The organism is Shewanella metallivivens (genome assembly GCF_028750675.1).
Taxonomy (GTDB): domain Bacteria; phylum Pseudomonadota; class Gammaproteobacteria; order Enterobacterales; family Shewanellaceae; genus Shewanella; species Shewanella metallivivens.
In genome coordinates this window covers 230,687-288,357 of the sequence record NZ_JAQQPZ010000013.1, presented here as the reverse complement: position 1 = coordinate 288,357, position 57,671 = coordinate 230,687, and the positions used below count along the sequence as shown (strand labels likewise).

Annotated in this window: 49 protein-coding genes (2 of these 49 running past the window's edge); 30 read left to right on the top strand and 19 right to left on the bottom strand. The window is 41.7% G+C overall.

Annotated features, from left to right (window positions below):
* Positions 1–1,087 carry the 3' portion of a DEAD/DEAH box helicase gene (locus PQR79_RS14010; protein WP_238103205.1) on the top strand. 314 nt of this gene lie to the left of the window's left edge, so 1,087 of the gene's 1,401 nt are visible here — the last part of the coding sequence; its start codon lies off the left edge, out of view; it ends in the stop codon at positions 1,085–1,087.
* 330 nt (positions 1,088–1,417) lie between these two features.
* On the opposite strand, the gene PQR79_RS14005 is transcribed toward PQR79_RS14010, so the two are convergent.
* Entirely contained in the window at positions 1,418–1,945 is a 528-nt protein-coding gene (locus PQR79_RS14005) for a hypothetical protein (RefSeq protein WP_238103207.1), read from the bottom strand.
* Between the two features lie 729 nt (positions 1,946–2,674).
* On the opposite strand from PQR79_RS14005, the gene PQR79_RS14000 reads away from it, so the two are divergent.
* The 4 genes from PQR79_RS14000 to PQR79_RS13985 all read left to right on the top strand — a co-directional run bounded on the left by PQR79_RS14000 (position 2,675) and on the right by PQR79_RS13985 (position 7,879).
* Positions 2,675–4,597 (top strand): AAA family ATPase, encoded by a 1,923-nt coding sequence (locus PQR79_RS14000; RefSeq protein WP_238103209.1) that lies wholly within the window; start codon positions 2,675–2,677, stop codon positions 4,595–4,597.
* A gap of 122 nt (positions 4,598–4,719) precedes the next feature.
* Positions 4,720–5,772 carry a RelA/SpoT domain-containing protein gene (locus PQR79_RS13995; protein ID WP_238103210.1) on the top strand — a complete coding sequence of 351 codons (1,053 nt, stop codon included), beginning with the start codon at positions 4,720–4,722 and terminating at the stop codon, positions 5,770–5,772.
* A gap of 735 nt (positions 5,773–6,507) precedes the next feature.
* Entirely contained in the window at positions 6,508–6,933 is a 426-nt protein-coding gene (locus PQR79_RS13990; protein WP_238103211.1) for a PDDEXK-like family protein, read from the top strand.
* A gap of 238 nt (positions 6,934–7,171) precedes the next feature.
* Positions 7,172–7,879: a hypothetical protein gene (locus PQR79_RS13985; protein ID WP_238103212.1), complete on the top strand. Its 708-nt coding sequence runs from the start codon at positions 7,172–7,174 to the stop codon at positions 7,877–7,879.
* Positions 7,880–8,123: 244 nt separating this feature from the next.
* Here the strand turns inward: PQR79_RS13985 and PQR79_RS13980 are convergent, their stop codons facing one another.
* A complete protein-coding gene (locus PQR79_RS13980) occupies positions 8,124–8,390 on the bottom strand; it encodes a hypothetical protein (protein WP_182699043.1) in 267 nt (88 codons plus the stop codon).
* A 187-nt stretch (positions 8,391–8,577) separates the two neighbouring features.
* Here PQR79_RS13980 and PQR79_RS13975 point away from each other — a divergent pair, with 187 nt between their 5' ends.
* From PQR79_RS13975 to PQR79_RS13965, 3 genes are all read left to right on the top strand, one after another.
* Entirely contained in the window at positions 8,578–8,985 is a 408-nt protein-coding gene (locus tag PQR79_RS13975; RefSeq protein ID WP_182699042.1) for a LexA family protein, read from the top strand.
* Positions 8,986–10,242, top strand: a complete 1,257-nt coding sequence (locus tag PQR79_RS13970) for a Y-family DNA polymerase (RefSeq protein WP_182699041.1) — start codon at positions 8,986–8,988, stop codon at positions 10,240–10,242.
* Between the two features lie 110 nt (positions 10,243–10,352).
* Positions 10,353–11,096: an endonuclease gene (locus PQR79_RS13965; protein WP_238103213.1), complete on the top strand. Its 744-nt coding sequence runs from the start codon at positions 10,353–10,355 to the stop codon at positions 11,094–11,096.
* Positions 11,097–11,238: 142 nt separating this feature from the next.
* On the opposite strand, the gene map is transcribed toward PQR79_RS13965, so the two are convergent.
* Positions 11,239–12,024, bottom strand: a complete 786-nt coding sequence (map, locus tag PQR79_RS13960) for a type I methionyl aminopeptidase (RefSeq protein ID WP_238106271.1) — start codon at positions 12,022–12,024, stop codon at positions 11,239–11,241.
* A complete protein-coding gene (locus PQR79_RS13955; protein ID WP_238106272.1) occupies positions 12,017–12,241 on the bottom strand; it encodes a ParD-like family protein in 225 nt (74 codons plus the stop codon). Before PQR79_RS13955 ends, map begins: the two co-directional genes overlap by 8 nt.
* A 276-nt stretch (positions 12,242–12,517) precedes the next feature.
* Here PQR79_RS13955 and PQR79_RS13950 point away from each other — a divergent pair, with 276 nt between their 5' ends.
* Both PQR79_RS13950 and PQR79_RS13945 read left to right on the top strand, forming a co-directional pair.
* Complete coding sequence (locus PQR79_RS13950) at positions 12,518–12,793, top strand: transcriptional regulator (protein ID WP_238106273.1); 276 nt, start codon at positions 12,518–12,520, stop codon at positions 12,791–12,793.
* 208 nt (positions 12,794–13,001) lie between these two features.
* Positions 13,002–13,211: a type II toxin-antitoxin system PrlF family antitoxin gene (locus PQR79_RS13945; RefSeq protein WP_274408593.1), complete on the top strand. Its 210-nt coding sequence runs from the start codon at positions 13,002–13,004 to the stop codon at positions 13,209–13,211.
* Between the two features lie 598 nt (positions 13,212–13,809).
* On the opposite strand, the gene PQR79_RS13940 is transcribed toward PQR79_RS13945, so the two are convergent.
* Positions 13,810–14,115: a DUF3861 domain-containing protein gene (locus tag PQR79_RS13940; RefSeq protein ID WP_238106275.1), complete on the bottom strand. Its 306-nt coding sequence runs from the start codon at positions 14,113–14,115 to the stop codon at positions 13,810–13,812.
* Positions 14,116–14,131: 16 nt separating this feature from the next.
* Entirely contained in the window at positions 14,132–14,623 is a 492-nt protein-coding gene (locus tag PQR79_RS13935) for a DUF2798 domain-containing protein (RefSeq protein WP_238106276.1), read from the bottom strand.
* Between the two features lie 211 nt (positions 14,624–14,834).
* Here PQR79_RS13935 and PQR79_RS13930 point away from each other — a divergent pair, with 211 nt between their 5' ends.
* Together PQR79_RS13930 and PQR79_RS13925 are read left to right on the top strand one after the other, a co-directional pair.
* Positions 14,835–15,584 (top strand): DUF1499 domain-containing protein, encoded by a 750-nt coding sequence (locus PQR79_RS13930; RefSeq protein ID WP_238106277.1) that lies wholly within the window; start codon positions 14,835–14,837, stop codon positions 15,582–15,584.
* A 177-nt stretch (positions 15,585–15,761) separates the two neighbouring features.
* Positions 15,762–16,331 carry a DUF7010 family protein gene (locus PQR79_RS13925; protein WP_274408553.1) on the top strand — a complete coding sequence of 190 codons (570 nt, stop codon included), beginning with the start codon at positions 15,762–15,764 and terminating at the stop codon, positions 16,329–16,331.
* A 171-nt stretch (positions 16,332–16,502) separates the two neighbouring features.
* Here PQR79_RS13925 and PQR79_RS13920 read toward each other — a convergent pair whose 3' ends face one another.
* A complete protein-coding gene (locus PQR79_RS13920; protein WP_274408552.1) occupies positions 16,503–18,293 on the bottom strand; it encodes a flavocytochrome c in 1,791 nt (596 codons plus the stop codon).
* A gap of 442 nt (positions 18,294–18,735) precedes the next feature.
* Here PQR79_RS13920 and PQR79_RS13915 point away from each other — a divergent pair, with 442 nt between their 5' ends.
* Positions 18,736–20,700, top strand: coding sequence for an ATP-binding protein (locus tag PQR79_RS13915; protein ID WP_238106279.1), 1,965 nt, complete (start codon positions 18,736–18,738; stop codon positions 20,698–20,700).
* A gap of 3 nt (positions 20,701–20,703) precedes the next feature.
* On the top strand, positions 20,704–22,083 hold the full coding sequence (locus PQR79_RS13910; RefSeq protein WP_238106280.1) for a sigma-54-dependent transcriptional regulator: 1,380 nt from the start codon (positions 20,704–20,706) through the stop codon (positions 22,081–22,083).
* 205 nt (positions 22,084–22,288) lie between these two features.
* Here PQR79_RS13910 and PQR79_RS13905 read toward each other — a convergent pair whose 3' ends face one another.
* A complete protein-coding gene (locus tag PQR79_RS13905; RefSeq protein WP_238106281.1) occupies positions 22,289–23,107 on the bottom strand; it encodes a Crp/Fnr family transcriptional regulator in 819 nt (272 codons plus the stop codon).
* A gap of 483 nt (positions 23,108–23,590) precedes the next feature.
* Here PQR79_RS13905 and PQR79_RS13900 point away from each other — a divergent pair, with 483 nt between their 5' ends.
* The 13 genes from PQR79_RS13900 to dauA all read left to right on the top strand — a co-directional run bounded on the left by PQR79_RS13900 (position 23,591) and on the right by dauA (position 42,011).
* Positions 23,591–24,484, top strand: a complete 894-nt coding sequence (locus PQR79_RS13900) for a DmsE family decaheme c-type cytochrome (protein ID WP_274408551.1) — start codon at positions 23,591–23,593, stop codon at positions 24,482–24,484.
* 14 nt (positions 24,485–24,498) lie between these two features.
* Positions 24,499–26,490 carry an MtrB/PioB family decaheme-associated outer membrane protein gene (locus PQR79_RS13895; RefSeq protein WP_238106283.1) on the top strand — a complete coding sequence of 664 codons (1,992 nt, stop codon included), beginning with the start codon at positions 24,499–24,501 and terminating at the stop codon, positions 26,488–26,490.
* Between the two features lie 43 nt (positions 26,491–26,533).
* Positions 26,534–29,080 (top strand): DMSO/selenate family reductase complex A subunit, encoded by a 2,547-nt coding sequence (locus PQR79_RS13890; RefSeq protein ID WP_238106284.1) that lies wholly within the window; start codon positions 26,534–26,536, stop codon positions 29,078–29,080.
* 15 nt (positions 29,081–29,095) lie between these two features.
* Positions 29,096–29,773, top strand: a complete 678-nt coding sequence (locus tag PQR79_RS13885; RefSeq protein WP_238106285.1) for a DMSO/selenate family reductase complex B subunit — start codon at positions 29,096–29,098, stop codon at positions 29,771–29,773.
* Between the two features lie 70 nt (positions 29,774–29,843).
* The gene (locus PQR79_RS13880) at positions 29,844–30,500 is read left to right on the top strand and encodes a TorD/DmsD family molecular chaperone (RefSeq protein WP_238106286.1); all 657 of its coding nucleotides are present in this window, start codon (positions 29,844–29,846) and stop codon (positions 30,498–30,500) included.
* A gap of 10 nt (positions 30,501–30,510) precedes the next feature.
* Positions 30,511–30,963, top strand: coding sequence for a hypothetical protein (locus tag PQR79_RS13875; RefSeq protein ID WP_238106287.1), 453 nt, complete (start codon positions 30,511–30,513; stop codon positions 30,961–30,963).
* A 115-nt stretch (positions 30,964–31,078) separates the two neighbouring features.
* Entirely contained in the window at positions 31,079–31,987 is a 909-nt protein-coding gene (locus PQR79_RS13870; RefSeq protein ID WP_238106288.1) for a haloalkane dehalogenase, read from the top strand.
* A 224-nt stretch (positions 31,988–32,211) separates the two neighbouring features.
* Entirely contained in the window at positions 32,212–33,618 is a 1,407-nt protein-coding gene (locus tag PQR79_RS13865) for a TolC family protein (RefSeq protein WP_238106289.1), read from the top strand.
* The gene (locus PQR79_RS13860; RefSeq protein ID WP_238106290.1) at positions 33,615–34,820 is read left to right on the top strand and encodes an efflux RND transporter periplasmic adaptor subunit; all 1,206 of its coding nucleotides are present in this window, start codon (positions 33,615–33,617) and stop codon (positions 34,818–34,820) included. The genes PQR79_RS13865 and PQR79_RS13860 overlap by 4 nt, the downstream gene beginning before the upstream one ends.
* Positions 34,821–34,822: 2 nt before the next feature.
* Positions 34,823–37,981: an efflux RND transporter permease subunit gene (locus tag PQR79_RS13855; protein ID WP_238106291.1), complete on the top strand. Its 3,159-nt coding sequence runs from the start codon at positions 34,823–34,825 to the stop codon at positions 37,979–37,981.
* An 18-nt stretch (positions 37,982–37,999) separates the two neighbouring features.
* Positions 38,000–38,689, top strand: a complete 690-nt coding sequence (locus tag PQR79_RS13850) for a response regulator transcription factor (RefSeq protein WP_238106292.1) — start codon at positions 38,000–38,002, stop codon at positions 38,687–38,689.
* A complete protein-coding gene (locus tag PQR79_RS13845) occupies positions 38,686–39,948 on the top strand; it encodes a sensor histidine kinase (protein ID WP_238106293.1) in 1,263 nt (420 codons plus the stop codon). The genes PQR79_RS13850 and PQR79_RS13845 overlap by 4 nt, the downstream gene beginning before the upstream one ends.
* A gap of 296 nt (positions 39,949–40,244) precedes the next feature.
* Positions 40,245–42,011, top strand: a complete 1,767-nt coding sequence (gene dauA / locus PQR79_RS13840; protein WP_238106294.1) for a C4-dicarboxylic acid transporter DauA — start codon at positions 40,245–40,247, stop codon at positions 42,009–42,011.
* A 90-nt stretch (positions 42,012–42,101) separates the two neighbouring features.
* On the opposite strand, the gene PQR79_RS13835 is transcribed toward dauA, so the two are convergent.
* The 3 genes from PQR79_RS13835 to PQR79_RS13825 form a co-directional block, all read right to left on the bottom strand.
* On the bottom strand, positions 42,102–42,623 hold the full coding sequence (locus PQR79_RS13835) for a DUF6702 family protein (protein ID WP_238106295.1): 522 nt from the start codon (positions 42,621–42,623) through the stop codon (positions 42,102–42,104).
* Entirely contained in the window at positions 42,620–45,076 is a 2,457-nt protein-coding gene (locus tag PQR79_RS13830; RefSeq protein WP_238106296.1) for a M1 family metallopeptidase, read from the bottom strand. Before PQR79_RS13830 ends, PQR79_RS13835 begins: the two co-directional genes overlap by 4 nt.
* Before the next feature lie 168 nt (positions 45,077–45,244).
* Positions 45,245–46,036, bottom strand: a complete 792-nt coding sequence (locus PQR79_RS13825; protein ID WP_238106297.1) for a substrate-binding periplasmic protein — start codon at positions 46,034–46,036, stop codon at positions 45,245–45,247.
* A gap of 196 nt (positions 46,037–46,232) precedes the next feature.
* On the opposite strand from PQR79_RS13825, the gene PQR79_RS13820 reads away from it, so the two are divergent.
* Positions 46,233–47,240, top strand: coding sequence for an NAD(P)H-quinone oxidoreductase (locus PQR79_RS13820; RefSeq protein ID WP_238106298.1), 1,008 nt, complete (start codon positions 46,233–46,235; stop codon positions 47,238–47,240).
* Positions 47,241–47,608: 368 nt separating this feature from the next.
* Positions 47,609–48,046, top strand: a complete 438-nt coding sequence (locus PQR79_RS13815; RefSeq protein WP_238106299.1) for a hypothetical protein — start codon at positions 47,609–47,611, stop codon at positions 48,044–48,046.
* 128 nt (positions 48,047–48,174) lie between these two features.
* On the opposite strand, the gene PQR79_RS13810 is transcribed toward PQR79_RS13815, so the two are convergent.
* The 6 genes from PQR79_RS13810 to cutA all read right to left on the bottom strand — a co-directional run bounded on the left by PQR79_RS13810 (position 48,175) and on the right by cutA (position 54,950).
* Positions 48,175–48,588, bottom strand: coding sequence for a DUF2391 family protein (locus tag PQR79_RS13810; protein WP_274408548.1), 414 nt, complete (start codon positions 48,586–48,588; stop codon positions 48,175–48,177).
* Positions 48,578–49,618: an aldose epimerase family protein gene (locus PQR79_RS13805; RefSeq protein ID WP_238106301.1), complete on the bottom strand. Its 1,041-nt coding sequence runs from the start codon at positions 49,616–49,618 to the stop codon at positions 48,578–48,580. Before PQR79_RS13805 ends, PQR79_RS13810 begins: the two co-directional genes overlap by 11 nt.
* A gap of 23 nt (positions 49,619–49,641) precedes the next feature.
* Entirely contained in the window at positions 49,642–50,784 is a 1,143-nt protein-coding gene (gene galK / locus PQR79_RS13800) for a galactokinase (RefSeq protein ID WP_238106302.1), read from the bottom strand.
* 195 nt (positions 50,785–50,979) lie between these two features.
* Entirely contained in the window at positions 50,980–52,644 is a 1,665-nt protein-coding gene (locus PQR79_RS13795; RefSeq protein WP_238106303.1) for a cation:proton antiporter family protein, read from the bottom strand.
* A 135-nt stretch (positions 52,645–52,779) separates the two neighbouring features.
* Positions 52,780–54,627: a protein-disulfide reductase DsbD gene (locus PQR79_RS13790; protein ID WP_238106304.1), complete on the bottom strand. Its 1,848-nt coding sequence runs from the start codon at positions 54,625–54,627 to the stop codon at positions 52,780–52,782.
* On the bottom strand, positions 54,624–54,950 hold the full coding sequence (gene cutA / locus PQR79_RS13785) for a divalent-cation tolerance protein CutA (RefSeq protein WP_238106305.1): 327 nt from the start codon (positions 54,948–54,950) through the stop codon (positions 54,624–54,626). The genes PQR79_RS13790 and cutA overlap by 4 nt, the downstream gene beginning before the upstream one ends.
* 245 nt (positions 54,951–55,195) lie before the next feature.
* On the opposite strand from cutA, the gene PQR79_RS13780 reads away from it, so the two are divergent.
* The gene (locus tag PQR79_RS13780; RefSeq protein ID WP_238106306.1) at positions 55,196–55,780 is read left to right on the top strand and encodes an FxsA family protein; all 585 of its coding nucleotides are present in this window, start codon (positions 55,196–55,198) and stop codon (positions 55,778–55,780) included.
* A gap of 36 nt (positions 55,781–55,816) precedes the next feature.
* Here PQR79_RS13780 and PQR79_RS13775 read toward each other — a convergent pair whose 3' ends face one another.
* Positions 55,817–56,182: a hypothetical protein gene (locus tag PQR79_RS13775; protein ID WP_274408547.1), complete on the bottom strand. Its 366-nt coding sequence runs from the start codon at positions 56,180–56,182 to the stop codon at positions 55,817–55,819.
* A gap of 135 nt (positions 56,183–56,317) precedes the next feature.
* A protein-coding gene (locus PQR79_RS13770; protein ID WP_238106308.1) for an MATE family efflux transporter crosses the window boundary here: on the bottom strand, positions 56,318–57,671 show its 3' portion. The gene runs 95 nt beyond the window's last position; the window shows 1,354 of its 1,449 coding nt (coding positions 96–1,449); its start codon lies beyond the right edge, outside the window; it ends in the stop codon at positions 56,318–56,320.

Genomic DNA, 57,671 nt, shown 5'->3' with positions numbered 1-57,671 from the left:
ATTAATACGCAGTCATAATGTGTTTGTGATAATGGATGAGATACATCATCTTAAAGGCACTGAAGTTGGTAATGCCAATGCTTGGGGAGAAGAAGTGTTGATTAATATTCAAAACCAAGCCACCTACACACTAGCCCTTTCAGGTACGCCATGGCGCTCTGATAATGCCCCTATTGTATTATCGACATTTACTGAACCAGATAACACTATTCATTGTGATTTTATCTACGGCTTAAAGGAGGCAATTGCTGATGGAGTATGCAGAGAACCTAAAATAGTGCTGATTGATAACAATAAAATAAACTTGGAAAGTAACAATCTTCAAGAGTCATTTTCTTCAATTGAGCAATTACTGAGTAAGTCTAAAGTGAGCTTTCAAGGACTCATTACCAACCAAAAGGTAATGGAATATATGCTGGGCGAAAGTGTAAATAAACTAAATGAAATCCGCGAGCATAATCCAAATGCAGGTGGATTAATTATCGCCACATCGATTAAGCACGCAAAGCAGTTGTATCATATTTTAGTCGATAAACTCGAGCAAACTGCGAGTATTGTTACTTCAAAAGTGCAGCGTCCATCCTTAATTATTGATGATTTTCGGCACAGTAAAGTACAGTGGATTGTTAGTGTGGGAATGGTAAGTGAAGGGACGGATATACCTAGACTTCAAGTTTGTTGTCATTTGAGTAGGATAAAGACTGAAATGCATTATCGGCAAGTGTTAGGTCGAATATTAAGAGTGACTGACGATAAAGATCAACAAGCTTGGTTGTTCACACTGGCAGAAAAAAGCCTGACTGAGTTTGCATATCGCATTAATGAGGACTTACCAGAAAAAACAGTTGTGTTTGAAAAATCGATTTCTGATGAGTTAGATTTAACATCTGAAGAGTCATATGACGCAGAGCTAAAAACTGCTTTTGACTTTAACATAGATTTGAATTTAACTCAGGGCAAAAAGCCTATAAATCCATCACAGAATTTATCAGATATTGATGAAGAAAACCTTTATAACTTAACGCTGCTTGGTGGTTTTAAAGAAAAAATAGTGAAGATGTTTGATGCTCATTTGCAGTGTAATTGAGCTAAATTTTTGATAGGAAACTATAAGGGGCGGGGTTATTATCTTGTAATTGCAATCATTAAACCTCCTTTTGAAGGTGATTATTATTCTGTTTGTTCTATTTGTAGCAGAGCGTGGCCTGCCACTGTTGGATATCTGGACTGTAGTTGTCTAAGTGAGCAGCTAGCTCGCTTATGCCCCAAAATGAGTTATTACCTTTAACCAGTGGCATAACTTTTTATAATGATAATCACAGATTGATTTACAAAACAGTGGCTAAAATAAATTAGCCACTTCATCTAATCATTGAACGTCAGTTGTAACAAATAACTTACAAGCTTGATGGTCGTTTTACTTTGTTAGAATATGTTCATTTCTACTTTTAGAATCTACTAAAATTTCTTTAAAAACCCATCCGCCTTGAAGTTGGTTTGCGCCATTGTAACCAGTACCAGCTTCCCAAGTTACAGTAGAATAAATGTAATAATCACCATCTGGAACGTTATAGAATGAAAATCTACCATCACCATCAGCAATAACTTCAACCAAATAGTTATAAATTCTATTATCTACTAATTCTAATTCAACTCCTACGCCATAATTTTGCTTTATTACAGCTTTAACAAATTGTGTAGAATAACTAGAAATAGGGCTCAACATTACCTTATTTCCCGCACAGGTTTTAACATCACCCCCTCTTGTTTTAAGAAAACATTGGCCAGACACATGGTTTTGCCCTGTTCTACTAGCTATTTTAGTATATTCGTCCACTGGCCAATCAACTCTAGGCATCGATGTTGTTTGATAATGACTACGCTGTACAGGAGTACACCCAGCAACAAATAATAAACACACAATAGACAACACAATTTTAGACATCCATTTCACCATTTAAATTATAAATAACTGAAAAGGAATACTACATAACTTTCTATTTTTTGCATAACTTTGAGTTTCTCAATCTTCAGAAATGTGGACGATGTAAATTAATTTATGCCCAATAATGAGTTTGCTACCTAGTCCTATTTGAGGGATTTTCGTTTACGAAACTTTCCGTGATGAAGAAGGAGACTTCCTTGATGACGGAAATGCAGAAAATGTCGACAATAGCCTTTATCTTCTCAGTCCAAATAAGTGTCTATGTCTAATGTTCGGTTTACCGCTTGATATTCGCACAACTGTCCTTCATATTTAGTTAGAGGGACTTCCTCATAAACATTTATGGACAAATGATATGGCTCTTAAACCTGGACCAAAACCAATTGCGGATTCAACAGGGAAACCTGACCAACGTCGACGTGACAATAAAAATACTCCGGGAAATACTCCGGGGCTTAAACCTAGTAAATCCTCCAAGAAATAATGAATACAGGCCAAAGCCATCTTTGGGATGGCTTTTTTATTTTAGGTACAAAATGTACGCTAAGCATACAGAAGATGAACTTTCGCAGATGTATATCGAGGAGTAGTCGCCTTATAATAAGCGAGTCAATTGGGACTGGTTTTCCGCTGGCTCTCCAAACCAGTGCATTATGCGTGCGTTATAGGGCTTACATCGCGACAGCACTACTACTTTGCGTGAATACATAATATATAAAACGAGGGATTATGTTTATTTTAAAGCAAGCGAAGATTAGTAAGTACAAAAGCTACACTACCGAGCAGAAAGTCCAACTTGACGATAGTGTAACCACTCTTGTCGGGAAAAATGAAAGTGGTAAAACTGCGTTCTTGGAAGCCTTGGCCAAACTCAACTACTTTACCAGCGATGAAGACTTCAAGTTTGACGCTGTTCAAGACTATCCTAGAAATGAATTAAAGAAATATCAAAGGTCGGGCGACGACATTGAGCCAATTGTGTGTACTTTTCAACTCGATCGAGAAACAATTGACCAAATCAATACTGATCTCGGTGAAGGTGTACTAATTACCGATTCATTCTCAGTATCAAGTAGATATGGTTCTGGGCTCTCCTGGTACTACATCAACTCAAACGAAGATAAATATATTGAAAATCTTCAAGTGTCACTAGAGTTCAGCGACGAAGTAAAAGCAAAAATTCTTGCACTAGGCACCGTCAAAAAAATTTCTGAGTCAGACCCCGGTGAAGATTCTGAACTTAAATTGGTAATTGACCACATAAAAAACACCATTATTAAAGGAGGCTTTGACTGGGGACTGAAGTTAATTGATGCTTATATTACTAAAAAATATATATACCCAAAACTCCCACGCTTCTGGTATTTTGACGAATACCATGAGTTGCCTTCAAGGATCAGTATTGATGCAATCCGTAGTAACTCAATCAGCGGTGAATTGACTAAGCAGCAGCTCGAAACAGCGAAGGCGCTTTTTGAACTATCGATGATTGACATTGAAGAGCTTTCGGATTCAACCAACTTCGAGTCGTTCATTGCGGAACTCGAAGCTACATCAAATGAAATAACGGACAAAATATTTGAATACTGGTCTACAAATAACAACTTATCAATTGAGTTTAAAATAGATCAGATCAATCAGCCTGCTAATCACCCCCCTAAAAAGATCTTAGATATTCGAGTAAAAAATGAAAGACACAGAATTACGCTACCTCTTAGAAATCGAAGCAAGGGTTTTAACTGGTTTTTTTCATTCATTGTTTGGTTTAGTAAAATTCAAGATGAAAAAGATAAAAATTTCATTTTGCTCTTGGATGAGCCCGGCTTAAATCTGCATGCTTCAGCACAGGCCGATTTGCTGCGCTTTATCAATGATCTTTCTAGTAGCTATCAAATTGTTTACAGTACGCATTCGCCATTTATGGTTGAATCAGATGCGTTACATAGGGTTCGGACTGTTTACGACTCTGATGCTGGCAGTATTATTTCCGATGCAATACAGGAAAAGGATCCTGATACACTATTCCCGCTTCAAGCAGCGCTCGGTTATGACATCGCACAAAATCTATTTGTATCAAAAAATAATCTACTTGTTGAAGGCCCATCTGACCTAAACTATTTGACGTTCATGTCTAACTTGTTGGAAAGTGATGGGCGCGAAGGATTACGGGATGATGTGACGATTGTCCCTGTCGGCGGCTTGGATAAAGTAGTTTCATTTATTTCTTTGCTTCGTGGTTCCAAGCTGAAAATATCTTGCTTGTTAGATTCTTTCAACAATGTGAAGGGAGCTCAAAGGCTTGATGGCCTAATTCAATCGAAGATAATTAAAGATAAACATGTCAGGTTCTTTGATGAATTCGCAGGTGATGACTACGAAAAGGCCGATATAGAAGACCTCTTTGAAAAGTCTGAGTATCTTAAGATATTTGGGGAAGCTTTGCCAGACCACAAAGGTATCTCTGTTGACGATTTGGGCGATAAGAAGCAAACTATTTTACTTCAGTTAAAAGTTGTTCTTGGCGGTAAAGACTTCAATCACTATAAGCCTTCGCAGACCTTACTGAGCATGGGGCCAACTCCAGACTTTTTTTCGAAAGAAACTTTGGGTCGATTTGAGAAGATGTTCATTGAAATCAACAAGCTTTTTTAAGCTGATCGCTATACACGGAATGAGCAGAGTCAGCCCTATAACAAAGTATTTCACAGGACTCGCTCTGCTCGCGGTGAATGTGGCGTTATGCTTTTCTAAAACCAATGGATTGATGATATTTAATGGCTAAAGTCGAATTTAAGTACTCTAAAAATGCAGTAAATAAAGCCGGCACTGCCTTAATTGGTAATGATAGTTCGTTACACGATGAAGCTAAAACTATTCTTGATAATTGGAGAGCTTGCCATGTGGCACCGCTGAATAGTTTTCAGACATCATTAAGGCTAAAATTAAAACAAATAGACCCAGATGCGCTTGTTTCCCAAAGATTAAAGCGGATGCCGTCAATAATTTCGAAGCTGGAGAGAAATCCAGGAATGAATTTAGCGAGAATGCAAGATATTGGCGGTATCCGAGCAGTAGTATCAAACATGCGGGAAGTTAGAGCCCTAGAGAGTTATTATAAAAATGGCACTAGAGTATTTACTATAGTTAAAGGTGGCAAAGACTATATCAATTATCCCAAGGAATCAGGTTATCGTAGCGTGCACCAGATTTTCAAGTGCCGAAATGGTTTCTCAATTGAACTTCAGATAAGAACTCAAATTCAACATTCTTGGGCGACAGCAGTAGAAACAATGGGGACATTTCTAAATCATTCTTTAAAATCAAGCGAAGGTCCAGAAGAGTGGTTGAAGTTTTTTTCATTAGCAAGCTCTGCATTCGCAGTTTTAGAGTCCACACCAAGAATCGATGAATACCAAAAACTAACGGACGAGGAAACATTTAAGTTATTGCTGGAGAAAGAGAAGGAGCTAAATGTTATAAATAAACTATCTGGATTTCGCGTTGTCGCAAAACATATCAGCAATGATAGAAAAAATGGTAAGTATCACCTTATCATTCTCGATTTAGACACAAAAATGGCAAACATTAAAAGCTTCGAGGCAAAGCATGTTCATATAGCAAATGAAAAGTATTCTGAAATGGAGGAAGAAGTTAGAAAGGGGAAAAATATTCAGGTTGTTCTTGTCGCTTCTGAATCTGTATCAGCCCTCAAGAAAGCCTATCCGAGCTATTTTCTCGATTCTCAATATTTCTTTAAGAATTTAGAGGCTGTTAGAAAGAAACTTCTAAAAATTCAGAACCCGAAAGGCAACAAGGCAAGCAAGTAGGACGAGATAAAGCCACAATAGAGCATCATTTATAAAACTGGGAAGTAGTAAATATAGGCTCAAGATTTGGAATAAAGGTTCTGCTACAGCCAAAAATGTCAGAATTGAATTTCCCGAAGGAAATGATGTCGTTATTGATTCGGAAATCTCTGATAAATTACCGATGGAAAGCCTTGAAAGGCATAAGTCCGTTGAGCTTATTGCAGCCGTTCATATGCAGACGAAACGAAAGTATGTTGTTCGGCTAATTTGGAAATTTAGTGTGGAATTTAGAAATTTAGTGGGGTCAGGGTAAACTTTTATGAAAAGTAAATTGAAACACTGGCTTTTCTAAAACGTTTATGTCCAGCAATGGTTTAGGGCATGTAACTTATTTATGCCTCATTCGGTGTTACTTACGTTGGTAACTGCCCAGCTTAAGAATTCCATTTGACCAAATTTTAGTAATGATACAAAGTACCTACCACTGAGTGATGTAACATTACCATTGTTACTTAAATCGACTTTATGTGACACATGGCCAAGAAAGTAAAGAGCTCTGGGGAGTCTGTTTGATTGATCCACCGGACGGCTTATACGGGCTAACAAGATCATATCCATAGCTTCAAAGTTTGGGGAGAAACTCTAAATGTCTGCTTCTAGCCGAATTTAGACTTCGCGAAAATGGTGCTAGTATCGTATCAAGCGCAAGCACTCGGAAAAATTGTCCGGTGTTGCGGGTGTTAGAGGTCAAATATGAACGAACCTAAGCAGAAGAAAAAAAGAGTTGATGGTCAAGTCACAGGATTGGCTGGTGAGTTCTTTGTGGCTGGTGAACTGCTGAAGAGAAATCTTCAAACATCAATTACGTTTGGTAATGCTAAAGCCATAGATATTTTTGCGTACAGTGAAGAATCAGGAATAACATATACAGTACAGGTCAAGTCGTTAAGATCTAAAAATTACTTTCCATTTAAACGGTCGGCTATCGTAGAAAGTCACATGTATGTCTTTGTGATTCTAAATAAACCTGAAGTCGCTGTTGATTATTTTGTGGTTCAAGGCTCATCATTGGCAAATGCAGAAGGCGATCTTGAAAAATATCTCGATGATCCAAAATTTCCAGGTATAAACTGGCGTTCTTTGGAGCCTTACCGAAACAATTGGCAGGTGTTCATATGACTGCCTCTAACAAAGCACAGCAGTCACTCCCGTTGGTCGCTGGGACCATCTGTAGATCCCTGTTGGAGGTGTTATGCCTCAATCATGAGTTGACACATTTGGCGGAACAATTGAAAATGTATGTGGACCTGTCGTCTAATTTGGAAAGGCACCACTCTTTGGGTGGGATCCCGGTTCGATTCCGGGTAGGTAAAGAGCATTTTCAACAAGTGTTTTTTACCTACTTTGGATTGGATAAATGCTAGAACAAGATAGACTTGATGTCTTTGCTGCCCAAACAGAAAACGTTAGAGCTTTGGATCAAGCATGGAAGCACATAAACAAAACCATCAATGCTGCTTACTCTAGCGGCGATAATTCTACAGCCGAAATTCACACCAAACTGCTAGCTCAAGTATACTGTGCATTCGCCGAAGCTGTATTCTCGAAAGTAATCCACACACCTGATGGTCTGACCCTCGATGAAATTTCACAAGTAAAATCTCGAGGAAAGAAAAATATCGTGGATGCTTGGAAAAAGTGTGTTGAGCTATCTCTCAAAAAAGTTCAAGGTAAAAGTAGTGGTCATGTCGCTAACACGCGTCAAAAAATAGAGTCATTGATAGATCATTATATTTCTGATCCAAGCCTTCTGAGAAACAAGATTGCCCACGGTCAGTGGAAAGTCGCACTTAATTCAAATAACACTAAGGTCAACTCAGATTTAACCATAAAGGTTCAGGCAATTTCTGTTGTTGACCTTTACCGGCATAAAGAAGCTTTTCAGAGCCTATTTCGCATTGTTGAAGACATTATCGAGTCTCCTAATAAAGCACACCATAGGGATTATTGGTCTCACATAACTGAGTTTGAAGAGTCTCAGCGCAAGATGGCTAGTTGGTCTATCGAAAAAAAGATTGCCTCATTAAGAGCAAAAAGGGAACGTTTTAAACACACCAAAGCATAACAAGTCAAAGCAGCCAGACGTAGCAGAGCTACACCGCTGTATGAAGAGTTATTTCAATAGAAATTTTTATCCGAAACTGACGAATTAGAGTTAAGGCTTTAACTCGAAAATGTCCAAAAACGGTGTTAAGTGATGAATTATCCTTAAAACAAAAGTCTTTGCCACCAAGTATATAGAAAGCATTCTGATACATAGATTGTCCTAAAAAAATTTTTTGATAAAGACATTTGATTATGTAACGATATCAAGTTGCTTTTACTGAACTCACCGTAAAAGTAACTTGTTGCGGCTTGCCCTGCAACGACCTTGTAAATATAGGTTGAGAAACTACAGGTGAGTAGTGATGATCAACTTTTTCGCATTCATCTATGTGTTGAATTAATGCTTTGATCGCATTTTTATATTGCTCAGGTACTCTCATCACTATCGTTTTTTCATATCGAGTCTTACGGCCAGCACCTTTACGTACACCACCATGCGCCCCTTTATTTTCTTCACTTTTATCTGCCATACTTAGAATCTCTTGATTACGTTACGATATCAAGATAGCTTGATTTCGTTACATAATCAAATAAAACGTTACAAGTTCGTTGCTCCACAAGTAAAAGAGCAATGCATTATTAGATTGTAAAAAATAGACTTGCACCTTGATATTTTACTGCTAATATTACTGTAATTATATACAGCGGTTTTGTTTTATGCGTGTTATACCTATACCAGCCCGTGCGGGCATCACTGGCTTTGAAAGCCCTGCGGCTGAATACTCTCAGTTAGGTATTAGCCTGGATGATTTACTGATTGAGCATCCAAGCTCAACCTTTATAGGCATTGCTCAAGGTGAGTCGATGCAAGACGTCGGCATCTTTGATGGTGATATGATCATTGTTGATCGTCATGAGACGGCTCGAAACGGCGATGTCATCGTTGCCAATTTTAATGGCGAGTTTGTTTGTAAGATTCTAGACACCAAGCGGCGTGTTCTCCTTTCTTCTAATCAGCAATACCTGCCTGTCATAATTCATGAATACGATGATTTTAGTATTGAAGGCGTAGTCACTCGTTCTATTCGTTGCCACCGTCAAAGCCCTCTGTTGTGCGGTAATTAGATGTTTGCTCTAGTTGACGCTAATAGCTTCTATTGCAGTGCAGAACAAGTCTTTCGCCCTGATTGGCGTGGTAAGCCTGTTATTGTGCTAAGTAACAACGATGGGATGATTGTTGCTGCTAATCGTCAAGCTAAAGAAGCTGGCATTGGGAAGTTTCTACCTTACTTTCAAGTTAAAGCTTTATGCGCTCAACGTGGTGTTATTGTCTGCTCCTCAAACTATGAACTCTATGCTGACTTATCTAGCAAAATGATGGACATCATTGGCCGCTTTGCCCCTGAGCAACATGTCTACTCTATTGATGAAAGCTTCCTCTCTTTTAAAAACTGCTATCCCGCTATCAAATGCCTCCTTACTCAAGGCCAGTTAATCCGCCGTGCAGTGTGGAAAGAAGCGCGATTAGCAGTCTGTGTGGGTATTGGTGAAACGCTTACTCTTGCTAAAATCGCCAACCATGCAGCTAAGAAGATTGAGGGCTACAAAGGGGTTTGTTTCATTAGTAATGAGCAAGAGCGTATTGCTATTTTAAAGCAGCTTGCTGTAGGGGATGTTTGGGGCATAGGACGCCGAATAAGTAAGAAACTTGAACTAATGAATATCCGTACAGCGTTTCAACTCGCGTCTATGCCGCCGACTTTGGCAAGAAAGCAATTTAGTATTGAAATAGAACGTACCGTTCGTGAGCTTAACGGCCAAGCCTGTAAAGTATGGGATGAGGTGAGGGCAGATAAAAAGCAGATATTTTCGACTAGAAGCGTAGGTGAGCGGATCACTGATTTTGAGTCGTTACAGCAAGCATTGAGTAAGCATGTTGCTATCGCATCGAGTAAAGCACGTAAGCAAGGCTCAAACTGTAAGACTATGCTGATTTTTGCCAGCAACTCACCTCATGATGAACGGCCAGTAAGCTACAAAGCTATTGTGCATTTCCCATGTCCAACCAACTGCACTATTGAGCTAACCAAAGCGATGAGTGAAGCCGCACCAAAGCTTTTTCGTGAAGGCATACATTATTACAAAATCGGTATAGGGCTTATTGATCTAGCCAACGAAAAACACAACCAATTCGATTTGTTTAACCCTCCTAAAGCTAATCCAGCTTTGATGCATACGCTAGATGACATTAACCAACGTTATGGAAGTGATACGATGTTTCTAGCAGCGCAAGGCATAGAGCATAAGTGGTCAATGCGCCGTGACCTGCTAACTCCGCAATACACAACCAAATGGCTCAGTGTACCCAGCATTAAGTGTTAACTAGGTTTTCGCATTGATTAATGTTTTCACTGTTAGTATCACTCATATGCTTGGTCTGACTAGATAAATCAGGCATTATCTAGTCACTGTTCCTTAGCTTAAAGTTTTCAATGAACCTCCTCAAAATTGGTCTACCACTCTTTCTACTGGCTCTCAGCTCTACAGCCATTGCAGCAGGAAATACATCTAATGACTCATTCAACAAAGCAAAGAAGATGCTCGAGCGGGAGGTCTATCAAGATCACCGCGTAACCATCTACTGTGGTGCTAAATTTGACGCTAAAAAGAACATCGAAGCACCTACAGGTTTTGTAACTTCTAAATACATTAAACGGGCAAAACGGGTTGAGTGGGAACATGTAGTTCCGGCGGAGAACTTTGGCAGAGCCTTCAGTGAGTGGCGTGATGGTCACAAGAGTTGTGTCGATAACAAAGGTAAGTCGTTTAAGGGACGTAAGTGTGCTGAGAAGATGAATACAGAGTATCGATATATGCAAGCCGATATGCACAATCTTTTCCCTGCCATCGGTGCAGTAAACGCACTACGCAGCAACTACAACTTTACTATGCTGCCCTCAGCGGTGTCTGACTTTGGTAGTTGTGATATGCGTATAGATGATCGCAAGGCACAACCACCGATCGCCGCACGTGGCGTTATCGCTCGAACATACATGTATATGGAACAGGCTTATCCTAAATACAAAATGAGTAAACAACAAAGTCAATTAATGCAAGTTTGGGATAAACAAGATCCAGTTTCGAGGTGGGAGTGTAAGCGGTCAAAGCGTATTGGAAATCTTCAGAGTAATGTAAATACAGTGGTCGATAGCCGTTGTAAATCACTTGGTTTGTAGGCATTTAGATGGGCGGCTAGCTCATTTATGCCCCAAAACGATTTTGAGGCATAGTTATAGATGGTTGGCGTCTGCCCAAATTGAATTCATATGTCTTATGAATTGCTACATTCGTTTTGATCGAAAGTTTCACTGTCAACCATTACAACATTGGCAGCTTTTCGTCTTCTCTTAACGTGAGAACCTCATAGCCTGTTCTAGTAACCAATACTGTATGTTCCGATTGAGCTGAGAGTTTTTTGTCTCTCGTGACCACCGTCCAACCATCTTTTTTGGTTTTTATTTTTGCCGTACCCTGATTAACCATTGGTTCGATAGTGAATATCATTCCCTCTTTTAATGTAAGTCCACTGTTTGGCTTACCATAATGAAGCACCTGTGGCTCTTCATGCATTTCACGACCTATTCCATGTCCACAATATTCCCTTACAATACTGTATCCATAGGATTCTGCATGTCGCTGTATTGCATGACCAATATCACCAAATTTTGCGCCAGGTTTTACGTGCTTAATACCTTCCCACATAGCGTTATAAGTTGTTTTTACCAATTGAATAGCAAGTGGTGAGGCTGAAGGCATTACATACATTTTGCTTGAATCTGCAATGAATCCATTTTTCTCCAGTGTAATGTCGAGGTTGATAATATCGCCACTTTTTAAAATCTCTGCCTCTTTAGGCACTCCGTGGCACACAACTTCATTAATCGATGAATTTAATACATATTGATAACCATACTGCCCTTTACTTGCAGGACGAGCATTAAGTTCATTAACAATATACTCTTCAACTTTATTATTGATATCCATCGAAGAGATGCCAGGTTGGACGTATTCGTCGAGCATCTTGAAAACCTGCGCAAGTAACTTCCCTGATTTCCGCATTAATGATATATCTTCCTCTGATTTAATCATTACTTGACTATGCATCACAATGCTCTTCAGTTGTTGAAATGTTTGTGGCGGAAACATTCGCAGACAGCATCAGATTCGCCATGATTTGATTAAATGAAAGTTGAGGATGTAACTCGGCTAACATGCCCATTTTGATCCAAAACTCTGCTTGTGAATTGATTGAACGTGACATGACCGAACTTGCTTTACGAAGTTCTTCATGCAGTTCTTCTGAAATTTTAACAATACCCATCAATATACACTCCATATATAAAACATATACGCAATGTATATTCAAAGGGCTGTAGTGTCAAATTTTATGGAGTCTGTAGGATTAATCTGTACCAATGATATAGGACATTTAATTAAGAAATTTTCTATACCTGTAGTTATTCATAAATAGCTAATTTAGCAAAATAACTAGCAAGGTTTTGTCCAAAAGTGTGTCAGTCAGGATAGCTTACCCCAATTTTAGTCATACTACATAGTAGCTGATGTAACGGTGACGATTCAAAGAGAAGAATTGATAATGAAGAATACTAAACTCAATATATTGCTCTCAAAATGTGACGCAACGGCACCAATACCTGATGACTTTACTGCATGGCTTGATTCTCCTTCGGTGGGGAATGAGATAATTACTGATCACGATGAGACGCCTCTGAGTTCTGATGATGAGTATCGTGCAGCTTTAAAGAAAATTGAAGGATTGTTTGATGCAATACCTAATACCGCTGAAGGTGATGAGCTTGAAAAATGGATTTCATTAGTTGAAACATATGAAAATGAACACTTCCCAATGTAACTCACTGTTGCCCTAATGCTTGTTAGGCCTTATCAGAGTGTTATTTCCCGTTAAGTCGTTAACCAATTTTTTGTATGACGGAAAAGTAGTTAGTAAACCAGCGAACGGCTTCACTACTTGGATTTTAAATGCCTCGGTTTACCTTTTGTTCATAACTTTATTAGATTGTAACTGATGTAAGTGTCTAGTATTCCTAGGCTTTACCACAATTCAAGAAAATGTTAACGTATTGATATCTCATACATCAACAGAAGAATATACTATTTTGGAAAGTTTTTTATCTATTCTTGAAAATGACATGCAACAGCACCCCGACAAACTACTGCCGCTCACAGCAAGTATGCGTAGAAGTGCTGAAAGTTTAATTGAAAGTGTAGAAATTGATTTTGGTGCTCAGTTATTAGACGAAGATGAATAAACTTGCCTAATATTAACCTGATTGTTGGGTTGTAGTGGTTCAGCAAATCTGGCCTACCATTTGTAGGTAATTGGGACACTAGAAGTTATCTGGAAACCAAACTTTGTTCGCTCTTTGTAACGCAGAAATGTCCAAAAATGCGTTTACAAATGATCAATTTTTTTATGGTCGTACAGCTGTTGATGATATATTGGATCATTAGCTTGCTACTGATCTTGTGGTTGAGAAGTCTTTTGGCTATGAATTCTACCAGATTCAAACGTTAACTAAGACTTTTAGTATTGGTATACAATCTGGCAAACTAGATTGGAGTAAAACTTGGCTTTTAGTTGAGTTAGAAATGTTGATTAAAGTCAATTAAAAGCTCTTACAATGCCTTTAATTAACAAAACTTAGTAATTGTGTATATTTATTTTGGATTTTCTTTGTTTAACTCGTTGTATTAAAATGTTTTTATGTCCACTCACTCACCCTGATTGTTATTTATGTGTGCATTACCTTTTTAATTTACAGTAAATCTAATAATGTAGATTGAGCTTGTATAGAAAAGCCTTGACGGTAACGCCAAGGCTTTTTTATTTACTGTATTGTTGTGCTTTCATGTTGAGTGGTTAAGTGCACTCTTTATGGTGTTTTTTAAATTTTGCATAAAGGTTTTAAAGTGCGGCATAAAATCAATAAACAGCGGATGTTTACGGTTTTGCATCATCAGTGGACCTAACAAACGTAAACCAACACTTAATTTAGTGGCCTCTGACTCTGGGAGCCCACTGCCTATTTTAAGGTTCTCGACGAGCTTAAATAGGTCTTCTCGGTCTTGAAATTCAAACTGTAACTGCTGAATACTGTGTTGATTATGATCAAGATGTTCGACAGTAATTCGATATTGATTGTCATTGCTCATTGGAAAATACCTCTGATTAACTTTTTAAAAAACGTTCAATTTTAGGTTTGATTGTTAATGAGGTAATTATCATTAACGTTAAGCCTAATGGCAGTGCAGCAAGCAGTGCCTCTAGCCAGTGGTTAAACAGTGCTGTTTGACTGCTAAAACCAATATTATTAATGGCTGTCGACAGTGCCATTGCCGATTCCATCGTGATGGCCATAAATAACCCGACAATGATGTTGCGCTTTTTTTCGTTGGTATTGGGTAACCATTTTTCAACGATATGGGTTAATAAAGCCATTAGGATAAATCCCGCAGGCATAACCGTGACAGCGGCAAGCAGAAATGACATTAACCAGTCATTAAAGAAGGTGTCGCTATAGCCTAAGTTGATGTATGTCATTAAGCCAATGAGTGAGCCGCCCATAACAGTCATCATTGCAAGTACTACTAAAATTTTATGGATGACAGGAGTTTTCTTTGAGTCAATATTGGGTAGTGGCATAACTTGTTGTGAATGCATTTTGTGTCTCAAATGATTAAAATGGAGATGATTAATGTTGATAAAGTCAACTATATGTCTTTTATGTTGATAATGTCAACCAGTTTGTTGTGCCGTCGGTTAAGTCGAGTGGCTTATGGTTGAGGTGTTTAATATGTTGTTTGAAATTTTATTCACTAAGCGATGGTCTATTTCAATTGAATAAGTTAGCCATTTTTAAAGGAAGAGCGTGATGCAAAAAAATGTTGTTAGTCATATAGCGCTGATGGTTGCATTGGTTGCGTTAATTGCCGCCGGTATGATGGTTTTTGGGTCGTCTATGGGATTATGGAACCCTATAACAGGATTTGTTGCTAGCCGTAAATATCACAATTTACTCGGATATATTGTGGTGGCTGTGGCGTTAATCAGTTTAGTCAGCGGTATTGTGGTTAAGACCGATAGCCCTAAGGCACGAGGTACAGTAAAGTCAGTTGTAGCATTATTACTGGGGATTGCGATGTTGTCGCCCATGTTGAAAGGGATCATTATCGAGCCGGTAAAGTACCCTCCCATCCATGATATTACGACAGACACACAGAATCCTCCGCAATTTGAATTTTTAACCGACAGCCGTATAGGTGCTAAAAATACGTTAGTGTATGGCGGGGCAGACATTGCTACCCAGCAGTTGCAAGCCTATCCATATATTCAACCTATTATGACGGATTTACCAGCCGATTCGGCGTTTGTAAAAGCCCTTGATGTGGCTAAAGCAATGGGCTGGGTGATTGTTGATCAACAACCACAAACTCAGCGCTTTGAAGCGACTGCGAGAACGCCTTTTTTCAATTTTGCCGATGATGTTGTGGTAGTGGTGACGAGTGTGGAGCTGGGCAGCCGTATTGATTTGCGCAGTGTATCGCGTATTGGCCGAGGAGATGCTGGGGTAAATGCAAAGCGTATCAAAGAATTTAGTCAACGCTTTGCTGAATCGCTTTAGCTACATGGTCGTTGTTATTTGATAAAAAAGAGCACTCTGGTGCTCTTTTTTATGGGATAGGGAATGGTTTTAGAAGCCATAAGATGACATTTGTCATCATTGATTGCTGACAAAGTGCACTACTGCTCAATAAAGGTTTTACTGATAATGAATCCATACCAACAAGGAGGCTTTATCATGCAACATAAATCATTGGATCAGCAATTAATTGAATACCGCCAAAACCGTGCATTGGCGATGCCGTTATCTGGCATGATTGTTTGGAGTATTTTATTTGCTTTGAGCTTTATATTACCCGCCTCGCAAATGGTAATGGCTATTTTTATCGGTACGGGCTCAATTGTGTATTTGGCCATGGGGGTATCTAAGCTAACGGGGGAAGGCTTTGGCTTTAAGAAAACCGCTGACCGTAATTGGTTCGACAATGTGTTTCTCGCTGCAGTAGGGATGAGCTTTTTAACCTTCGGGATTAGCATTCCATTTTTTATTGAAAACTATCTTGCACTCCCTTTTGTGTTAGCGATTCAAACAGGGTTGATGTGGCTGGTACATGGCGTGATAGCGGCGCAAAAAATTGCCATAGCGCATGCTATTGTTCGCACCATTGCTTGTGTTGTTGCCTTTCAATTATGGCCAGAATTAAGCTTTCAAATCCAACCGTTAATTGTGGTGTTGTGTTACGGGTTTACTATTCCGGTGATGGAGTCTCATTGGCGCCAGCAACAAAAAATGGAGTTGAGTGTTTGATACCGACTTAGCGAGAGTTTAAAAGGGCTTAAACAAGGCGCATGACTGAATGAATCGTGGTTCTCTTTCGGAGTCATGCAGCGCAGTAAAGAATATTATTGAATAAAAAAAGCCACAGCACTGGGCTGTGGCTCAACTGATACTAGCAAATCAGTTTTAAAATCGAACGACTTAGTTCTTTTTAGAATATTTTGCGGCTTCTTCACCTGCTAAGCGACCAAAGGTGATGATGTCAGAGATGGCATTACCACCTAAGCGGTTAGCACCATGAACACCACCGGTAACTTCACCGGCGCCATATAGGCCAGGGATAACCTGTTTCTTAGCATTCACAACTTCGGCTTTAGTGTCGATCATCACGCCACCCATAGTGTGGTGAACACCAGGAGTCACTTCGATAGCATAGTAATTACCTTCGTTTAGTGCGCGAGGTAGGTTAGGACGCTCAAAATCAGTGTCTTTACCACTGGTGACTAAGCTGTTGTAACGCGCAACGGTTTCAGTCAGTGCTTTGCCGTCAATGCCTTGCATTTCGCCTAGTTTAACGAGGCTATCAGCTGATGGTGCAACACCTAAACCAATATACTTATCAATTTTAGACAGTGATTTACGGACTGAATCATCAAAGATTAAGAACGCTGATTTACCCGTTTGTCCTAAGATGGCTGCAGAGGCTTTGTCACGAGTGGTTATTTCGTTTACAAAACGCTTACCTTCACGGTTAACCAAGATGGCACCATTACCGCGCACTGCTTCAGTCACCATTACACCACCTTTAACAGATAACGTTGGGTGTGCTTGAATATATTGCATGTCTTTCAATGCGCCGCCGGCATTTTCCGCTACATCTAGGCCATCACCTACTGCACCTGGTTGGTTAGTAGAAATAAAGCCTTTTAGTTTAGGATCTAGCGAAGCCACACGATCATTATTTTTAGCAAAACCACCTGTCGCTAATACAACAGCATCGGCTTTAACCCAGTAATAACCTTTGTACATCCCTTTCACTAGGATCCCTTTGACTTTACCGTCATCAGCTTTAAGTATTTCAATACCACGAGTGTTCATGCGTAAGTCGATATTACGTTTTACTGCATTATCGTAAAGCACTTGCACTACGTGAGCACCAACACCGGCACCACCTGTTGGACGATGTGAACGGTTAACTGACGCGCCACCCATACGGCCTACGTCATTTAAATCTGCGCCCATTTGAGTCATCCAATCAACAGAGGCTTTTGAGTGCGAGCTTAAAATTTCAACCAATGCTGGGTCATTTAAATCACGACCACCTGTCATGGTGTCTTTGTACATTAACTCTGGACTATCTTTAATGTCTTTGGCTTTTTGTTGGTCGGTCCAAGCAGCATTCATACCGCCAGCGGCTAACTTAGCATTACCACCAATAACGGGTTCTTTTTCAATTAAAATCACTTTAGCGCCATTGTCATGGGCTGACACTGCTGCTGAGAAACCTGCGCCGCCAGAACCAACAACGACTACATCAACGGTGTCGCGCGGAGCACTTGCAAGCGCCGCTTCGCGCTCTGATTTATCTTTAGCTAACTCAGCAATAGTTGGCTCGTCACGTTGCCATTTTTTAGCATATGGCATGTCAAAATCGAAGCTGTGACATGAGTCACAGTAAACCATCGATTTTTCATGCGCGCTGTGACATGAAGTACACGCTACTTCACCAGGGAAGTGAGAAGCATGAGCATTGTAATGTTCGTGTTTAGTGGTTTCTGCCACTTCTTCTAAGGTACCGTGACAGGATACGCATTGCGCATTTTCATAGGTTAAACTGTCATTTGAAAGTTCACCGTCTGGTGTGTGGCAACTATCACACTCTTGGTTTTGCGTATGAAAATCGGCTAAGTTATCTGCTGCAGTAACGTGACCAATAAGGCCTGCGCTACCCATTAATGTGGCAAGGCAGACTGCTAGTTTCATCTTTTTCATTTGTATCCCCTCTCTATTTTTAAATGGCGTTAAGCCTATTAACCATAGAAGTTCTATTTTTATTTTTTATGGCGGAATTGATCACACCACTTTAAAAATGCAGTTCATTTATGGTTTAAGTGACCTGCGATTTATATTGCTACCAATAAGCTTAGTCACACTGCAAATATCCACAATAAAATCACTAAAAGGGAGCCTAGAAATGCCTGTTCAATCACAAGCGTTTAAAGGAACTATGCAAACATGCATAGCTATAAAGGGGTATATGCGTTTTTGCATAGAGGATAGCGATCAAGATCACATTGAATGTTATGTTGATGAGTGCAGATTAGGTTCTTGTTGGTTTGCCCACTTTGATTAGTCTCACTTTGATTACATAATGATTTACTCATATGCGGAATGCTGCACAGTTTCGCATGGGTTAAATCGGTAACATTAGCGCATGAGATTGATATTGTTTTTTCTTATATTTTTTACCTTGCCAGTGCTGGCGCAAGACAGCATTGTATTTGGTGTGCACTCAAATACGGCTCCTTTAGAGTGGCGCAATAATGGGGTTGATCAAGGCTTTAATGTTGAGCTAATGAAGCGAATTGGCCAGCTAACCAGTACGCGAATTATTGTTCGGCGCAAGAGTTTTCAGCAACTGTTAAACGATGTACATAACCCAAAAAGCGACATTGATGTGATTGCCGTGGTGAGCCCGGTCAATATGGATCGTCAGTTAGCGCAATCGGATCCTATTTATGCCACCCATGCAAAAGCTTATACCTTGCAAGGAAAGGCGCTTATTAATAATTGGGCTGATTTAGTGGGTAAGCGTGTCGCCATAAAAAATGGTGCATTTGTTGATGTATACCTCTCTGACAAACTGCAAAGGTTTGATCGGGTCGATGTTGACCTGTATGAAACAGGTTTTCAGTTACTGATAAAAAACCAAGTTGATGTCGTGATTGCTGAAAGCTTTGTTGCGAGGCGATTATTGCCAATGTATCCATCGGTACGAAGCTCAAGTGATGCATTAATTTATGGCGCGTTTAATTTTGTTGCCAATAACAGTAAATCTGATCTGATGTATCAGATTAATGAGGCGCTAAGGCAGTTAAAGTTATCGGGTGAATACGACCAATTAGTCAATAAATGGTTTGGTACCGGACGCGAAAAAGTGGATTTAACCTCTAGCGAAAGACGGATGTTTGCGCTGGCGATTATTGTGGCAATCATTTCAGGTGCCGGCCTTATTTACACTGGGTTTATTAGCGCGAGTTTACGTCGTAAAACCCACACACTAGATGCCGAATTGATACAACGTAAGCGGATTGAAGCGGAAATATCTGAACTGTCACAGCAGTTTCAATCTGTGCTTGATGGCATCCCTAATGGCGTGACCATCGTCAATCAAGACTTACAACACTTATGGAGTAACGATAACAATATATATTTGTTAGATTCAGACGCGTTTTACTACATAGACAACGATGTATTTGTACTTAAAACAGCCGTGTTAAATGTGTTATCCAGTCAAAAGTCATTTATTGCAGACATGCGTTACCAGCAACAATTTTGGCAGTTACAAATTCACCCCATCGCCCAAGAACAAGTGGTTATTTTACTTGAAGAGTCAACTGAGCAACACAGGTTACGTCAAGCAAACGAAGAGGCCAGTCGCCTTGCTTCACTGGGTGAATTATCTGCGGGGATTGCACATGAAATTAATAACCCGACAGGGCTTATCGTCCATGCCGTCTCGTTATTTAGTGCCGCGATGAAAGACTTATTGCCCGCGGCGACATATTACCAAAATCAAAATCCTTTTTGGCTTATTGCCGGGTTACAACCTGATATTGCCATCAAAGAGCTGCAGCACAGTTGTGGCTCTATTGAAGACGGCGCTAAACGAATCAGCCGAATTGTTAACGATTTAAAGCGCTATGCTATGCCGCATGTTGCTGATGAATATACGCAAGTGTGTCTCAATGATGTGGTGCACGTTGCCCTGCGTTTAACGGCAAATCAAACCAAATTCTATCAAGTTATCACTCAGCTTACAGAGCAACAACTCTGTATTAACGGTGATGCTCAGCAGTTACAGCAGGTGCTGATTAACCTTGTGCAAAACGCGTGTAACGCTTGCACTAAACAGCAAGGTATTATTGAAATTGAAACCAGCATTCAAGACACCACTGCCTTACTCAGCATTACAGATAATGGCTGTGGCATGAATAGTGCCACCCTAAAACGGATAACAGAGCCCTTTTTTACCACAAGGCGTCATGAAGGTGGCACTGGGTTAGGGTTGTCAGTTTGCAGTAAAATAATTAAAGAACATCAAGGTGAAATGCAAATACTGTCGAGTGTGGGTAAAGGTACCCGCATTCGCCTAACGTTTGCCTTAGCAAAAGAGTAAGCAATGAAACTAGCCCGAAATATTTTGTTAATCGACGATGAAGCTGCTTGGTTACGCACTTTAGCGATAACCTTAAATCGGCTTGTACCAGAGGCTGAAATTGATACTTGCATTGACAGTCGCCAAGTACAGAATCGCTTACAAGTAGGTGACTACGCCCTCGTGTTGGTTGATTTGACGATGCCATTTCATTCTGGCGAAGATATTTTAGCCATGGTACGCAGTGACTTTCCCAATACTCGGGTTATTATTGTCACCGGCGTGAATGAAGTCGACACCGCGGTACGCTGCATTAAAAATGGGGCTTATGACTACTTTATCAAAACCGACGATGTCGACGACCTTGCTCGTACCGTGCGCCGAGCGCTTGAGGTTGTTGGGCTTGAACGTAACTACTTATACATAAAAGAGAAGTTTTTAAGTCGTACGCTAGAAAACCCGCAAGCATTTAATAATATTTTAACTTGCGAACCGCAATTATTAGATCAATTTCGCTACCTTGAAGCCGTGTCTGGCAGCCCAGAACCCCTACTTATCATTGGGGCGAGCGGAACAGGTAAAAGTGAATTTGCCAAATCTTGTCATGCACTCTATAGCCCAAATGAACCGCTATTGAGTATTAATCTTGCCGGGATTAGTAGTGAATACTTTGAACAAAAAATGTGTGGCAAGCTTTATCATCATAATAATGGCGAGCTAGAAGCCGTTGCGGGTTTACTGCATCAAGTCGGCAGTGGCGTGCTTTATCTTAATGAGATTGGTGCGTTGCCGCTCGATGCTCAGGTTAAGCTGCTTACCTTATTAGAAACCAAACAATACTATCCTTTAGGCAGCGATACCGCTTACCCAGTAAAATGTAAATTTGTGGTATCTACTCAAGATGATTTACTTAAACTTCACCAAGCGGGTAAGTTTAGAAGTGATCTCTTGTATCGTTTACGCGCCCATAAAATTAAATTACCGCCATTAGTTGAACGGCGCTTAGATATCTCAATGTTGATTAATCATTTTATTGCCTTAGCGGCGACAGAAATGAATTTACCCGCACCACTACAACCTGCAGATTTAGCCACGCAGTTGGCCAGTTATGACTTTCCTGGCAATTTACACGAACTCAAAGGCATGGTGTTTGACGCCGTAAGTAGAAGTGATGGTATCGCCCTCAATACCAGTCCTTTTATGGAAGCGATTAATGAACATAAATCGATGAATGATACCCCACAGAACACGATTATTTTTCCCAAACAACTGCCAACCATTGCCCAAATGAACCAGGCATTAGTCGATGAGGCTATGAGCCGCACTGCAAACAATCAAACCGCGGCAGCGCAAATATTAGGGATCAGTCAAAGTGCCCTGAGTCGACGTTTAAAAGGGCATTAAGGCTTTAACAATAATTTAATTGTATCAATATCATATAAATCTTTTTATATGATTGATTTATATAAGATGGGAGGTGGTTACACTTATATAATAATGATTTCGATATATTTTTTTAAGAGTATTTTTGTCACTTTTATATTGCAGACATTCTTATAAAGATAAATCTCATATAAGTTAGACCTTCTATAGGTAATGCCTATAATTTTTATTGTTTTATTTTTATGTGTAACGGTTGATTATTAATTTCGATCATGTTTTTTGTTCTGAATTTTAACATGTTATTTGATTTACAACCTTGGGCATCCTCTCTGCCTAAAGGACATGGAGACAATTCGTTAAATAGAGCTGTATTGACGCATAAGAGCCCATTTTGTTTTGTCACGAGTCCTTGTTTCTTTAAACTTCCCATCATTAAATCTAACTTGATGACACTAATATGAAGAATATCAGCTATTTCTTCACGTGTAAGTTTGATTTTAATTGTCAGCCAAGGTGATGAGAATTCGGTTTTATAAACAACAAGCATATCAAATAAAAATTTGATTAACTTATCTTCAGGGGATGATGTTAGCAAGAAAATAGCCAGTGCAGTTTGCCTTTCTGTAAAATAATTAGCATCAAACATAAATTGAGTAAATAGCTCTATATCATCTTTTATAAGGTTTTTTATCAATGATTTATCTACAACGATGAGGTCGCTATCTCTTGCAACTTTTATGCTCTTACAGCATGTACAATTGTTTTCTAATAATAAATGATAATCAGTCAACCTTTTAGGCGTTATCACATTAACGAATTTTGGTTTGGTGTAATTGTTTGTTCTTTTTATATAGAACAAAAGCCCTGATTTTAAATATATAAAATTGTTGAGCAAGATACTTTTTGGTACCAGATCTCCTTTTTTTAAGGAGATGCTCTGACCATGTTCTTTAATAAAATTCATTATCTCTGGCTTTACGACTTCGGGGAGAAATATTGTTGATTTACTCTTCATGTCAGAGTTTAAAGACATAACTAACGCCATATAACTTCGCCTTAATGGGTTTGTAAAAATTTGCAATTAGTTACTTTAGAAACCTTATCTGAGTTTAACAAGCAGCATTGCATTGCACTTTGTTTATGTGCGGCATTGGTCACATTTCTATTGGTGTTTGTGGTGTTTGTCAACAAAATTGTTTGTGATTTTCTTTGTTGGCATTTTTGTTAAGTTAATCACAAGTTATTTTTTATTGTTTATATACATATGTAAGTTTTTGTAAAGATAGTTTGTTTTAATTTGTTCTATATTGGGGTGAGGGTAATTAAGTGTGTGAATGTTTCACCATTGATTAAATCAAATCTACAGAACAAAAGAATGTGGTTTATTTTTTACAAATAATGCGTTTATTAATATTAAGCAATTCCTTGCAGGTAATAACATGAAAGCTAAAAAAACAATGTTAAGGAGATATTTAAAATGAGATCTCTGTATCGATTATTCATATTTATTGTAGGTGTCTTTTTCGTAATGCAAAGTGCTCATGCATTACCTTGGGAGGATTTAACTGCAGAGCAACTTGAAACAACACTCATTGAAAAATTTGCACAGGGTAACTACTCACCTAAAGGTGCAGATAGCTGCTTAATGTGTCATAAAAAAAATGACAAAGTAATGGACATTTTTAAAGGTGTTCATGGCAATGTCGCCCACTCAACATCTCCTATGGCTGGCCTGCAATGCGAAGCATGCCATGGTCCAATGGGCCAGCATAACCGTGGTGGCAAAGAGCCGATGATCCAGTTTGGCCAAGGCAGCAAGCTGTCTGCTCAAACTCAAAATACGGTTTGCCAAGGTTGTCATAACGATGCTAAGCAAATGGCGTGGCATAACAGCACACACAACCTTGAAGACATTGCCTGTGCCGACTGCCATGTTGTCCATGCCGCAACCGACCCTGCACTTGAAAAACTCACCGTCAACGACACCTGCACCAACTGTCACACGCGTGAAAAAGCCGACATGAACAAACGCTCTAGTCACCCAATGAAATGGGATCAAATGACCTGTATCGATTGTCATTCGCCACATGGATCAATGACCGAAAGCGCGTTAAACAAACCTTCTATTAATGACACATGTTACAGCTGCCATGCCGAAAAACGTGGTCCAGTCCTTTGGGAGCATGCGCCAGTGACCGAAAACTGCATTACCTGCCATAACCCGCACGGTAGCGTAAACGAAAGCATGCTAACCCATCGTGCACCTCAGCTATGTCAGCAATGTCATGCCGATGACGGCCATGCCAGTCGTGTGGTGCAACAACCGGGCGTGGATGCCTTTGGCGGCGGTAAGAGCTGCCTCAATTGCCATAGCCAAATTCATGGTTCCAACCACCCAGCTGGCAGCACTTTGCAGCGTTAATGAGGAGTCACACAATGAATTTTAAACTCAATATTATTACCGCCTCATTATTGCTCGCGTCTGCGCCAGTACTGTCAGCGAACTTTGCCGTAAGCCAGGCCAATACTACTCAGGTTGACCAGCAAAACTATCAATGTAAGCGCTGTGAAGTAAACTCAGGTTATCGCGGTAACGTCAGTGTGGCAGCAGGCTATATTGAAAGTGATGATGTGCATGCGGCCAATGCATTTGGTACTGACCAAGATGGCTTTGTTGCCACGGCCAATGCTGACGTGCAATACCAAAATAGCGAGGGTTACCAGGCTAAGCTTAAAACTCACCAATTAGGCTACGAAAACAGCTTTGCTCAAATGAGCGCCGGTAAACCGGGGTTATTTACCGTCGACGCCGACTATCAGTTAATCACCACATATCAATCGGGTGATGCGCAAAGCAACTTATATTATGACCAAGGCACTCTTGTTGGCAGCACCCAGCCATATAACTTTGAGCTTTCTCAGCAGCGTGAAAAAATTGCTTTGCAAGCTGAAATGCAACACGACATGTATCAAGGTTATGTGCAGTTCGAAACCGAAGATAAGTCAGGTTACACCAGTAGCAGTGTGATGAACCCAAGCCCTGTTAACACCGGCTTGGTGGTTGACTCAACCACCGATTCATTTACCGCAGGCGCGATATTAAATGGGGCTAACTGGCTTACCGAACTCAGTTATTTTGCAAGCCAGTACGACAATGACAGCCAGGATTTAAGCTTCACTTATTTGGACGATGTCTATGCCGCAGCACCAGACAATGAAGCGCATCAAATCTCACTTTCGGGTCAATACCAATTAGACAGCACCGTGATGTCTGGCCGCTTTATTGTCGGTCGGATGATACAAGATGACGACTTAATCTCAATGAGCGGCAACCCAATACAAAATTGGGATGGTGAAGTTGATACCACAGATGCCACCTTAAAAGTGTCATCAATGTTGAGCAACCGCTTACGTGTGGGGGGGAGCTTCGACTACAGCAACCGCGAAAACAACAGCTCCGTATTTGAATTTCAGCAATACACCTTTAATGACTTAAACGACACCTTTAAAGAAAACATTGCCACTGACATTGAGCGTGCCACGTATAAGCTCAACGCAAAATACCGCATAAGCCAGGACTATCGCCTACAAGCGGGGTACGACCGTGAAGAAATAGACAGAAGCTACAGTGCCCGTGAAGAAACCCACGACGACACGCTATGGGGCAGATTGTCTATTCGTGCGGTAGACAACTTTATTATTGATATTAAAGCAGAACACAGCAATCGTGATGGCTCAGCGTACCAAACTGATGAGCTAACCTCGTCAGAAGAAAACGCCTTAATGCGCAAGTACTACCTAGCCAATAGAACCCGCAATAACCTTGAGTTAAACATTAACCACACTCCGCTCAGCTGGTTAGGCGTCGACATCAGTGCACACTACGCCAAAGATGATTACGACGACACCGTTATAGGCTTAACCGAATCAGAAGATTACGGCGTCAACCTTAACCTTAATGCCACTGTCTCTAAACATATCAACGTATATGGCTTTGCCAGTCAGCAATGGATTAATTCAGCACAAGCGGGCAGCCAAAGTAACAGCGCAGCCGACTGGTATACCGACATTGAAGATGAATTTATCAATATCGGTACCGGTATTCACTACGGTGGATTACTCCAAAACAAGCTGACACTGGGTGCTGACTATTTGTTTAGCAACTCAAACAGCGACACTTATATCACCAGCACCGGCACGTCGCCATACGGTGATTATTACTCCTACAACCACAGCGTCAACATGTACGCAAACTATAACCTGAGTAACGAAATGGCACTCAAACTGACCTATCGCTATGAACGTTATTACGACACTGATGACGCGCAAATGTCGCTTGATGAAACGACAAGCTTTATCACTTTAGGTGAGTTAAATCATAACTATAGCGCCCATCAGGTCATGCTGAATTTCAGCTACCTGCTGTAAACGTTACCCAAAACCAAATTTACATTAGTAAGAGGACATCACAATGGAACGCAGAAGTTTCTTAAAAATGAGTGCTGCTATGGGTTGTGCAGCAACAATCACAGGGTGTGAAGATAGCGCGAAAGATATCAAGGTTGTAGAGCCTGAAGTACCTGAAAGTTCGCTTGAGCAACTTAACTGGTCTGCATGTTTAGTTAACTGTGGTTCTAACTGCCCAATTAAAGTGTTCAGTAAAGATGGGGTCATTAGCCGTATTGAAACTGATCATGAAACAACAGATGAATATGGTGTTAACCACCAAGCAAGAGCATGCCCTCGTGGCCGCTCACTACGTCAAAGAACCTATGCAACAGACCGACTACGTTCGCCAATGAAACGAGTAGGTAAACGAGGTGAAGCAAAATTTGTCCCGATTACTTGGGAGCAAGCTTATTCAGAAATCGGTTCAAAATTATCAGCGATTAAAGAGAATTATGGTCCAGAATCTATTTATATGCATTACGGAACTGGTGCTTATTATGGATTTTCATCGAATACGGCAACTTGGGGCAGATTATTAAATTTAAATGGTGGTTTTTTAGATCATCATTGGGATTACTCATGGGCGGGTGTATACCCTGCATGTATGGCCACTTATGGTGACCAGTGGGATAGTATCGGTGGTAGCTCATTAAGCGAAATTGTTAACTCTGACTTATTTATCGGTTTTGGCTTTAATCCAAATGAAATTCGTATGAGTGGTAGCGGTGAAGGCTATGACTTTGTCAAATCATTAGAAAATAATACAAAAAATATTAAAGTTTGGATGATTGAGCCTCGTTACACCGACTCAATGCGCGGTAATGAAGACGAGTGGCTTGCTATTCGCCCAGGCACAGATGCGGCATTGATTGAGGCGGTTATTTACCAAATGATAAACAGTGGTTGGGTTGATCAAAAAGCCAAATCATTTTTAGATAAATATGCTGTTGGATATGATGAAGCCTCACTGATTAATACCAAAGCATCTGTTGCGTTAAATTCAGATCCATTTATTGCTTCGCATGCTCAATATATTGACCCTACTCAAAACTACCATGATTACATTATGGGTCTGGGTGCATTTGAGTCCGATGGTGCTAAAACACCTACTTGGGCTGCGGGTGTGTGTGGTATTCCTGTCTATAAAATTGAACAGCTAGCCGATGCCATCATGGCTGCAGAAGCACCATATATCTCAGCAGGTGCGGGTATTAGTCGCCATGCCAATGGTGATCAAGCCACTCGTGCAGTTTATACCCTTGCGATTATGACGGGTAAAATTGGTCGCGCAGGGGTTAATAGTGGTGCTATGCCGTCAAGCTATAGTTTTGGTGTCGCAGGAATGCCAACAGGTAGTAACCCTGTCGATGTCACTATTCCCGTTTACACGTGGTCAGATGCTGTAGTACGTGGCGAGCAGTTTACAGGAACCACAGACGGTGTTCGCTTTACAGCCAGTGGCAGCCAAGAGCGAGTTGATAACAACCCAGCAACTTTGGGTACAAACATTAAAGCGATTATCAACTGTGCGGGTAACGCTCTTGTTAATCAACATTCAGACAGTAATGGTACTGCTCAAATTTTAGAAGATGACAGCATGTGTGAACTGATTATCGTCAGTGATTGCTGGATGACGCCATCGGCTAAATTTGCGGATTATTTATTACCAGATAGCACTTGGCTTGAATCCGTTGATTATGCCAACGATTCTTATGCATCAGGTCAAATGGCTTATGCAACATTTATGAGTACGTCACTCAAACCGTTAGGTGAAGCACAATCCATGTACGAGATTTGTGCGGGTATTGCAAATGCGATGGGCAATGGCGCTGAATATACTGAAGGGCTAACAGGGCAACAATGGTGTGAAAAACTGTATCAAGAAACTAAATCAATGAATGCCGATGTTGATATGCCTGACACTTACGAGGAAGCACAAAAGGTGGGGGTTTTCCGTAAATATATGCCGTCATCAGTAGTTGCATTTGAGTCCTTTATTCAAGATCCGGTTGCTAACCCTAGACCTACAATTTCTGGAAAATTCGAAATTTTCTCATTATCACTTGCACGGAAAGCGGCAACTTGGTCTTTGCCTGCAGGAGATAAAATCACTCCATTACCTCAATACGTAGTCACTTGGGATGGTTATCAAGACCAAGACACTATTGATGCAGGCTATCCTTTGCAGTTGTGCGGTTACCACACGAAGGGCAGAACTCACTCTAGCTATCACAATGTCGCATGGCTAAGAGAAGCGGTAGAAGATGCTGTTTGGATGAACCCAAAAGATGCTTCAAGCAGAGGCCTATCTGATGGTGATATGGTGCATGTGTATAACGGTAGAGGAACAATCGAACTGCCTGTAAAACTGACACCAAGAGTGACTCCAGGCGTGTGTTCTTTAGGGCAAGGTGCTTGGTATAAACCTGATGCGAGTGGAAAAGTGGGGCCATCTGGCCATGTTGTTGATATTGGTGGCTGTATTAATACGCTAACAAAATATCATCCTTCCCCTGTATCAAAGGGAAATCCACAACACACTAATCGTGTTCAAGTAGTTAAGGCTTGAGAGGGGTAAATTAAAATGACACAAGAAACTCAATTAGGTTTTTATTTCGATAGCAGTAAATGTACTGGCTGCAAAACATGTCATGTTGCTTGTAAAGATCGCATGGTTGGAAAAACACGCAGTAAGGACGATGTAACCACTCAAGGCGTATCTGCTATGCCTGGTATGTTATGGCGCCGAGTGTATGAATATGGCGGTGGTTCATGGGACCAAAATGCAGATGAGAGTTATGAACAAGACATTTTTGCTTATTATGCTTCTGTAGGCTGTAACCATTGTTCTGAACCAGTATGTGTTAAAGCTTGTCCTACAGGTGCGATGCATAAGCGATCAGAAGATGGATTAGTCTTAGTTGAAGAGTCGTTGTGTATTGGGTGTGAGAGCTGTTCAAGAGCTTGCCCATATGATGCACCTCAAATCGACATAGAGCGTAAGGTCATGACTAAGTGTGATGGTTGCTACGATAGGCTTGCGGAAGGGAAAAAACCAATTTGTGTTGAATCATGTCCTTTACGAGCTTTAGATTTCGACACAATGGAGAACCTTCGCGCTAAATATGGCGATGGAGATGGTCATTTTGCGCCATTACCATCGGAATCGATTACATCGCCTAATTTAATTGTTAAAGCCTCACGAAAAGCGCAACCGGTTGGCTCAAGTGCTGGAAAAATCCTCAACGTCAGAGAGGTATAAAAAGTGGAGGGTGTAATAAAGGTTATTACACCCTATCTTTTGTGATATTTAACAAGCAAATGTGAACGATATGAACATTGAAAAGCTTCAAGATTTACAAGCCATTGCCAATGTATTGCATGCAGTGTTTAGTGTATATCCCGAGTCAGATTTAGTTAATACCTTTAAGATACAAGGCATAGTTGAAAACTGGCCCATCCAAAAGGCAAGCGACACTAGTCCTAATGCTTTAGCGCTTTTACAACGATTTTTAGATCAATGGAGCGATGATGAAGAAGCCATAATCAAGTTAAAACTCGATTATGGCATGTTGTTTTACGGACCAGGCACACCTGTAGCTGCACCTTGGGGATCCGCTTACACAAGCTCGTCTCAGTTACTCAATGACGCGAGCACCATGGATTTAAAGCAGTTTTACGTTTCACACAATATTAATATCGACATGAAAGCGAATGAGCCAGTAGATCATATCGGCTTAATATTGGCGGTATTGTCTTTTTTGTTAAAGAAATTAATAGAAGAACCGCAAAACGCATATTACCAATCAATTATAAAACAACTATTGGAACAACATTTATTACCTTGGGCATATCGTTGCTTAGAGTTAGCTTACTCTCATGCTGAAACGGATTATTTTAAAGCATTTTCTATTTTAACCAGGGAATATTTTTTACATCTCGAAATAGTGTTTGAGCTACAAACAAAACAAATGGCAATTTATCGATAGGTAAATATTGATGACATTTTTAAAAGCATTCGTTCAACAATGGCACAAAGCTGAACTGGGGCATAGTTTATCATTACGTTTACGTGATTCAGAAGATATTATGCAACACTTTAATGGTGCCACAGATATAAACACCGTAACGAATTTAATCGCTGCGCTAGTGTACAGTGATGGTGTACCTACATGGTTAAAAAATGAAGAGAAAAATTTTGAACAGCCATTAAAAAATGAATTGGTTTTTAAGTGTTTAGTCATCAGTTGTCAATTGTTGTTTGTTAAAGCATCACAGAGAGTTAATTTAAATCAAGCCGAAAGGTTAATCCTAACCTTGTCTAATGCTTGGGTTAATCAAGAATATAATGACCCAAGCCACCATGAGTTAAAAAGCCTTATTAAAAATATATATAACCAAGTCTGCGCTATAGACATAGAAAGCAGAAGGATAGTTAAAAACATGAGGTGACTTTTGTTTTTAGTCTATTTTTAAAATATATCCGCTAAAGGTTTGATGTTGTAATAATAGTTATTATGTTATTCGACTCATAAAATCGTTTTTTATAATGGGAGAGTAGAGACTTATGGAATTTTTACGAACGGATGATAAATACTTCGTTAACTTACCTGATTACCAATTCACACCTAATTACCTCTTCGTTAACGACTATGAAGGTGGTCAATTACGTATGCATTATCTTGATGAAGGGAGTAAAGAGGCTCAGCCGTTATTGTTACTTCATGGAGAGCCTTCGTGGAGTTTTTTATATCGTAAAATGATTCCGATTCTTGTGGCTGCGGGACATCGAGTTATCGTTCCAGACCTCGTTGGGTTTGGGCGTTCAGATAAACCCAGTAAACGTTCTGATTATACTTATCAACGTCATGTTGATTGGATGAAGTCATTTGTTGCACAACTCGAATTAAATAACGTGACTCTTGTTTGCCAAGATTGGGGAGGATTAATCGGGCTGCGTTTGGCTACAGAAGATGTTCCACGTTATAGCCGTATTGTTGCGGCAAATACCATGTTGCCCACAGGCGATGAAGAAACAAATCCTGCATTTATGCAATGGTTTAATTATTCGCAAGAAGTTGAAAACTTCCCTACTGGACACATGATCAATGGTGCAACAGTTTCTAATTTATCAGATGACGTTATTGCTGCTTATGATGCTCCATTTCCTGATGAATCATACAAAGCTGGTGCACGAGAGTTTCCTTTACTGGTGCCTATTACACCTGATGATCCAGCGACTCATAAAAACCGAGAAGCTTGGAAAATGTTATCTCAATGGAATAAGCCATTTTTAACCGCCTTTAGTGACTCAGACCCGATCACAGCTGGTGGCGATAAAATGATGCAACAAATCATTCCAGGTGCTCAAGGGCAAAAACATACCATTATCGCTAAAGCTGGTCACTACTTACAAGAAGACCAAGGTGAAGTATTAGCTGAAGTTATCGTTAACTTTATTGCCGATAATCGTTAAACCGTTTACTCATCTTAATACAAATGACGGCCATATGTTCGATAGCGCAGCTTGGCCGTCATTGACTTCAATCAACCTATAGAATTTTTTAAGGATCTATATCTAAAACATATTCAATCATTTTACTATTTCATCTTCCATCACCCACCTTAACCCCTCCTTAACCTGCCTTTCGTTATGCTAGTGCCATTATGGTGTAATACACAGGTTTTGAGGCGCAAATCATGATGGTAAAACTGGCTTTACGTAACGCAATGCTCGCACTGATGGTGTCGACACTTTTGGGCTGCAGCAGTGTCGATTATGCCAATTATAGTGACCAGGCGAGCCAAACTGAGGCCGATCTTAGCCAGCGCTTATTGGCGCAGCTATTGGCAGAATCAAAGCAAAGGGATGCTGCTACAACTTCACCCGTTGCCGTGGCGACATTGACCGACCTCGTTAACGTGCCAGAGTTACAGCAATTTATTACTAGCGCACTAGCAAATAATCCGAGTTTGCAACAAAGCGTTGTGGCGTTAAATATGGCGTATGCCCAGCATGGTATTACCTCTGCAAGTCGTTTGCCCTCGGTTGATGCGGGCTTTAGTGGCTCAGCAACAGAAGACAGTGACGACAGCTACACCACCGACATCACAGTGAGCTGGGAATTAGATTTATGGCAAAAAATTGCCGACAGCAGTCATGCTGCCTTAAAAGATATTGCAAGTTCACAAGCCAGTTTACAAAGTGCCAAAGATTTAGTGGCGGCCAATGTCATGCGCAGTTGGTTAGACATTAGCTTACAGCGGCAATTAGTGGCGATTGAAACACAACGTTTAGCGGTACTTGAAAACAACCAGGCACTGATTATGGCGCGTTATCGTGTGGGTTTAGGCAGTTTAGAAGACCTTGATAACGCCAATACCAGTACGGCGAGCACTCGCGCCACACTGGCGAGTTACCAAGAGCAGCTTGCCCAAAGTCAACGTGACTTAACCCTATTAACCGGACAATGGACCGGTGAAGAGTTAGCCGCCAATATCGCCACGAAATTTCCTGCTGTTATCAATCCAATAAGTGTACTGGGTGAACAAAACCTTGGGCGTCGACCAGACGTTAAGATGGCATTTTATAATATCGAAGCCGAATCATTACGTACCGATGCCGCTTATAAAGCGATGTTACCGTCTATCAGTTTATCTGCCAGCCTAACCGACATGGCAGAGTCGCCAAGTGACGCGCTACTCACAGGGCCACTATGGAGTGTGCTTGGGCAGTTATCTGCGCCGTTATTTCAAGGTGGTTTGTTAAAGTCGCAAGCCGAATTGGCGCGCTTAACCACTGAGCAAAGTTACTGGATTTACCAAGACACCCTATTAACCGCAGTCAACGAAGTTGAAAACAGCGTTGGCCAAGAGTATTCACTGGCTAAACAACAACAATATTTAACCGAGGCACAAATGAGTGCTGAGCGTAGTTTTGTCAGTTACGAAGAAAAGTATCGCCAAGGTTTGGTTGATATTTTTGACCTACTTACCGTGCAGCAGCAAACCTATGATATTGAAGCGCAGCTTGCCACCACCATTTATAACCGTCTTGTTAACCGCATTGATTTAGGCCTGGCATTAGGTCTAGGGGTATCCGCATGAAACTTAACCGTATGAACGTCATTGTTACTGTATTATCTGTGGGCAGCATTTTTGCAGCATTAGGTTATACCGCCTCTAAATTACCGCCTGCGCCTAATCAAAAAGCCCCCGCTGCTGAAGCTCCGGGCAAGCCACTTGAAAAAAGTGCGCCTGCAACGTTATTGCCTCAAGTGGGGGTTGTTACGGTTAATGGTCAAGAGTACCAAGCAGAAGTGATTGGTTTTGGTGAAGCAAAACCGCGCTTTGAGCTCACCTTAAGTGCAGAAGTCAGTGGAAAGGTCATTGAGCTAAATCGTCAATTTGAATCAGGCCAGGTGATCAAAAAAGGCACGGTATTAGGTCAAATCAATGACACCAGTTATCAACAAGCATTAACCCAAGCGCAAACCGATGTTGCCCAGGCAGAACTGGATTTATTAGAAGAGCAACGCGAAGGCGAACAAGCAAAAGCGGAGTGGTTGCGTTCAGGTTTGTCTGGCGAGCCAGCATCACCGCTTGTATTGCGTACCCCACAATTAGCTCAAGCTAAAGCCGCATTAGACAATGCAAAGCAAGCACTTAAAAAAGCCCAACAAGATCTGGCTTACACCCAAATTACTGCCCCCTTTGATGCATTGATTATTAGCCGCAATATTCAGCCAGGAAGCTATGTGCAAACCGGCACAGAACTTGGCATCTTGTACAGTGTGGCCGAAGTTGAAATCAATGTACCTTTGTCTGAAATGCAATGGAAAAACTTACCTGCATTTGATAACGCTGAATTAGCCAAAACGCCTTGGAATGTCACGTTACAAAGCACCGATGGCCAATATCAATGGCAAGGCTACATTGAGCGCGTAGAGCAACATTTAACCGAAACCAGCCGTCAACGTTCATTAGTCGTGGTGGTTGATGACCCACTTGCACAGCAAACCGATTTGTATCCAGGCACCTTTGTTAAAACCAAGATTCAAGGCAGGTCGCTAACAAACTTATGGCAATTACCTTCGTCGGCTATTTCACAACAAGGTGACATTTGGTTTGTGGACGAGAATGGCCTATTAGCTAAGTCTGCAGCTAATATTGCATTCGAAAAAGGCGGCTTTGTTTATGTGACACCAATGACTAATAAGCAAGATATGCCAGCCCAAATGCAAGTTGTAAAACGCCCATTAAGTAACTTTAAAGTTGGCACCAAAGTGTTGGCTAAGGAAGAGGTATAGTGATGTCTAATCCTCAATCGACTCACACAGGGGCAATAGCTTGGTTTGCCAGAAACTCAGTAGCATCTAACTTACTGTTAATTGGTATTATTGTTGTAGGTCTGTTCTCGCTTAATAGCTTACGAAAAGAGGCTTTTCCGAGCTTAGAGCCAGATCGTGTCACCGTGTCTGTCACCTATGACAGTGGCGATCCTGTATTAGCAGAAGAAGGCATCGCGATTAAAATTGAAGATGCCTTAGAAACCGTACCAGGGATTAAACGTATTACCTCAACCTCTAATGCCAATGGCAGTAGTGTGATTATTGAGAAAACCAGCTCGTATGATTTAGATACCTTGCTCACCGACATTAAAACCAATGTCGACGCCATTTATAACTTTCCTAGCGAAGCTGAAAATCCGGTTATCGATAAAATGCGCATGCAAGATCATGCGCTGTGGATTGAGATTTATGGTGATACAGACCGCACCACATTGCAGGCATTAGCAGAGCAATTAAAGTCAGATTTATTAAGCCAGGATGCCATTCACGACCTTGAGATTAAAGCCAAAGCTGAGCCAATGATTTCAATTGAAGTCGATGAAGCAAAGCTGCAAGCCTATGGGTTAACCTTAGAGTCTGTTGCTAATGCCGTAAACGCTGAATCTGCGACGTCAATTTCGACCAGCTTGTACAACGACGATAAAACTGTGCGCTTAAAAGTGTCAGATCAGGCGTATCAGCAACAAGACTTTATGGCTCTGCCCATCATTACTAACAGCCAAGGTTCGTTAATTACCTTGGGTGATATTGCCACAGTGAAAGATGATTTTGCTGACGACACATTTGTATTGTCGCGTTATAACAATGTCAGTTCGAGTGCGATTGAGATTGTGATGGATGAAAACGGTGACATCGTTGATATTGTCGATCAAGCAAAGCAAGTGGTTGAAAAATGGAAAAATTCGAACGTCTTACCTGAGAATGTCAGTATTGCCTCATGGTATGACAAAAGTACACTTATTACCGAACGTTTAAGCCTGTTGGTTAAAAATGCCCTAAGCGGTATTGCGTTAGTGTTTATCATTTTGGCGTTATTTTTAAACCTTCGTGTGGCGTTTTGGGTAGCGGCAGGCTTGCCGTTTGTGTTTTTTGGCACCTTGTTTTTCATGACCAACAATTTTGCCGGATTAACCCTGAATGAAATGACCACCTTTGGCTTTATTATGGCGTTGGGGATTGTGGTTGATGACGCAGTAGTGGTCGGTGAGAGTGTCTATAGCACCAGACAAAAATACGGCGACACGATTGATAACACCATTAAAGGCACGTTAAAGGTGGCAACGCCGACTATTTTTGGTGTACTCACCACCGTGGTGGCGTTTGTGGCTTTAGCCAATGTAGAAGGGCGCTTAGGGCAGATTTATGCTCAGTTTGGTACGGTAGTGGCGATTTGTTTAATGTTGTCGCTGGTGGAATCTAAGTTTATTTTACCGTCACATTTAGCCCATATTGATACTAAGAAGCGTGCTAAAAAATCTTGGTTTAACCACATACAGCATGCTGCCGACAGCGGTTTAAAGTGGTCTAGTCGAGTGATTTACCAACCATTAATTGAGTTTGCATTGCGTTTTCGTTATGCCGTGGTGATGGTGTTTATTGCGATGTTTATTTTGGTGGCCGGCATGCCAATTACTGGCAGTGTCAGGGTGGCGTTTTTCCCAGATATTACTGGCGATACAGCGGTTGCTGACTTTTCGATGCAAAATGACGCCAGCTTTGGTCAAACCTATAAAAACTTAACCAGCTTAGAAAGCGCGGCTAAACGAGTAGATGCTCAGCTTTCAGCCCAGTATAGCGATGAGGACTCCGCCACGTACATTAAGAGTTTACATGTACTTGCCAGCAGCAGTGACTCAGGCCAGGTAATGGTTGAGTTAGCGTCAGGTGCGCCTTATGGCCTAAAAGAATTTACCGTAAAATGGACCGAAGCGGTTGGCCAAATGGAAGGGGTTAAAAAGCTAAAAGTGTTAGCTAAAAAAGAAATGCTCGATAATTTTAAAGTAGAGATAAAAGCCAGCGATACTGAGTCAGTGTTTGCTGCTGGGCAAGCGTTAAAAGCGGCTATCGAAACCATGGACGGCGTCAGTGGTATCGATAACAACCTGGATTTAGGTGAACCACAATACCGCTTTGAATTAACCGCTCAAGGCCGCGCACTCGGATTTGATACTGAAACCTTATCTGGGCAAATACTGCAGTCATTTGGTGGCGGCGTGGTACAGCGTTTTCAACGCGGTAAAGACGAAGTAAAAGTGCGCGTACGTTACCCAGATGAAGACCGCCAAACCATTGGTGATGTCAAACTTGCTAATGTTCGTACTAGTGACGGAACCATAGTGCCATTAAGCCATGTAGCCGATATTTTTAACGACTATCAGCCATCAAGTATCACCCGTATCGACAGTCAACGTGCGGTGTATATTAGTGCGGTGTTAGATAAAGATAAGATTGCTTCTAATGAGTTAGTGAGCCAATTACAACAATCGTTAGTGCCGCAACTTGAAGTGCAATACCCAGGCGTGAGCTTTAATTTTGCCGGTGAAGCTGAGCAGCAAGCCGAAACCACAAGCTCAATTGAGTCGATGTTTGTGCTGGCGTTGATTGCCATTTATGCCTTATTAGCCATTCCGCTTAAGTCGTATGTGCAGCCGGTGATCATTATGACCGCGATTCCATTTGGTGTGGTTGGGGCGATTTTAGGCCATTGGTGGAACGACTTAACCATCAGTATTTTATCGTTAAATGGTATATTGGCTTTAAGTGGTGTGGTGGTAAACGACAGTCTATTATTGGTGTCGCGTTTTAATGAATTGCTTAAAGAAGAAGGCTTGTCTGTACACGATGCCATTGTTGAGTCATGTACCGGACGCTTACGTGCAGTACTGCTCACATCGGTGACCACGTTTGCAGGCTTAGCACCATTATTAGGCGAAACCTCATTACAGGCGCAGTTTTTAATTCCTGCAGCGGCTGCTCTTGGGTATGGTATTTTGTTTGCCACAGTGATCACCTTGATTTTGACACCGTCATTGCTGTTGATTCAATGCGAAACAAAAGAGTTTATCGCCAATATCATGAATAAATTGCGCCCTAATCATGATGCGGTAGCGCCAGTATAAAACCAAGGAGCCAGTTCGATGACAGCTGATAAATTACAGTTATTACTGGTTGAAGATGATCTCGATCTCGCCACAGCGGTAATCGAGTATTTAGAACTCGAAGACATCTTGTGCGATCACAGTGCTAATGGGTTAGCTGGGCTGCATTTAATTCAGCAAAACCATTACGACGCGATTATTTTGGATTTAAATTTACCCAAAATGAATGGCCTGCAAGTGTGCGAATCTATTCGCGCAGAGGGCATTGATGTGCCAGTGTTAATGCTCACTGCGCGTGACACCCTAGATGATAAGCTTACCGGTTTTGCCAATGGCACAGACGACTATTTAGTGAAGCCATTTGCTATGGAAGAGCTTATTGTCAGGGTCAAAGTGTTGGCCCGTAGACGCAGTGGCCAGGTGCAACGTCTTACGCTGGCCGACTTAAGCGTTGATGTACAGCAAAAGCAGGCTTTTCGTAATAACGTCGAATTAAAACTGTCGCCGACCGCATTGAAAATTTTAACCGTATTACTGCGTGCCAGCCCCAATCCTGTGTCACGGGAAAAGTTAATGCAAACGGTATGGGGCGATGAGCAACCCGACAGTAACAGCTTAAAAGTGCATATTTTTAATTTACGCAAACAAGTTGATGCAGACCATGACAACAAGCTACTGCACACTGTGAGTGGCTACGGTTTTGCAATAAAGGAATCTGATAAGGCATGAAGATACTCCCGAGCATTCGGTTATATGTGATACTGGCTATGCTGGTGACCGGTATTGGTACCATATTGATTTTGTCAGCGCTGAGTTTGCACTACTTTGTTGCCGGTATGGATTCATCGATGCGGATTGCCATGTACGCTCAAGGCCAGCAACAAAATGTATCAGACGGCAAGCCATATCAGTTTGATGCATTTACTGTTGCTAGTCGTTGGCAAGACTTGCCTGAAACCGTGCGGCAAATCATGCTAACGCCACCCACAGAATTTAATGTGTTAAATAAGACCATTGTGGGCGGTAATCTCATTACTCCGCCTGATGTCGGCTATTTTACCATGAAAGTACAATACGGTACTGAAACACGCTTTGTATCCACCGTATTTGAACGCGAAAAAATCGGCGCGTTTAAACGACAAGGCCCTCCGTATTTTTTAATCATTTTTCTCACTGCAATACTGGGTATTATTGCTTTTGCTGTCGTACTCATTTTGGTGATACGTCGTGTAACGCAGCCAGTAGAGCGACTCAAAAACTGGGCGAAAGGCCTCACCACTCAGCAACTTGAGCTGCCAACGCCAGATTTTCATTACAGCGAGCTTAATACGTTAGCGTCAATCATTAAAACCAGCTTAAGCACAGTGCAAGAGAGCCTAGCTCGCGAGCAGCAGTTTTTAAGTTACGCCAGCCATGAGTTGCGCACGCCTATTGCCGTGGTTCGTACCAATACCGAGCTATTACAAAAAATGATAAGCAAAGGGGTTAGCGCAGACAAACAAGCACAAGTGGTTAGCCGTATTGAGCGTGCGGGCATCACCATGACAGATTTAACTGAAACCTTATTATGGCTGACGCGGCGCGAAGGAAAAAGTTTACCACTGAATGAGGTGCACTTAGGCCCGCTTATCCGTCAACTTGTGCAGGATTTAGATTATTTAACCCATGGTAAAAATATTGAACTTAACATCACGACAGATGAATCTTCACAGCAATTACCCAATACCCTATGTCGTATTATTATGACTAACCTTATTCGTAATGCGCTACAGCATACGCAAGAAGGCTCGGTGACCATTGTGCAGTCGGCAACATCGGTCAGTGTGATTAATCAGTTTGAAGCTCACACCAGCAGCAGCGACGATTTAGGTTTTGGTTTGGGGCTTGAGCTCACTACGCGTTTAATTGCCCAATATGATTGGCCATATCAAAACATTGAAACGAATCGAGGGCGAAAGGTGGCTATCGACTTTACTAGAGCCTGTTGATCTTTGCTGGTTGAATGTTGTTTGAGTTAAAAACGTGTTGATCTCGCAGAACAGCTTCTTGCTAATTGATAGGGCGCAGCCATAGCGATGCCTTGCACCATTTCCATTAATGATGTGACCAGTCTGAGTAGTCACTGATTAATGCTAGTTATCATCACATTATAATGCTAGTTATCATTATAATGTGATGATAATAAAATTATCATCTAGTGGTAACTTAATTTGATTGTACTAGCGGGCAATCGGCCTATAATGAGGGGTATCTTTTATACCGCCTAGGTTATGGGATCGCCTCAATGAAATACCGCACACATTTATTTTCTCTTCGTATCGGGCATGCGCTCCGAGAGTCCTTAAAAGACAATCCTTACAGCATTGCCGTATTTTCTAAAGATTTATTAGCAGGATTAACCGTTGGTATTATTGCCATTCCTCTGGCAATGGCATTGGCTATTGCCATCGGTGTGGCGCCGCAATATGGCTTATACACAGCCATTATCGCTGGGTTTGTGATTCCGCTAACGGGTGGCTCGCGCTATAGCGTATCAGGGCCAACGGCCGCATTTGTGGTCATCCTCTATCCCATCGTGCACCAATATGGCTTGTCTGGGTTACTGCTTGCCAGCATTCTATCTGGCGTGATGCTAATCATCATGGCGTTGTTTCGTTTAGGGCGCTTTATTCAATATATTCCGGAGTCGGTGACGTTAGGCTTTACCGGCGGGATTGCCGTTGTTATTGCTGTGCTGCAAGTAAAAGACTTTTTGGGATTGAATATTGCAGACATGCCAGAAAGCTTTGTGGGTAAAGTGGCCACCTTAATTCAAGAGATACTAGGGTTTTCTGGGCCGACGTTATTGGTGGGCTTAAGCACCTTAGTGGTGTTTGTTTTATGGCCAAAGCTTAAGATAGCGGTGCCTGCGCATTTACCCGCGGTGGTGGTGGGCAGCATCGTGGCGTTAATGTTAAATCTGCAAGGGTTTAATGTGGCGACGATTGGCTCAACATTCAGTTTTACCCTAGCCGATGGTTCAATTGGTGCGGGGATCCCATCAATGCTCCCAGATTTTCAATGGCCCTGGTTGCGCTCACAAGCCGGAGAAGTCCCACTGGTGTTTAGCTGGCAATTAGTCAGTGATTTATTGTCAGCGGCATTTGCCATTGCCATGTTGGGCGCAATTGAGTCGTTATTGTGCGCGGTAGTGTTAGACGGTATGTCAGGTAAAAAGCACAGTGCCAATAGTGAATTACTGGGCCAGGGGATCGGCAATATTATTACACCATTTTTTGGCGGGATCACCGCGACTGCGGCCATTGCCCGCTCGGCGGCAAACTTTAAGTCTGGCGCGATGAGTCCCGTCGCTGCCATGATCCACGCGCTGGTGGTATTGGTGTCTTTGTTGTCTTTAAGTCGTATTTTGGCGTATATCCCCATGGCGGGCATGTCGGCACTGCTTATCATGGTGGCGTGGAACATGAGCGAAGCGCCCAAAATTGTTCATTTAATCAAGAAAGCTCCTGCCAGTGAGGTACTCGTCTTGCTGGTGTGTTTGTTATTAACCATTTTATTCGACATGGTAATAGCGATCAGCGCTGGGATTATTTTAGCCTCGCTGCTATTTATGAAACAAGTAGCCGACATGACGAAAGTGCAAGACATTAGCGAGCAGAAAAAACACATACACGTTGAACTGCCGCCGCGCTGGAAAGTCTTTAAAATTAACGGGCCATTATTTTTTGCTGCCGCAGATGGCGTATTTGGTGAGTTGGTTCATTTAAGTGCTGAGCAAGACGGCGTGGTATTGTATTTCGATGGGGTGTCTATTTTAGACTCGGGCGGCGTTGCGGCATTATACAAATACATTGCCAAATGTAAGCACGATAACACCCGAGTATTGTTGGCTGATTTTCAATTTCAGCCGCTGAAAACCTTAGCAAAAGCCGGCTTTAAGCCCGATGGAGTGCAGTGCGTAACGTATTCAACGTTAGCCGATGCGCTAGATGACATTGTCAGTGAAGAAACGGCTAGTGACGATACCGTTCGCGATGTAAGAGAGAGTTAAATATAACAACGCCATACAGGTTGATTGGGTATATATGGTCAGTATGGCGTTTCAATATGTTGCTATTGTTTTGTGCAAGTTACGCAGTGTTTATTTATCCGCTTTCGCCACTTCAATGTAGTGCCATGAGTCAGCAATGTGCAGCCGTACCGAAGTGACATGCTTATTACGTTCTACATTAATGTGGTTTGTTTGTTCTGACCATAACTCTTGTAGTGTGTTCATTTTAAGGTAAAACCCGTCCATATCTTCTGTTATCGGGGTTTCTTGATACACCCACAAATACTGACCTTCTAGCTCGGTTCCAACATAGGTTAAGGTTAACGGCTGTTGTTGTTGATCTTGCATGGCAAATGTCGACATTGCGTAATAGGCAAAAGCTTCACGTCCAACCGGATCGCCGATCAAATCGGTATTTTTATCGATCACTTGTTGGGCTGCATGTTCTGCATCGTGTAAATAAAAACGATGTTGAATTTCCAGCATGCCGCTGCGCTGATTAAATACAATACTGGTGTAGGCTTCTTTTTGCTGGTGGCCAAAGGCATTACCTGCAAATAGGCTTAAACTCACAATACTGATTAATACTAAGCTGATTAATGGGCGCATCATTTCTTTTTCACTTTAATTTCAGGTTCTTTCAACGCTTCTTTGTTGTCATGCATAATATCGCGGTATTTGTTGCCTTTACGCTCTTCTTCTTTAAAAGCTTCAATACGTGATGGAATAATTTGACGCGGATAATAGTTGTTTTCAATATCGACGTCGGCTGTTTCACCACGGCGGTCAACTACGGCAGAGACCAAGATATTGTCTTTATCGGTCACAATTAGCTTACTGACCTGCGATGGCGAACGACGCCAAATTTCAGCCGGTAATACTAAAGATTCAGTGTTGCCATTCTCGAAGGTCAATTCGAGCAGGATCGGCATCACCAGACCACCAAGATTCGCAAAGTTAAACACGTAGTAGTTTTTATCTTCTTTTAGCGCTCGAGCAAGCACTTGTTGCTCCCATGGGTCGAGTTCTGCGTGTTTTTTGTTGTATTTATTTCGCTCTTTATTCGTGACGCTAAATTGATCATGTTGGTCGTGATAATCAAGGTTGTCGGAGTTCAGTTCAACCCAGGTTTTTTGGCCGCTTTGTTGATTTCGCTCAACAGAATAAGGCATGGGCTTGGCTTGATAGTCTTGACGACGGCGATCAAAATCGATGTCTGGATTGTTGGTATCTAGGCGCAGTTTATAAATGCGATCAAGTGAAATATCCACATGGTCAGTAGTGTAAAACCAACCACGGAAAAACCAATCTAAATCAACCCCAGAGGCTTCTTCCATGGTGCGGAAAAAGTCGCTCGGTGTTGGGCGTTTGTTCATCCAACGGTGACTGTACTCTTGAAAAGCAAAGTCAAATAACTCACGGCCTAATACCACTTCACGCAAAATATTTAATGCTACTGCTGGTTTAATATAAGCATTTGGTCCTAGCTGCAACACACTGTCTGACTGGGTCATAATGGGCACTTGTACGTTTGACTTCATGTATTCAGTCACATCACTTGGCTCACGTCCCCAGGGTAAATTAGGGTCCCATTCGCGTGTGGCTATGCCGTCTAAAAAGCTGTTTATGCCTTCATCCATCCAGGTCCATTGGCGCTCATCTGAGTTTACGATCATCGGGAAGTAATTATGGCCGACTTCGTGGATAACCACGCCGATCAAAAATTGTTTTTCAGACAAGGTATAGGTGCGGCTTTCATCGTCGTGCCAAATGGTGCGCGGGCCATTAAAGCTTATCATTGGGTATTCCATGCCGCCAACAGGACCATTGACACTAATGGCTGCAGGGTATGGGTAGTCGAAGGTAAAACGTGAATAGACTTTTAGGGTATGGATCACTGAGGCGGTTGAATATCGCTGCCATAGCTCACCACCTTCTTTTGGGTAAAACGACATTGCCATTACGTGGGGATTGTTGCTGTCTTTTTGCTGGTAACCTTGTGCGTCCCATATAAACTTACGCGATGATGCCCATGCAAAATCGCGAACATTGTCAGCTTTAAAGTGCCATGTTTTAGTGCCACTTACCACACTTGATTCATTGGCAAGGGCTTCATCTGCCGACACAATAAACACCGGTTTTTTCGCCGTTTTAGCCTTTTCTAAGCGTTCACGTTGTGCAGCTGAAAGTACGCTTTTGCTGTTTTGCAATACGCCGGTTGCGGTGACGATATGGTCGCTCGGTACGGTCATACTGACATCGTAATTACCAAACTCTAGGGTAAATTCACCGCTGCCTAAAAATTCTTTGTTGTGCCACGCTTCGTAGTCAGAATAGCTGGCGACTCTAGGAAACCATTGGGCTAATAAAAAGATATCATTACCCCCTTCACGCTCATCGTCAGGAAAATGTTCATAACCCGAGCGAGCCCCAACGGCATCTTCTTCTAAAATATTGTAACTGTAATTTATATTGAGTGTAGTGGATTGATTGTGAGGTAACGACTTGGGTAAATCGATACGCATTTGAGCGCCGACGATGGTGTATTTTAGTGGTTTTTTGTTTGCATCGGTTACCGCTGCAATCTGGTAGCCTAGATTATTGTCGGCTAAAAAGTGTTGGCGACGCAGATCTTGCAGGCTGATTTTTGCAAATGCACTGTCGCCATAAGTGTTCGCCGCGCTCACACTACCATCAACGCCATTAAAGGTACTGCTACGTTCAGCGATAGAGTCGGATTTGAAACGGTTTTGCTCTAGCTGTAACCATAAATATTTTAGGGTATACGGAGAATTGTTGTGGTAAGTAATGACTTGCTTACCTTCAATGCGGCGCTTTTTTTCATCTAGTGTGACATTGATTTTATAGTCAACTTGCTGCTGCCAATAGTCTTTTCCTGGCTCTCCTGCTGCATTGCGGTAATCATTTGCGGTTGGGAGGCTTTCTTCAAGTTGCCGAAATTTATCTTCAAAATGACCTTTGCTTTGAACAATCTCTGAAGCTGAACTCGTAAAAATGGCAGAGCTGGTAAAGGCCAATAATAGCAGTTGGCAACATACGCGCATAAATATTCCTCTAACACCTGTCAACAGATGTTATTCATCCCAAATGATAATTTATTGTTTTTGTGGGTGTGAGTTTAACCAAGATGGAATGAATATAAAGTGAAATAATGTTACCAAATCTTGCATATTATCAATGGATATTTGGAGATGAATACAGGAGAAATGACATCAATTAAGCGCAGGAAGGAACTTGTGAAGACGTTTATAGCGTGCCTTGTCATAACCAACTTCAGGTAATAATCTGTATTTGTTCATAATACTTTGATATTCGCCATTGTCTTTAAGCAGTTTAATGCCGTTAGCTAACATAACGGCATTTGCCTGATTTTGCTGACTAAATCCTACATATAAGGGTACTGGTTTGCCTATCGTACCTGCATAACGTAATTGTTGACTTAAGTTTAATTGACTCGCGGTGTACTCAATGACATTTTTATTGTCGATGATCACCGAATAACGGCCTTTTACAAGACGAATAATATTCATCGCTAAAGGGTCACTTCCTGAGGCAAAATAACTGTTTGGGTGTGCGTTTAGCCAAGCATCAAGCTCTATACCATAATCGTAACCTGCTACAACAGCTGCCTGCTGGGTGAAATTAAGATCTGATACATAGTTAAACGACTCTTGGCTGTCGACTAAGGTGTAAAAGTCATTACTGTTATAACCAAAAACGACATCCGCACTCACTAATTTATTGGCGGCAATGGCGCTTGGGGTTAACGCTAATACGGCGTCAATATTGTTTCTTTGTAGCTCAACTAAAGCACGTTTATACGGAATAGTTATAAACTCAACTTTTTGGTTTTGGATTTCAAAAGCGCGTTGTGTTAATTCTACAATATAGCCTTTTTGATTTTCGCAAATATAGGGGCACCAAATATCTGATGCAATCCGGACCGGTGTTGCATGGGCGTGAATACTGGCTAACAACAGCATAAGTGATAGGTATTTTTTCACGTATTTTGCTCCATGGTTTAAGCGGTCGGGTATAGTAAAGGTTCAGCTAATATAGGCAAGCTATTTGGGCGTTTAAAGACGTTTATTGTTCGTTTTGTTTAAAAATGTGCTTATTTTGTAAACAAAGATATTGACCAAATTACAGCCTATTTATGCCTATTTACATTTTAGTAACACTTATTCGAGACAATATTTTATGGCAACACATAACAGACAATTTACCCATGTGACTGTTGAGCAATCCGGCGAGCCGACAGTGATGACTATGGCGCAGTCAATCCTTGATTTACCATCACCTGGCCAAGTGACTATTAAAGTGTATGCCGCGGGTGTGAATGGCCCGGATATTAAACAGCGTGTCGGCGCTTATCCGCCGCCAGCAGGGGCAAGCCAAATTATCGGCTTAGAAGTTGCCGGTGAAATTGTTGCTGTAGCCGACGACGTGACACAGTGGCAAGTGGGTGACAAGGTGTGTGCGTTAGTCCCTGGTGGCGGCTATGCCGAGTTAGTTAACACTTACGCAGCCCACTGTTTGCCTATCCCGACGGGTTATAGTTATGTACAAGCCGCAGGGTTACCTGAAACCTTTTTTACGGTATGGGGTAACTTGTTTATTCGCGCTGGGCTTAAAGCGGGAGAGAGCGTGTTAATTCATGGTGGCTCTGGTGGCATCGGCACGACCGCGATTCAAATGGCCAGTCGCCTAGGTGCAACAGTGTTTGCCACTTCTGGTAGTGCTGAAAAATGCCAATATTGTATTGAGCAAGGTGCCAGTGTGGCGATTAACTATAACGAGGAGCAGTTTGTTGAACCCATTTTAGCTGCTACCCAGGGTGTGGGCGTTAATGTGATTATGGATATCGCCGGTGGCGACTTTATTAATGAAAACCTAAAAGCGATAGCTACCGATGGACGCATGGTGTCAGTGGCAATGCAGCGTGGTGCGCAAGCAACTATCGATATTTTCCGTATCATGGCAAAACGCGTGGTGTGGACAGGTTCAACACTGCGCCCACAAAGTGTCGCCAATAAAGCACAAATAGCCCAAGGCTTAGCAGAGTACGTTTGGCCGTTGTTAAACTCAGGCAAAATGAACATTCCAATCGACAGCGTGTTTCCTTTCTCGCAGGTGGTACAAGCGCACCAGTTAATGGAGTCTGGCAAACATAAAGGCAAAATAGTGTTGGATTTAGGCGCTCAGTAAAGATGATCCAATAACACAGTGATACCGATAAAATTTTTTAGATAAAAAACTTGAAGGCTGTTTTATTTAGGCTATTGTCCATTTATTAAAGATCAGTTACCAAGGTGATTAACTTGGTCTATATAGCAGTTCAATAGCCATTTTTTTACTAAGGGTACTGGTCTTGATGTGAAGAAATTTTTCTAAGACTGCAGTTTTTATGCGATTACGCGAAAAATTCATCGTTTTAGGCATTGATTCTCAGAAATATTCTGTTTAAATACCCACGTAAATACAGAACAGATAATCGTGGTGCAGATTGGGTGTTTTATTGTCCAGTACACTGCATCATTTTTAGAATATGTGTTGATTTAAGGGCGTTAGCATATATGTATAACACAGCAAAAAAACTTTGGGTTGGCGAGTTAAGAACATCGAAAGGCAATACTATTGTCTTTTATGATGGCCAATTACCACAAGCGTCACCTGGGCGCGTCTACATGTTCCACACTGTGCGAAACACCATTGTTGAATTTGTAGAAGACATCGTTAAAGTTAATTTACATGAATTAGATGACGAACAAACAAAAGCCGCTATGGCTGAGTTTGGGGATGCTTGGAAAGCTGCTCGTGCTGAGTTTATGTTAAAGCACCAATCACGGATAGATTTGTCAAAAGTGCCAGATACGGCACCACCTCGCAAAGCCAAGCCAGTGGCTGAGCCTGATGAGGTTGCTGATTCAGATGATGATATACCAGATTTTGATGATTCTGATGACGACGATGACGATAATTACGACGAAATGGGTGATAACCTAGACGATTAACCGTGTAAGCAAACTATTGTCATTGATAATAATAGTTTGTTTTACCGTGATTTATCGTGTTATCAAAACGGCATAAAGAATGACGATTCTTTATGCCGTTTGTTTTTGTGCTAAATGTCGTTGCTTGATTATTCTTTATCGAAACTATCCACAATAATTGCGCCCATAGATGCAGGCATCGCAATTAAAATAATGCGCTTTAACGCTAAAATGGGGTCGGTTAGCAACGGCAGCTTATTTAATGCCAATAACACGATGCCTACCACCAATAACGTTAATAAATACGCCACCACCACGCGCAATAAAAACGCCTCTCTACGATTAACAATGTTGCCCTGAAACACGCTCTGATAGGCAAATAAAGTAATAAATGCCAACGATAGCAATACCACTAGAACCAAATTGAGTGTCGGTAGACTTGCAGATAAGCGCCACGCTTCTTCAGAAAATGCAATTGGCACCGACAAGGCAAAAGCGCCGACAGCGATTTGGCCGATATCTTCGGCGTTAAATGTGGGTTTGGGGCGCAAGTTATTCAACATCGAACTGATAGCGAGTCATGTGATGGTACACCTTGTCTGGTGTTACCCATACCTCACTTGCGCCAGGCAGGTTAGGTTGATTAGGCGAGTCTGGCAGCATTTGCGGTTCAATACACACTGCTTGATGGTCAACGAGCACCTGCTGCTTTTTCGCTATGGTGCCTTGTAAAAAGTTAGCCCCGTAGACCTGTACACCAGGTTGATTGGTGTAAACCGTCATGTTGCGGCCGCTATTGGGGCTGGATAAACAGCCAAAGCGTTGTAAGTCTGCCCCTGGGTTATCAAGCACATAGCAGTGATCAAAGCCTTGAGTCGCGGCTAATGCGGCGCGCTGTGTTTGTACCGACATTGGTGTGGCTGTCGCCATATCAAGGTCGCTGCCTTGAGTGGGTGCTATTGCGATCGGTACACCCACATCATTCATGGTGAGGTAACGGGTCGCATCCACTTGCAAGGTATGCTCTGCATTGGTGTTGCTGCGGTTACCGTCTAGGTTAAAGTAGCTGTGTTGAGTTAAGCTTATTGGGCAGGTTTTGTCGGTGCTAGCGAGCATTTCAATGTACAGATTATTACCGGCTAAGCGATAATCTAATTGCACAGTGCAATTGCCTGGAAACCCCATGTCGCCATCAGGACTTTTAAGGGTTAAACGCACACCATCACTTAGGGTGCCTAATTGCCATAACTTGCGGTTAAAGCCCTCTGTACCACCGTGTAGACAGTTAGTTGCTTGATTAACGCTTAGCGAGTAGTCTTGCCCTTTATATGTCATTTTTCCATTAGCAATACGGTTACTGTACCGGCCTGCAATGGCACCTAAATGCACTTGTTGGGTTAAATAGTCTTCAGCGCTATCGCAACCTAAAACAATATTTTTACGTTCACCATTGCGATCGGGTGTCCATAATGATCGAATGATGCCGCCTAGACTTAATACTTCAAGTGCGATGATGCCATTATCTATCCTAACCCGCTCAATCTCGCCACCACGAGGATCTTGCCAAGGTTCCAGCACACTAAAACGTACCATTTACGCCTCTCTAATTGTTATTTCTAGCGGATGCGTCCTGCACCGCCACTGGCTGAACATAAGTGAATTGTTGCTTCAATGCCTGTTTTAGCAAAGAATTGATTTTCAACTAAATTAATCACATCATCGCTTAAGTCATGGCTCACTAATGCAAGGACACAGCCATCACTCATACGTACGCCACCTTGTTCACCTATCAAGGTTGAAATCATGGTGACTAGGGTGTCTATTTCTGGACTAATAATGTCAAAATCATCCCGCATAGACGCTTGCGATTGAGCCATTAACTGGCTAAAACGTGCAATATTGTTTTGTTGTAATGCGCGAGCGGCATTACTGGTGCGTTGATTTTCACTAATGATATGACGTGCTCGGCGGAATTGTTCATCATCTAATAGTGTTTTACTTTGATTTAATTGGCTTAAAGACAGGTCACGCAACGAATCAAGTCCAAGCAATTGAGTGATGTGATTAGCTTGTTTTTTACGTTGTTCAAATTGTTGAGTAAACGCATTCCGGTCTTGTTTGGTATCAATAATAATCATGCTCAGCTCTTCAGGCAGCAACACTGGTTCGCTTTCAAGTTCTAAGCAGTCAATTAATAAGGCATGGTCTGGCTCTGCCATCGCACTGATCATTTGGTCCATCATGCCGCAATCTAAACACATAAATTGGCTTTCACCGCGTTGGGCAAGTTGTGCAATAGCTAATGGTGATAAATGTAACTGGCTGGCGTAACTAATCGCGGTACCAAAGGCAACTTCTAACGCTGCCGATGACGATAACCCCGCACCTAATGGTACATCGCCCACGATGGCCAAATCGAGTCCTTTTGCTTGCAAGCCAGACTGATGCATAGCTGCGGTGACACATTTTAAATAGTGGCTCCAGTCATCGCCGGCAGCAACAGAGCCTTCTTCACCAAAATGCCATTGTTTAATTTGCCCTGGAAAGGCAGTCGTTACCGCACGAAATAAACTATCTTCGCGATGTTTTACAGCAATAACGGTATGGAAATTAATTGCCGCTGGGAGGGCTAAACCTTCGTTATAATCGGTATGTTCACCCATAATATTCACTCGGCCTGGCGCTTGATATAACTCATCAGGCTTGGTGCCGAATGTTTGAACAAATAATTTAGTCGCGCGTTGAGCAGGGTTAGACATACTTCAAAAAATCCAACTAAAGAGTGACAAGAAAAGACAAACTAACATTGTTGAGTTATAGCATGACTTTACGGTGTCTGTAACTGAGATTTTCTTATCTGAACTAGAATTGAAAATACTGTGTCGAAAACAAAACGCCTACATTAATGTGTCGGCGTTTTGTTAATAGCGCTCAGGTTAGTCAATTTATGATGGTCATTTAACGTGGTGTGTTTCAGCGTCATTTTCATCATCAGTTTCAGCCGTATTAACGGTTGTAAACGCTGGCACTAATTCAGGCGGAGACTCAAGCAACTCATTGATTACATGGTCAACAAAACCTGCACCCGCAGCTTCGTACAAGTTGTAAACGGTATGTACGCCAGACTCCCTTAATGACTCAGCATCTTCAGCATATTGTACAATTGCGCTGATTTTCCCTTCATAATTCAATTTGTGGAGCTGTTGCACCGCAAACAAATTACCCACATGATTTGGCATGGCTAATAGCACTAATTCAAGGTTCGGTGCGCGTTCCAGTTTTTCCCAAAAATCGGTATCGCTAGCGTCACCTTGAACAACATTTCTGTCATTGGCACGATGAAAATCAACCAGCTCTTGTTTGTGTTCAATCCCTAAAATTTCACCTGTGTATTTAGCGCGTAACTCATCGTAAGCACCAGAACCAATACGACCCATCCCCAAAATTAAAAAGCGAGGGTTACCAATTCTAATCTGTCTGTCTTCAGGGTGAAGCGGGTGACGCTCAAGCTTGGTGAGTTTTGATTGATAGCGCTGATATATTTTGCTCACACTGTTGTTCAGTGGCGCAGCAAATAAAAAGCTAATACTCAATGCGACGGCAATAATGATTAACCATTCTGGCGGTAACCAACCTTTATACGCCGCAACAGCTGCCACAATGAGGCCAAATTCGCTGTAGTTACCTAGGTTAAACGAGGCCAATAATGATGTCCGTGAGCGCAATTTAAAGCGAGTTAATAAGTAAACGAACATGACGATTTTTATCGGCACTAACGCCACTAAAATGGCTGCCAAACCAATATCAGCGAGTGTCGGTAACCCATTAAGGCCAATCGTTAAGAAAAACGCGACTAAAAATAATTCTTTAAAGTAATAAATCGATTTAGCCAGCTCAGATGATTTTGCATGTCCCGCTAATAAAATACCGATAATTAGTGCGCCTAAATCAGGTTTTAAGCCAACGGTTTCAAATAACCATGCGCCGACAACCAGCGCCATCACTAGGCCAAATAGCACCAACATTTCACCGTGGCCGACACGGTCAAATATTTTGTAAATTAACGGGCGAAGGACTGGCAACAACAACAGGCCAAAGGCCCAAACCGACGGGATATTACCTTTAGAGATAGTTAAAAAGATGACCGCAAAGATATCTTGCATAATTAAGATACCAATAGCGACACGGCCGTAAAGCGACTGCATATCACCGCTATCTTCAAGCACTTTTACCGCAAATACCGTGCTCGAAAAACTCAGGGCGAACGACACTAACATCAGCTGATTAATGCTAAAGCCATCGAGTTGTTCTATGCCTAAAAAGCCAAGGAGCTTGAGTACAGGGACAAAAAAGATAATTGAACCGATTAAATGTAAACTCGACCCTGCCCAGACTTCGGCTTTAAATAAGCTTTTAATATCGAGTTTAAGGCCAATAGAAAACAGCAGCAGTGTGACCCCTAAATCGGCCAGTTGTTGCAAAATGGGTAAGCTAGAGTCTTCAATGCCGAAAGTGAATAATACGAATCCCGCGACAAGATAACCAATGAGTGGCGGTAAGCCGACTCGACTCACCAACATGCCGCACAATAAGGTGACGATAAGAATAGCGGGTTCCATAAAACTCCTTGAAAAGGGATACAAAACCACATTGTATAAGAAAAAGTTTAACTTTCGATGACTTTAATATCAGCAAACATAAAAAAAGCACCTTTAGTAGATAAAGATGCTGATTTAAATAGAAAATATTTTACGTTATTTCAATAACAAGTCTAAATGAGCTGCAAAGTCTTTTGGTCCCATAAAACCGGTTACGCGTAAGTCTTCACGTTGTTCGCCATCTTGATTAAACATTAAGAGTGTTGGTAATCCCAGTACCCCATAATGTTCAAGTAGCTCAATATCAATGTCATCGCTGGCGGTGACGTCGGCTTGCAGTAAAACCATTTGATCCAAACGCTTAGCGACTTCTTTGTCTTTAAAGGTAATCGCTTCAAACTCTTTACATGCAACGCACCAATCGGCGTATAAGTCGAGCATCACGGTTTTACCGCTAATACTGGCTTTATCGAGTTCAACTTCTAAGTCAGCAAGTGACTTAATACGAGTGAAATGATTGGCATCGGTGGTCATTTTGCCTTCAATGTTTGTTTGGCTTATGTTTGGTGTATCGTGACCAAAAGCCGTCATCAGTGCCTGAAAACCATATGAAAAGCTTGCTAATAATGTCAGTAATAACAATACGCCACGAGTGGTTTGTTTCCAGTTAAATTGGCTGAGCTTATTTTGGTGCATTAAGTAACCTGTTAACGCAATACCCCAAACCGACCATAATAAATCAGACACTAGGCCAGGCCAAATGCGGCCGACCATTACAATTGACACCGAAATGAGTAAGAAACCAAACACGGTTTTAATTACATCCATCCAAGCACCTGCACGAGGCAGAATTTTACCACCAGAAGTACCTATAATCAGTAATGGAACACCCATTCCCATACTTAATACATACAGGGCTAGAAAGCCTTGAATTAAGTCACCAGACTGCGCCACATAAATCAATGCGCCAGATAGCGGTGCTGTAGTGCAAGGTGACGCAACTAAACCAGAGATAACGCCCATTAAGAACACGCCAATCAGGTTGCCACCTTTTTGGTTGTTCGACATGTCGTTCATTTTTTCTTGCCATTTTGATGGCAGCTTTAAGTCGTACATGCCAAACATCGACAAGCTTAACAGCACAAACATGACCGCCAAGAAAATCAAAATAGCAGGGTGTTGTAATGCCGCTTGAAACTTAAGCCCGGCAGAGGCCACAACCAACCCTAATAATGAATAGGTAATGGCCATACCTTGTACGTACGCCATTGATAAAGTGAATGCTTTAGCAGTAGACAGTTTTTGCCCTTGGCCAACAATAATGCCCGACAAAATAGGGTACATAGGGAACACACAAGGCGTTAACGCTAAGCCAATCCCTAAACCAAAGAAAATCACTAAGGTCCATATAAGGCTGTCGTTTTGCAGCATTTGGCTTAAGTTATCTTGCTGGGTTATCGGTGCAGAATCCTGGGTTGCAGTTTGCTCATCATCATTAGCGCCAATGACTTTTTTAGCCGTAACCTTACCGTCGTTAGCTTCAACAGCGGCTAATTTGACGTCATTTTTGGTTGGCGGATAGCATAATGTGCCCTCAGCGCAGCCCATAAACGTGACTTGAAATAGTGCATCCGCATCAGCTTGTTTTAACCCCACGGGGATCTCTACAAACGAGTAATAGACTTCTTGGTCGCCAAAATATTCATCGTTATGGTTTTTGCCACGAGGTAAGGTGATATCGCCAATTACAGCGCCGTCGGCAGAAAACTGCAACTTATCGCGATACAAATAATAACCGTCAGCAATCACAAAGCTAATGTTGAGTTGATTACCTTGTTGTTCATAATCAAACGCAAATGCCTCGTTAACCGGCATGAGTTTAGGCTCACTGCTTAAAAAGCTAAATGTATTACTCGAAGAACTCGCACTGTGCGCGGTTGGTGCCAGTAAAATTGATGACATCAATAACAATGATGTAAGGCATAAAGCGACGATTTTTTTCATGATTGTGAGTTGTCTTCTATCCATTGTAGATAAGGGCCAAAACCACCGATAATCGGAATGGCAATGAATTCAGGTACTTCATAAGGATGCAATTTGAGCACAAGTTGTTCAATGGCATCAAACTGAGCGGCCATGCATTTTATTTGCAAAGGGACTTCTTGTGACTGGCATATCGCATTTTCCCAGCGGTAAACCGACTCAACGGTTTGGCCTATTTGCACACAAGCAGCCAGTTGATTCTCAACGAGCGCATCGGCAATTATTTTTGCCGTTTTTGCATCAGGGCAAGTGGTTAAAATCACGAGTTGCTTGGGTTTATACATATATAATCTTAAAGTTTACTTAAGTTAAAGGCGTTATACTAAAAGCGTCATCACATTACGCTTATTTAGCTGAATTTTCACTAAACTGAGCTGATATTCGTGACCTGTCTTGAAAACAGACCCGATAACCCCCATTTAAGTTTCATCGGCAGTATTTTTTAGGGTGCCACTTTATTATTTATACGTCGCTACGTTATTAATTACACGTCGCTAACTGTAACAAAAAGCGACGATTAGAGGCCAATATGTTTTTTATTCTATTGTTAATATTTGTACTTGTCCCGGTTGTGGAGCTCAACGTACTGATTGAAGTGGCCAGCTCTATTGGTTCTTGGACCACGGTCGGCTTGGTGTTATTTACTGCCGTTGTTGGGGTGTCGTTAGTGCGTAGCCAGGGCTTAAGCACGTTAATGACCGTTCAGCAAAAGTTGGCAAGAGGTGAAGCGCCAGGGCAAGAAATTGTTGAAGGTATGATGCTAGCCGCTGCAGGTGTATTGTTACTCATACCTGGGTTTGTTACCGACTTTATAGGCTTAATTTTACTTACTCCTTTTACCCGTGCACCCATTGCGAAGTTTTTGTATAAACGTATGCAACTTCGTGTGGTGACAAACGGTGGCTTTAAAGGCGGTTTTGGCCCAGGGCAAAGCCCATTTGGTCAATCGGGACCTTTTGGTGGGCAAAACCCATTTGATCAAAATGGCAATACTTTCGATGGTGATTTTGAACGTAAAGACGAGCAACCTCGCAGCCATCATATAGAGCAAAACAAAAGTGACGATGACATTATTGACGTTGAGCCACTAGACCCTAAAGACGACAAAAAATAACCCTTATCACAATAAAAACAGCCGGCTAAACCTGATTTAGTCGGCTGTTTTTGTTTCTAATTGCTTATCTTGTTTGGCACCAAGCCAAAATGCAGTGGCAATACTGAGCGCCCAATTGGCAATAAAAAGCCATGTGAGTAGCGATAATTCTGCCGATTGTGAATCCTGCGAGACTTTAGAGACTTCGGTGTAAATGGAGCTTAAATCGTTAGCAACATTGCCAGCCAAAATCTGTTCGGCGATCACTTGTGCACGGCTAATAATATGGTTCATTAGTAATGCAATGCACACCAAGCTGACGCTAATAAATCCCCATCCCAGCCACTTTTTACCGAGCCAAAGTTGGCCGCTTCCAGGGCAAATAATGGCTGACATTAACGCAGCGTAAATGGACTTTTTCATTGTAGATGACTGATGATTTAAGCTTAAAATGTTAAATGATAATAACCCATTCATCGTACAGATAGGCAATGTTTGGCATCAGATTAATCGAAATTAATCTAGGGTATCAATTACCTGTGCTTTAACAACGTGTCATCAATCAATGATGTTATTTGCCGGGGGGTTAATAGAGGCGGCGCTGCGAGAGCGGTGGTTATGCTGCTCTGAGGTGTTTGTTGGTTTTTCACTGTAGGGTACCGCGTGCTTAATGTCGCTTGGTTCGCTAATTTTTGTGGCGAGGTAATAACATGCAATACCCATTAACGTATTGGTGATGGGTAGGGCTAATAAAATCCCTTTAACACCACCAACATATGCACCTAATGCAGCAAATGGCAGCATTAACAACATTAATCTGCACAGATTTATCACTAAAGAACTCAATGGTCTGTGGTAGGCATTTAAGCTGGTCGCAAAAATAATCACAATGCCTAAAGGGCCATAAGCTGCGGGCAACACCATCACATAAAAGCTTAACCAATCAATCACTAATGGGTCACTGGTAAATAAATTAGCAATAGCCGTGGCATTAAAATACAACGGAACAAATAACAAAGTTTGAAATACAAACACAAACTGCAAAGACATTAATAACGCTTTTTTAGCTCGCTCGGGTTGGTTTGCCCCTAGGTTTTGCGCAATAAACGGCATCAAGCTTGATGATAGCGCCATCACCACAATCAATAACACCGACTCTAACCGTGTGCCTGCACCAAATGCAGCGACTCCAGTATGATCAACGCGTGCTAGCATGGCCATAATCACCCCATTAGCAATTGGGTTGATGACATTCATTAATGCGGCAGGGCGTGCAATATGCGCCAAAGCTTTCCAATGTAAGATTAAGCGACCAATGTCAACGCTGGCAAATTCAACTAATTTACGTTTAATAATGATCAAATACCCGGCTAATGACATCGCTACAACCCATGAGAGTGTGGTGGCAATAGCTGCGCCTTGAATTTCTAAACGTGGAAATGGCCCTAAACCGAAGATAAGCAGCGGGTCGAGAATTAAATTAACCACCGCGGCGAGCATCATTATTTTAGCTGGTGAACGGGTATCGCCAGTGGCACGCAATCCTTGGTTACCCACCATGAGTAATACCAACGCTGGTGCACCTAAGTACCAGTACCACATATAATCATTAATTAATGGCAGGCTGGCTTCGTTAGCACCAAGTAAACTAAAAATGGGTTCAATAAACACACAGCCGAGTATGGATAAGCCCCAAGTAATCAGCAATGTCATACACAGTGCGTCAAACAAAAACACCTTGGATTCGGGCGCATGGCCACTGCCAATCAATCGCCCAAGATTAGTTGATACGCCAACGCCCAAACCAATGCCAATACTTGAAATTACCAACGTAACCGGAAAGGTAAAACTGACAGCAGCTAACGCTTCGGTACCCAACTTACTGATAAAAAATACATCTACTAGGCTGCCA

Coding starts and splice junctions, on each gene's coding strand:
- PQR79_RS14005 (WP_238103207.1), bottom strand. CDS start 1,945: ATGTCTAAAATTGTGTTGTCTATTGTGTGTTTATTATTTGTTGCTGGG.
- PQR79_RS14000 (WP_238103209.1), top strand. CDS start 2,675: ATGTTTATTTTAAAGCAAGCGAAGATTAGTAAGTACAAAAGCTACACT.
- PQR79_RS13995 (WP_238103210.1), top strand. CDS start 4,720: ATGGCTAAAGTCGAATTTAAGTACTCTAAAAATGCAGTAAATAAAGCC.
- PQR79_RS13990 (WP_238103211.1), top strand. CDS start 6,508: ATGAACGAACCTAAGCAGAAGAAAAAAAGAGTTGATGGTCAAGTCACA.
- PQR79_RS13985 (WP_238103212.1), top strand. CDS start 7,172: ATGCTAGAACAAGATAGACTTGATGTCTTTGCTGCCCAAACAGAAAAC.
- PQR79_RS13980 (WP_182699043.1), bottom strand. CDS start 8,390: ATGGCAGATAAAAGTGAAGAAAATAAAGGGGCGCATGGTGGTGTACGT.
- PQR79_RS13975 (WP_182699042.1), top strand. CDS start 8,578: ATGCGTGTTATACCTATACCAGCCCGTGCGGGCATCACTGGCTTTGAA.
- PQR79_RS13970 (WP_182699041.1), top strand. CDS start 8,986: ATGTTTGCTCTAGTTGACGCTAATAGCTTCTATTGCAGTGCAGAACAA.
- PQR79_RS13965 (WP_238103213.1), top strand. CDS start 10,353: ATGAACCTCCTCAAAATTGGTCTACCACTCTTTCTACTGGCTCTCAGC.
- map (WP_238106271.1), bottom strand. CDS start 12,024: ATGCATAGTCAAGTAATGATTAAATCAGAGGAAGATATATCATTAATG.
- PQR79_RS13955 (WP_238106272.1), bottom strand. CDS start 12,241: ATGGGTATTGTTAAAATTTCAGAAGAACTGCATGAAGAACTTCGTAAA.
- PQR79_RS13950 (WP_238106273.1), top strand. CDS start 12,518: ATGAAGAATACTAAACTCAATATATTGCTCTCAAAATGTGACGCAACG.
- PQR79_RS13940 (WP_238106275.1), bottom strand. CDS start 14,115: ATGAGCAATGACAATCAATATCGAATTACTGTCGAACATCTTGATCAT.
- PQR79_RS13935 (WP_238106276.1), bottom strand. CDS start 14,623: ATGCATTCACAACAAGTTATGCCACTACCCAATATTGACTCAAAGAAA.
- PQR79_RS13930 (WP_238106277.1), top strand. CDS start 14,835: ATGCAAAAAAATGTTGTTAGTCATATAGCGCTGATGGTTGCATTGGTT.
- PQR79_RS13925 (WP_274408553.1), top strand. CDS start 15,762: ATGCAACATAAATCATTGGATCAGCAATTAATTGAATACCGCCAAAAC.
- PQR79_RS13920 (WP_274408552.1), bottom strand. CDS start 18,293: ATGAAAAAGATGAAACTAGCAGTCTGCCTTGCCACATTAATGGGTAGC.
- PQR79_RS13915 (WP_238106279.1), top strand. CDS start 18,736: ATGAGATTGATATTGTTTTTTCTTATATTTTTTACCTTGCCAGTGCTG.
- PQR79_RS13910 (WP_238106280.1), top strand. CDS start 20,704: ATGAAACTAGCCCGAAATATTTTGTTAATCGACGATGAAGCTGCTTGG.
- PQR79_RS13905 (WP_238106281.1), bottom strand. CDS start 23,107: ATGGCGTTAGTTATGTCTTTAAACTCTGACATGAAGAGTAAATCAACA.
- PQR79_RS13900 (WP_274408551.1), top strand. CDS start 23,591: ATGCAAAGTGCTCATGCATTACCTTGGGAGGATTTAACTGCAGAGCAA.
- PQR79_RS13895 (WP_238106283.1), top strand. CDS start 24,499: ATGAATTTTAAACTCAATATTATTACCGCCTCATTATTGCTCGCGTCT.
- PQR79_RS13890 (WP_238106284.1), top strand. CDS start 26,534: ATGGAACGCAGAAGTTTCTTAAAAATGAGTGCTGCTATGGGTTGTGCA.
- PQR79_RS13885 (WP_238106285.1), top strand. CDS start 29,096: ATGACACAAGAAACTCAATTAGGTTTTTATTTCGATAGCAGTAAATGT.
- PQR79_RS13880 (WP_238106286.1), top strand. CDS start 29,844: ATGAACATTGAAAAGCTTCAAGATTTACAAGCCATTGCCAATGTATTG.
- PQR79_RS13875 (WP_238106287.1), top strand. CDS start 30,511: ATGACATTTTTAAAAGCATTCGTTCAACAATGGCACAAAGCTGAACTG.
- PQR79_RS13870 (WP_238106288.1), top strand. CDS start 31,079: ATGGAATTTTTACGAACGGATGATAAATACTTCGTTAACTTACCTGAT.
- PQR79_RS13865 (WP_238106289.1), top strand. CDS start 32,212: ATGATGGTAAAACTGGCTTTACGTAACGCAATGCTCGCACTGATGGTG.
- PQR79_RS13860 (WP_238106290.1), top strand. CDS start 33,615: ATGAAACTTAACCGTATGAACGTCATTGTTACTGTATTATCTGTGGGC.
- PQR79_RS13855 (WP_238106291.1), top strand. CDS start 34,823: ATGTCTAATCCTCAATCGACTCACACAGGGGCAATAGCTTGGTTTGCC.
- PQR79_RS13850 (WP_238106292.1), top strand. CDS start 38,000: ATGACAGCTGATAAATTACAGTTATTACTGGTTGAAGATGATCTCGAT.
- PQR79_RS13845 (WP_238106293.1), top strand. CDS start 38,686: ATGAAGATACTCCCGAGCATTCGGTTATATGTGATACTGGCTATGCTG.
- dauA (WP_238106294.1), top strand. CDS start 40,245: ATGAAATACCGCACACATTTATTTTCTCTTCGTATCGGGCATGCGCTC.
- PQR79_RS13835 (WP_238106295.1), bottom strand. CDS start 42,623: ATGATGCGCCCATTAATCAGCTTAGTATTAATCAGTATTGTGAGTTTA.
- PQR79_RS13830 (WP_238106296.1), bottom strand. CDS start 45,076: ATGCGCGTATGTTGCCAACTGCTATTATTGGCCTTTACCAGCTCTGCC.
- PQR79_RS13820 (WP_238106298.1), top strand. CDS start 46,233: ATGGCAACACATAACAGACAATTTACCCATGTGACTGTTGAGCAATCC.
- PQR79_RS13815 (WP_238106299.1), top strand. CDS start 47,609: ATGTATAACACAGCAAAAAAACTTTGGGTTGGCGAGTTAAGAACATCG.
- PQR79_RS13810 (WP_274408548.1), bottom strand. CDS start 48,588: ATGTTGAATAACTTGCGCCCCAAACCCACATTTAACGCCGAAGATATC.
- PQR79_RS13805 (WP_238106301.1), bottom strand. CDS start 49,618: ATGGTACGTTTTAGTGTGCTGGAACCTTGGCAAGATCCTCGTGGTGGC.
- galK (WP_238106302.1), bottom strand. CDS start 50,784: ATGTCTAACCCTGCTCAACGCGCGACTAAATTATTTGTTCAAACATTC.
- PQR79_RS13795 (WP_238106303.1), bottom strand. CDS start 52,644: ATGGAACCCGCTATTCTTATCGTCACCTTATTGTGCGGCATGTTGGTG.
- PQR79_RS13790 (WP_238106304.1), bottom strand. CDS start 54,627: ATGAAAAAAATCGTCGCTTTATGCCTTACATCATTGTTATTGATGTCA.
- cutA (WP_238106305.1), bottom strand. CDS start 54,950: ATGTATAAACCCAAGCAACTCGTGATTTTAACCACTTGCCCTGATGCA.
- PQR79_RS13780 (WP_238106306.1), top strand. CDS start 55,196: ATGTTTTTTATTCTATTGTTAATATTTGTACTTGTCCCGGTTGTGGAG.
- PQR79_RS13775 (WP_274408547.1), bottom strand. CDS start 56,182: ATGAAAAAGTCCATTTACGCTGCGTTAATGTCAGCCATTATTTGCCCT.